The organism is Acidiphilium sp. JA12-A1 (genome assembly GCF_000724705.2).
GTDB classification, from domain to species: domain Bacteria; phylum Pseudomonadota; class Alphaproteobacteria; order Acetobacterales; family Acetobacteraceae; genus Acidiphilium; species Acidiphilium multivorum.
In genome coordinates, this window is record NZ_JFHO01000023.1 from 1 (window position 1) to 46,635 (window position 46,635).

At 68.5% G+C, this 46,635-nt stretch carries 47 protein-coding genes and 2 tRNA genes; 20 read left to right on the top strand and 29 right to left on the bottom strand.

The window, feature by feature from the left end; genetic code table 11:
- From RT91_RS04630 to RT91_RS04645, 4 genes are all read right to left on the bottom strand, one after another.
- Positions 1-1,171, bottom strand: a 1,171-nt coding sequence (locus RT91_RS04630; protein ID WP_240314190.1) for an L-aspartate oxidase, incomplete at its 3' end; no start/stop codon positions are given.
- Positions 1,172-1,215: 44 nt separating this feature from the next.
- Positions 1,216-2,196 (bottom strand): quinolinate synthase NadA, encoded by a 981-nt coding sequence (nadA, locus tag RT91_RS04635; RefSeq protein WP_011942319.1) that lies wholly within the window; start codon positions 2,194-2,196, stop codon positions 1,216-1,218.
- Between the two features lie 100 nt (positions 2,197-2,296).
- Positions 2,297-3,193: an NrtR DNA-binding winged helix domain-containing protein gene (locus RT91_RS04640; protein ID WP_011942318.1), complete on the bottom strand. Its 897-nt coding sequence runs from the start codon at positions 3,191-3,193 to the stop codon at positions 2,297-2,299.
- Positions 3,190-3,963 carry an SDR family oxidoreductase gene (locus RT91_RS04645; protein WP_035185889.1) on the bottom strand — a complete coding sequence of 258 codons (774 nt, stop codon included), beginning with the start codon at positions 3,961-3,963 and terminating at the stop codon, positions 3,190-3,192. Before RT91_RS04645 ends, RT91_RS04640 begins: the two co-directional genes overlap by 4 nt.
- A 142-nt stretch (positions 3,964-4,105) precedes the next feature.
- On the opposite strand from RT91_RS04645, the gene RT91_RS04650 reads away from it, so the two are divergent.
- Positions 4,106-4,498: a hypothetical protein gene (locus tag RT91_RS04650; RefSeq protein WP_007423777.1), complete on the top strand. Its 393-nt coding sequence runs from the start codon at positions 4,106-4,108 to the stop codon at positions 4,496-4,498.
- A 19-nt stretch (positions 4,499-4,517) separates the two neighbouring features.
- Here the strand turns inward: RT91_RS04650 and RT91_RS04655 are convergent, their stop codons facing one another.
- From RT91_RS04655 to RT91_RS04670, 4 genes are all read right to left on the bottom strand, one after another.
- The gene (locus RT91_RS04655; protein WP_007423778.1) at positions 4,518-5,075 is read right to left on the bottom strand and encodes a cob(I)yrinic acid a,c-diamide adenosyltransferase; all 558 of its coding nucleotides are present in this window, start codon (positions 5,073-5,075) and stop codon (positions 4,518-4,520) included.
- 10 nt (positions 5,076-5,085) lie between these two features.
- Complete coding sequence (locus RT91_RS04660) at positions 5,086-5,973, bottom strand: cation diffusion facilitator family transporter (protein WP_035185891.1); 888 nt, start codon at positions 5,971-5,973, stop codon at positions 5,086-5,088.
- Positions 5,974-6,125: 152 nt separating this feature from the next.
- Complete coding sequence (locus RT91_RS04665) at positions 6,126-7,505, bottom strand: cell wall metabolism sensor histidine kinase WalK (protein ID WP_011942314.1); 1,380 nt, start codon at positions 7,503-7,505, stop codon at positions 6,126-6,128.
- A gap of 10 nt (positions 7,506-7,515) precedes the next feature.
- Positions 7,516-8,724, bottom strand: a complete 1,209-nt coding sequence (locus RT91_RS04670; RefSeq protein ID WP_011942313.1) for a penicillin-binding protein activator — start codon at positions 8,722-8,724, stop codon at positions 7,516-7,518.
- 62 nt (positions 8,725-8,786) lie between these two features.
- Between RT91_RS04670 and rsmI the strand changes: the two genes are divergently transcribed.
- Positions 8,787-9,686 carry a 16S rRNA (cytidine(1402)-2'-O)-methyltransferase gene (gene rsmI / locus RT91_RS04675; protein WP_035185893.1) on the top strand — a complete coding sequence of 300 codons (900 nt, stop codon included), beginning with the start codon at positions 8,787-8,789 and terminating at the stop codon, positions 9,684-9,686.
- Here the strand turns inward: rsmI and RT91_RS04680 are convergent.
- The 3 genes from RT91_RS04680 to dapD are packed head-to-tail and all read right to left on the bottom strand — an operon-like array spanning position 9,661 to position 12,214.
- Complete coding sequence (locus tag RT91_RS04680) at positions 9,661-10,266, bottom strand: hypothetical protein (RefSeq protein WP_011942311.1); 606 nt, start codon at positions 10,264-10,266, stop codon at positions 9,661-9,663. The two genes, rsmI and RT91_RS04680, sit on opposite strands and share 26 nt — an antisense overlap.
- Entirely contained in the window at positions 10,263-11,378 is a 1,116-nt protein-coding gene (gene dapE, locus RT91_RS04685; RefSeq protein ID WP_035185894.1) for a succinyl-diaminopimelate desuccinylase, read from the bottom strand. Before dapE ends, RT91_RS04680 begins: the two co-directional genes overlap by 4 nt.
- Positions 11,375-12,214 carry a 2,3,4,5-tetrahydropyridine-2,6-dicarboxylate N-succinyltransferase gene (gene dapD / locus RT91_RS04690; RefSeq protein ID WP_035185939.1) on the bottom strand — a complete coding sequence of 280 codons (840 nt, stop codon included), beginning with the start codon at positions 12,212-12,214 and terminating at the stop codon, positions 11,375-11,377. Before dapD ends, dapE begins: the two co-directional genes overlap by 4 nt.
- Positions 12,215-12,319: 105 nt before the next feature.
- On the opposite strand from dapD, the gene RT91_RS04695 reads away from it, so the two are divergent.
- Positions 12,320-13,288 carry a diguanylate cyclase domain-containing protein gene (locus tag RT91_RS04695; protein ID WP_035185896.1) on the top strand — a complete coding sequence of 323 codons (969 nt, stop codon included), beginning with the start codon at positions 12,320-12,322 and terminating at the stop codon, positions 13,286-13,288.
- A 131-nt stretch (positions 13,289-13,419) separates the two neighbouring features.
- On the opposite strand, the gene mltG is transcribed toward RT91_RS04695, so the two are convergent.
- The 6 genes from mltG to RT91_RS04725 form a co-directional block, all read right to left on the bottom strand.
- Positions 13,420-14,415, bottom strand: a complete 996-nt coding sequence (gene mltG / locus RT91_RS04700) for an endolytic transglycosylase MltG (RefSeq protein WP_035185898.1) — start codon at positions 14,413-14,415, stop codon at positions 13,420-13,422.
- A 17-nt stretch (positions 14,416-14,432) separates the two neighbouring features.
- Positions 14,433-15,701, bottom strand: coding sequence for a beta-ketoacyl-ACP synthase II (gene fabF / locus RT91_RS04705; protein WP_011942307.1), 1,269 nt, complete (start codon positions 15,699-15,701; stop codon positions 14,433-14,435).
- Between the two features lie 19 nt (positions 15,702-15,720).
- Positions 15,721-15,960 (bottom strand): acyl carrier protein, encoded by a 240-nt coding sequence (locus RT91_RS04710; protein WP_007422686.1) that lies wholly within the window; start codon positions 15,958-15,960, stop codon positions 15,721-15,723.
- A 179-nt stretch (positions 15,961-16,139) separates the two neighbouring features.
- On the bottom strand, positions 16,140-16,889 hold the full coding sequence (gene fabG, locus RT91_RS04715; RefSeq protein ID WP_007422685.1) for a 3-oxoacyl-[acyl-carrier-protein] reductase: 750 nt from the start codon (positions 16,887-16,889) through the stop codon (positions 16,140-16,142).
- Positions 16,879-17,838 carry an ACP S-malonyltransferase gene (fabD, locus tag RT91_RS04720; RefSeq protein ID WP_035185899.1) on the bottom strand — a complete coding sequence of 320 codons (960 nt, stop codon included), beginning with the start codon at positions 17,836-17,838 and terminating at the stop codon, positions 16,879-16,881. The genes fabG and fabD overlap by 11 nt, the downstream gene beginning before the upstream one ends.
- A 148-nt stretch (positions 17,839-17,986) precedes the next feature.
- On the bottom strand, positions 17,987-18,577 hold the full coding sequence (locus RT91_RS04725; RefSeq protein ID WP_007422683.1) for a polysaccharide biosynthesis/export family protein: 591 nt from the start codon (positions 18,575-18,577) through the stop codon (positions 17,987-17,989).
- A 138-nt stretch (positions 18,578-18,715) separates the two neighbouring features.
- On the opposite strand from RT91_RS04725, the gene RT91_RS04730 reads away from it, so the two are divergent.
- Positions 18,716-20,872 (top strand): polysaccharide biosynthesis tyrosine autokinase, encoded by a 2,157-nt coding sequence (locus RT91_RS04730; RefSeq protein ID WP_035185900.1) that lies wholly within the window; start codon positions 18,716-18,718, stop codon positions 20,870-20,872.
- Between the two features lie 7 nt (positions 20,873-20,879).
- A complete protein-coding gene (locus RT91_RS04735) occupies positions 20,880-22,244 on the top strand; it encodes a hypothetical protein (protein WP_240314191.1) in 1,365 nt (454 codons plus the stop codon).
- Here the strand turns inward: RT91_RS04735 and RT91_RS04740 are convergent.
- Genes RT91_RS04740 through RT91_RS04750 form a run of 3 tightly spaced genes read right to left on the bottom strand, consistent with a single transcriptional unit; the run spans position 22,202 to position 24,355 of the window.
- Complete coding sequence (locus RT91_RS04740; RefSeq protein ID WP_011942304.1) at positions 22,202-22,423, bottom strand: hypothetical protein; 222 nt, start codon at positions 22,421-22,423, stop codon at positions 22,202-22,204. The two genes, RT91_RS04735 and RT91_RS04740, sit on opposite strands and share 43 nt — an antisense overlap.
- A 7-nt stretch (positions 22,424-22,430) precedes the next feature.
- Positions 22,431-23,426, bottom strand: a complete 996-nt coding sequence (locus RT91_RS04745; protein WP_035185902.1) for an acyltransferase family protein — start codon at positions 23,424-23,426, stop codon at positions 22,431-22,433.
- Positions 23,423-24,355, bottom strand: coding sequence for a glycosyltransferase family 2 protein (locus RT91_RS04750; protein ID WP_007423500.1), 933 nt, complete (start codon positions 24,353-24,355; stop codon positions 23,423-23,425). Before RT91_RS04750 ends, RT91_RS04745 begins: the two co-directional genes overlap by 4 nt.
- A gap of 184 nt (positions 24,356-24,539) precedes the next feature.
- Between RT91_RS04750 and RT91_RS04755 the strand changes: the two genes are divergently transcribed.
- The 10 genes from RT91_RS04755 (at position 24,540) to RT91_RS04800 (ending at position 34,144) form a co-directional block, all read left to right on the top strand.
- Positions 24,540-25,694: an outer membrane beta-barrel protein gene (locus RT91_RS04755; RefSeq protein ID WP_240314192.1), complete on the top strand. Its 1,155-nt coding sequence runs from the start codon at positions 24,540-24,542 to the stop codon at positions 25,692-25,694.
- Positions 25,691-26,614, top strand: a complete 924-nt coding sequence (locus RT91_RS04760) for a WecB/TagA/CpsF family glycosyltransferase (protein ID WP_007423498.1) — start codon at positions 25,691-25,693, stop codon at positions 26,612-26,614. Before RT91_RS04755 ends, RT91_RS04760 begins: the two co-directional genes overlap by 4 nt.
- A complete protein-coding gene (locus RT91_RS04765) occupies positions 26,511-28,118 on the top strand; it encodes a carboxyl transferase domain-containing protein (RefSeq protein WP_035185904.1) in 1,608 nt (535 codons plus the stop codon). Before RT91_RS04760 ends, RT91_RS04765 begins: the two co-directional genes overlap by 104 nt.
- Before the next feature lie 4 nt (positions 28,119-28,122).
- Positions 28,123-28,911, top strand: coding sequence for an enoyl-CoA hydratase-related protein (locus tag RT91_RS04770; RefSeq protein ID WP_007423496.1), 789 nt, complete (start codon positions 28,123-28,125; stop codon positions 28,909-28,911).
- A gap of 5 nt (positions 28,912-28,916) precedes the next feature.
- On the top strand, positions 28,917-30,905 hold the full coding sequence (locus tag RT91_RS04775) for an acetyl-CoA carboxylase biotin carboxylase subunit (RefSeq protein ID WP_011942299.1): 1,989 nt from the start codon (positions 28,917-28,919) through the stop codon (positions 30,903-30,905).
- A 15-nt stretch (positions 30,906-30,920) separates the two neighbouring features.
- On the top strand, positions 30,921-31,220 hold the full coding sequence (locus RT91_RS04780; protein ID WP_035185905.1) for a putative quinol monooxygenase: 300 nt from the start codon (positions 30,921-30,923) through the stop codon (positions 31,218-31,220).
- Between the two features lie 145 nt (positions 31,221-31,365).
- Positions 31,366-31,842 carry a 30S ribosomal protein S6 gene (rpsF, locus tag RT91_RS04785; protein WP_007423703.1) on the top strand — a complete coding sequence of 159 codons (477 nt, stop codon included), beginning with the start codon at positions 31,366-31,368 and terminating at the stop codon, positions 31,840-31,842.
- Positions 31,843-31,845: 3 nt separating this feature from the next.
- Positions 31,846-32,133 (top strand): 30S ribosomal protein S18, encoded by a 288-nt coding sequence (gene rpsR, locus RT91_RS04790; protein ID WP_011942298.1) that lies wholly within the window; start codon positions 31,846-31,848, stop codon positions 32,131-32,133.
- Positions 32,134-32,145: 12 nt separating this feature from the next.
- On the top strand, positions 32,146-32,706 hold the full coding sequence (rplI, locus tag RT91_RS04795; protein ID WP_007422451.1) for a 50S ribosomal protein L9: 561 nt from the start codon (positions 32,146-32,148) through the stop codon (positions 32,704-32,706).
- A gap of 163 nt (positions 32,707-32,869) precedes the next feature.
- Positions 32,870-34,144 carry a cyclopropane-fatty-acyl-phospholipid synthase family protein gene (locus tag RT91_RS04800; RefSeq protein WP_013640053.1) on the top strand — a complete coding sequence of 425 codons (1,275 nt, stop codon included), beginning with the start codon at positions 32,870-32,872 and terminating at the stop codon, positions 34,142-34,144.
- Here the strand turns inward: RT91_RS04800 and murA are convergent.
- Together murA and dcd are read right to left on the bottom strand one after the other, a co-directional pair.
- A complete protein-coding gene (murA, locus tag RT91_RS04805) occupies positions 34,081-35,337 on the bottom strand; it encodes a UDP-N-acetylglucosamine 1-carboxyvinyltransferase (RefSeq protein ID WP_035185919.1) in 1,257 nt (418 codons plus the stop codon). The genes RT91_RS04800 and murA overlap by 64 nt on opposite strands.
- Positions 35,338-35,343: 6 nt before the next feature.
- Entirely contained in the window at positions 35,344-35,898 is a 555-nt protein-coding gene (gene dcd, locus RT91_RS04810) for a dCTP deaminase (RefSeq protein WP_007422448.1), read from the bottom strand.
- Between the two features lie 258 nt (positions 35,899-36,156).
- Here dcd and RT91_RS04815 point away from each other — a divergent pair.
- Positions 36,157-36,231: transfer RNA gene (locus tag RT91_RS04815), tRNA-Thr, on the top strand.
- A 280-nt stretch (positions 36,232-36,511) separates the two neighbouring features.
- Here RT91_RS04815 and RT91_RS04820 read toward each other — a convergent pair.
- Positions 36,512-36,588: transfer RNA gene (locus RT91_RS04820), tRNA-Arg, on the bottom strand.
- 182 nt (positions 36,589-36,770) lie between these two features.
- On the opposite strand from RT91_RS04820, the gene RT91_RS20250 reads away from it, so the two are divergent.
- Positions 36,771-36,932, top strand: a complete 162-nt coding sequence (locus RT91_RS20250; protein ID WP_408735330.1) for a zinc-finger domain-containing protein — start codon at positions 36,771-36,773, stop codon at positions 36,930-36,932.
- A complete protein-coding gene (polA, locus tag RT91_RS04830; RefSeq protein ID WP_035185922.1) occupies positions 36,929-39,676 on the top strand; it encodes a DNA polymerase I in 2,748 nt (915 codons plus the stop codon). Before RT91_RS20250 ends, polA begins: the two co-directional genes overlap by 4 nt.
- A gap of 17 nt (positions 39,677-39,693) precedes the next feature.
- Here the strand turns inward: polA and RT91_RS04835 are convergent, their stop codons facing one another.
- Positions 39,694-40,146, bottom strand: coding sequence for a DUF721 domain-containing protein (locus tag RT91_RS04835; RefSeq protein WP_035185924.1), 453 nt, complete (start codon positions 40,144-40,146; stop codon positions 39,694-39,696).
- On the opposite strand from RT91_RS04835, the gene RT91_RS04840 reads away from it, so the two are divergent.
- The gene (locus RT91_RS04840) at positions 40,137-41,213 is read left to right on the top strand and encodes an A/G-specific adenine glycosylase (RefSeq protein ID WP_051788168.1); all 1,077 of its coding nucleotides are present in this window, start codon (positions 40,137-40,139) and stop codon (positions 41,211-41,213) included. The two genes, RT91_RS04835 and RT91_RS04840, sit on opposite strands and share 10 nt — an antisense overlap.
- Positions 41,214-41,298: 85 nt before the next feature.
- Here the strand turns inward: RT91_RS04840 and aceA are convergent, their stop codons facing one another.
- Complete coding sequence (aceA, locus tag RT91_RS04845) at positions 41,299-42,684, bottom strand: isocitrate lyase (RefSeq protein WP_035185930.1); 1,386 nt, start codon at positions 42,682-42,684, stop codon at positions 41,299-41,301.
- Positions 42,685-42,875: 191 nt separating this feature from the next.
- On the opposite strand from aceA, the gene RT91_RS04850 reads away from it, so the two are divergent.
- The gene (locus tag RT91_RS04850) at positions 42,876-44,285 is read left to right on the top strand and encodes a short-chain fatty acyl-CoA regulator family protein (RefSeq protein ID WP_007421843.1); all 1,410 of its coding nucleotides are present in this window, start codon (positions 42,876-42,878) and stop codon (positions 44,283-44,285) included.
- Positions 44,286-44,344: 59 nt separating this feature from the next.
- Here the strand turns inward: RT91_RS04850 and RT91_RS04855 are convergent, their stop codons facing one another.
- The 4 genes from RT91_RS04855 to RT91_RS04870 are packed head-to-tail and all read right to left on the bottom strand — an operon-like array spanning position 44,345 to position 46,554.
- On the bottom strand, positions 44,345-44,932 hold the full coding sequence (locus RT91_RS04855; protein ID WP_007421844.1) for a hypothetical protein: 588 nt from the start codon (positions 44,930-44,932) through the stop codon (positions 44,345-44,347).
- A gap of 29 nt (positions 44,933-44,961) precedes the next feature.
- Positions 44,962-45,504, bottom strand: a complete 543-nt coding sequence (locus tag RT91_RS04860; protein ID WP_035185932.1) for a gamma carbonic anhydrase family protein — start codon at positions 45,502-45,504, stop codon at positions 44,962-44,964.
- Positions 45,505-45,520: 16 nt separating this feature from the next.
- On the bottom strand, positions 45,521-45,976 hold the full coding sequence (locus RT91_RS04865; protein ID WP_007421846.1) for a DUF1178 family protein: 456 nt from the start codon (positions 45,974-45,976) through the stop codon (positions 45,521-45,523).
- Between the two features lie 17 nt (positions 45,977-45,993).
- A complete protein-coding gene (locus RT91_RS04870) occupies positions 45,994-46,554 on the bottom strand; it encodes a transposase (protein WP_082468534.1) in 561 nt (186 codons plus the stop codon).
- Between the last annotated feature and the right edge of the window lie 81 nt (positions 46,555-46,635).

Below are 46,635 nucleotides of genomic sequence, written 5' to 3' on the forward strand. Positions count from 1 at the left end.
GGATGCGGCGCGGCGGGGCGGCGGGCGCGGTCGTCGCGGCCGCATCGGGTTCGCCGGCGAGCGCGGTTCCGGCATCGGTGCCGGTGACGAAGGCTTCGAGCAGCGAGTTGCTGGCCAGGCGGTTCGCGCCGTGCAGCCCGGTGCAGGCGGCCTCGCCGGCGGCGTAGAGCCCGTCCACGCTCGCGCGGCCCCGCGCGTCCACGGCGATTCCGCCCATGTGGTAATGCGCGACCGGGCGCACCGGGATCGGCTGGCGCGCGGGATCGATCCCGGCGGCGCGGCAGGCGGCGTCGATCGTCGGGAAGCGGGCGGCGAAGCCGGCGCCGAGATGTGTGGCATCGAGCCTGACGCGATGGCCCTCGGCGAGATGGCGGACAATGGCGCGGGCGACTTCGTCGCGCGGGGCGAGTTCGTCGGTGAAGCGGTGGCCGGTCTCGTCGGTCAGGATGGCGCCCTCGCCGCGCACGGCCTCGGAGATCAGCGGCATCGGCGTGGCGCCGGAATCGAGGCCGGTCGGGTGGAACTGGACGAATTCGAGGTCGCGCAGCACGGCGCCGGCGCGCGCGGCGAGGGCGAGGCCGGTGCCGTCGGCGCCCGGCGGGGTGCTGGTGTGCCGCCACAGCGCGCCGACGCCGCCGGTCGCGATCAGCACGGCGGCGGCGGGGAGATGGACGAGGCCGCCGGCGGTCTCGGCCCAGAGGCCGCGCACCCGGTTCTCCGCGACATCGAGCGCCACGGCGCGGGCGTGTTCGATGATCGTGACATGCGGTGCGGCGCGCACGGCGGCGGCGAGGGCGGTGGTCACGGCGTGGCCGGTGGCATCCTTCACATGGCTGATCCGCCGGCGCGCATGGGCGGCTTCGAGTCCGAGCCCGGCATCGAAGCGCACGCCGTGGGCGCGCAGGGAATCGATCACGAGCGGCCCCCCGGTGATGATGCGGGAGACGGCGGCGGCGTCGCACAGCCCGTCGCCGGCGGCGAGCGTGTCGGCGATGTGCAGGTCGATGGAATCGTCGGCGCCGATGGCGGCGGCGATGCCGCCCTGGGCCCAGAGACTGGCGGCGCCGGCATCGAGCGTGCCGGCGGTGAGCAGCCGCACCGGGCGCGGCGCGGCGGCCAGGGCGGCGGCGAGGCCGGCGACGCCGGCGCCGATGATGATCGGGGCGTTCATGGGATCGCGAGCATCCGCCATCAAGGTATCGCGAGCATGCGCCATCAAGGTATCGCGAGCATCCGCTCGACCGCCGCGCGGGCCGGGGCGGCGAGGGCGGGGGCGATCGTCACCGGTTCGGTCATGGTTTCCAGCGCGCGGCGAATGCCGGCCAGGGTGATGCGCTTCATGTGCGGGCAGAGATTGCAGGGCTTGACGAAGGTGGTTCCCGGGCTGGCGGCGGCGATGTTGTCGGCCATCGAGCATTCGGTGATCAGCGCGGCGCGGGCGGGGCGGTGGCGCGCGATGTAGTCGGCGAGGGCGGCGGTGGAGCCGGCGAAATCGGCGGCGGCGACCACCTCCTCCGGGCATTCCGGATGGGCGAGGACGGCGACCCCGTCATGTTGCCGGCGCACCTGCGCGATGTCGGCGGCGGTGAAGCGTTCATGCACCTCGCAGGCGCCGTCCCAGGCGATGATGCGGATGGCGGTCTCGCGCGCGGTGTTGGCGGCGAGGAAGCGGTCCGGCAGCATGATCACCGCATCGGTCCCGGCGGCGCGGGCGGCGTGCTCGACCACCTTGCGGGCATTGGCGGAGGTGCAGCAGTAATCCACCTCGGCCTTCACCGCGGCGGAGGTGTTGACATAGGCGATCACCGGCAGGCCCGGATGCCGGGCACGCAGGCTGCGGACATCGGCGGCGGTGATGCTTTCGGCGAGCGAGCAGCCGGCGCGGGAATCGGGGATCAGCACCGTCTTGTCCGGGTTCAGCAGCTTCGCCGTCTCGGCCATGAAATGCACGCCGGCGACGACGATCACCGAAGCGCGCGCCGACATCGCCTCGCGGGCGAGGGCGAGGCTGTCGCCCACGATGTCGGCGACGCCGTGATAGATGTCGGGCGTCTGGTAGTTGTGGGCGAGGATGATCGCGTCGCGCGCCTGCTTGAGGTCGCGGATCGCCGCGATGTCCTCCTGCATCAGCGCCCATTCGGCGGGCGGGACATGCGCCGCGAGCGGCGCGGGAATGGGGGCGGCGGCGAGGGTCATGGCCACATCCTTATGCTCGATATGAGCATATTATGAGCGGTTTTCCGGGCGAAAATCGACCGGTTCGACGCCTCTTATAGTGGATGTGAGTATAATGGGGTCAAGGTCTGGAGAGCGGCGGGCGGCTGCCGGTCATGGCCCGTTCGTCGCGGATGGCGCTGCGGAAGCGGAACAGCTTGGCCGGGCGGCCCGGGCCATTCGCGAAGTCTCCGGTTTCTTCCAGCAGGTTCTGGCTTTCGATGAGGCGCCGGAAATTCTGCTTGTGCAGGGGCTGGCCGCCGATGGCTTCAATGCAGCGTTGCAGATCGAGCAGGGAAAACCGCTCCGGCATCAGCTCGAAAACGGCGGGCCGGGCGCGCAGCCGGGCGCGCAGCCGGCTGATCGCGGTGGCGAGGATGCGCCGGTGGTCGGCGGCGAGCGTGGCACCCGGGGCGAAGTCGCCATGCGCCGGCCGGCCGTCGCGCGCGGCCTCGCGCACCAGCCCGGCCTCGTAGAGGAGTTCGTAGCGGTCGAGCGCCAGATCCTCCTGCCAGGGCGCGCCGTCGAGCCCGAAGCAGCGGGCGATGCGGGCGCGCCGCGTCGGCTCCGTGCCCGCCCAGCTTCGCAGGCCGGGTTCGATCCGTGCCAGGGCGTCGTTCGCGGTGCGGCGGTCTTCCCAGGGGAAATAGCGGTACCAGTCCTGCCAGGAGACCTGGCCGCCGAGCCGCGCCCGCGTCTCGCTGCTCAGGGCGAGGTAGGAGATCGAGATGCTGCGCCCGGCGCGGCTGCGGCCGGCGTCGGCGAAGGTGTAGAGCTGTTCGACATGGCCGAGCGGATGCCCGGTCTGGCGTTCCACCCGGTCGCGTAGCCCGGCCTGCAGCGAGCGATGGGCCGATTCGAGCGGGCCGGCGGGCAGGGCGCTGCCATCGAGCAGGGTGAGGACGCGGGGGGTTGCGTCGGTGACGGCGACGACGACGGCGATCAGTTCGGCATGGATCGGGTCGGCGGCGCCGCTCACGGCTTCATCATCCGGAAGGCGAGGCGGGCGGCGAGGCCGCGGGGCGCGAAGCGGGTGCCGAAGGCCATCGCCGCGTTGCTCCGCCCGGCGACGACGCTGGAGCGCCCGGCGAGCAGCGCCGCGATGCCGATCCGCGCGACCTCGGCGCTGGTCATCGCGCTGCGTTTGGTGAAGGCGGAGCGGGTCTGGCCGGCGGCGTCGAAGAACTCGGTTTCGGTGACGCCGGGGCAGAGCACCGTGGTGCGCACGCCGCGCCCGGACAACTCGACATTCAGCGATTCGCCGAGCGAGAGGACATAGGATTTGGTCGCGGCATAGGCGGCGTAGAGCGGCACCGGCTGGAAGGCGGCGGTGGAGGCGACCATCATGATCCGGCCCCAGCCACGCGCGGCCATGGGGGTGGCGAACAGCCGGGTGAGATGGGTCAGGGCGGTGATGTTGACCGCGAGCATCGCCTCGGTTCGCGCCCATTCGGCTTCGGCGAAAGCGCCGAAGACGCCGAGCCCGGCATTGTTCACCAGAATGTCGATGGTCGGGAAACGCTCGGCCAGGGCGAGGCGGCCGGCCTCGTCGGCGATGTCGGCGGCGGCGGTTTCGGCGGTGACGCCGAACAGGCGGCATTCGGCGGCCAGCGAATCGAGCCGGTCCTGCCGCCGCGCGGTGAGCACGAGGTCGGCGCCGCGCTGGGCGAGCTGGCGGGCAAGATCGGCGCCGATGCCGCTGGAAGCCCCGGTGACGAGGGCGCGGCGGCCACGGAAAGCGTCGGTCATTGATCCGTCTCCTTTAATAGATCATGATGCCAGCGCAGGAAGGCCGGCGCAATTCGCCCGGCCCGCCGGAGCCGATGGCTTCGGCGGCGACCGGTGAGCCGGCGCGGAACAGGGCGGCTGATACCAAAAGAGAGGAAACCTCATGACATTTTCGATTCGCGTGGCGGGGCTGCTGGTGGCGGCCGGGATTGCGGGCGGCGCCGTGGCGCAGGCGCAGTCGCCCAACGTTCCGCTGGCGACGCGCGACATGACGCAGATGCTCACCGCGATCGGGCATTCCAGCTACGCGGACTTCGTCGCGCCGGCGACGACGGTGTTCAAGGCGCATGTCGATCCCAAGAAATTCCCCGTTCAGGCGGCCGAGATCAATGCGAAGATCCCGCTCGGGCAGCCCTTCTCGGTGAAATACCTGACCACGCAGCGCGTCGGCCCGACGGTGGGTTACATCTTCGAGGTGACGCTGCATGACGGCGACCAGGTCCTCACCGACCTTACCCTGAACAACGGCAAGGTCGCGAGCTTCCACCTGCTCTGAGGCGCATCGCACCCGGCGGTCAGGCGCCGCCGGGTCGCCAGAGCGTGTCGGCCCGGCCTTCGTCGTTCAGCAGGCGGGCGAGGATGAACATCACGTCCGACAGGCGGTTGAGGTAGGGGATCGGGATGTCCGAAACACCCGCCTCGGCGGCGAGGGCGACGAGTTCGCGCTCGGCGCGCCGCGCCGCGGTGCGGGCGAGATGCGCGCGCGCCGCGGCTTCGGTGCCGCCGGGCAGGATGAAACTGGTGAGCGGGGCGAGCCGCGCGTTCCAGTCGGCGGCGGCCGAGTCGAGCCGGGCGAGATAGGTTTCGGTCAGGCGTGACGGCCGGGCCGGGTCGGGCGGGGCGGCGAGTTCGGCGCCGATGTCGAACAGGTCGTTCTGGATGGCGGCGAGCACGCGATCGACCGCCGGCAGTCCGGCGCAGGCCACGCGCAGGAATCCGATCGCCGTGTTGGCCTCGTCAAGCGCGCCGAACACCGCGATGCGCCTGTGGCTCTTGGCGACGCGGGAGCCGTCGGCCAGCGAGGTTTCGCCGCGATCGCCGCCGCGGGTCACGATCGTGTCCAGTTTCACCATGTGGCGTGCCTCATTTCACCATGATCCCCTCGTGCTTGGCCTTGTTGTCCGGCTCGACGTGAATCGTGATGATCACGCCGGCCATCTCCCGCCGCAGGGCGGCTTCGATACGGTCGCATATGGCGTGGGATTCGGCGACCGTCATGCCCCCGGGGACGACGAGGTGGAATTCGAGGAAGCGCGACTGGCCGGCCTCGCGCATGCGCATGTCGTGCGCCTCGATCGCGCCGGCGGCGTGGATGGCGACCAGATGGCGGATGCGATCGACCATTTCGGGCGGCGGCGCGCGGTCGAGCAGGGCGCTGAGGGCGCGCAGCACGGTCCGCCCGCCCATGAAGGCGATCTGCGCGGCGACGGCGATGGCGATGAGCGGATCGAGCATCGGCAGGTTGGCCAGAATGGCGAGCGAGAGCCCGCCGATGATGCCGAGGGTGGTGATGGCGTCGGCGATCAGGTGGGCCTGGTCGGCGGCCAGCGCCGGGAACTTCCGCGTCGCGCCGGAACGGCCGAGCGCGAGCGCCCAGAGCGCGTTCACCACGCCGCCCGCCGCGTTCAGGCCGAGACCGAGTTCCGGTGCGACGGGCAGGCGGGGGGCAAGGATGGTGCTCGCGGCGCGCTCGAGGATCAGCACCGCGGCGAAGATGATCATCCCGCCCTCGGCGACCGCGCTGAGCAGCTCGGCCTTGGCATGGCCGTAGGGATGCTCGGAATCGGCGGGCTTGGCGGCGGCCTTGAGCGCGATCATGACCATGACGGCGGCGAAGACGTTCACCAGCGATTCCAGGGCGTCGGAATAGAGTGCCGCGGAATGGCTCACCCGCCAGGCGGCCGCCTTCAGCCCCAGCGAAACGAAGCCGATGGCGACGCTGCCGGCGGCGAGGCGAAACGGGACGCGCATGGGTGTTCGGGCCGATCCTTCTGCCGGTGCTGGTGCCGGAAGCCCCGCTCTATCCACATGATCAGGCGGGCATCCCTATCCGATCGGACAAGCCGGTCCGACCGGAAGATGCTCTAGCCCAACCCGGCGGCGGATGAAACCGCCGGCGCCGGTCAGGCCGAGCGGCGCGCCGGGACCGCGGCCAGCGTGGCTGCCGGCAGCCAGACGCGGCAGGTCGTGCCCTCGCCCTCGACACTGTCGATCAGCAGGCGGCCGCGATGGCGCATCACGACATGCTTGACGATGGCAAGGCCGAGCCCGGTGCCGCCCACCGCGCGGGCGCGGCCCTTGTCCGCCCGGTAGAAGCGCTCGGTCAGGCGCGGCAGGTGCTCGCGGGCGATGCCCGGCCCGTCGTCGACGACCGATACGAGGACGCCGGGCTGGTTGAAATCGGCATCCGGCGTCGCGTGCGCCGTCATCACCACGGTTCCGCCGGCGGCGCCGTGCTTGAGCGCGCTGTATTTGACGGCATTGTCGATCAGGTTGCCGAAGACCAGGGTGAGCTGGCCGGAATCGCCGGGCAGGGCGGGCAGGTCGGCGGCGATGTCGAGCGTCAGGGTGGCGGACGCCTTTTCGAGAACCGGCTCCATGAAGCCGGCGACCTGGCGCAGCACCGGCCCGATCTCGATCTGTTCGGCGGGGGGCTGGTGCTCGGTCATCTCGATTCGCGACAGGCTGAGCAGGTCGGCGATGATCCGCTGCATCCGCTCCGCCTGTTCGGCCATGATGGCGAGGAAGCGCGGCAGGGCCTCGGCATCGCCCAGGGCGGGGCCGCGCAGGGTTTCGATGAAGCCGATCAGGCTGGTCAGCGGCGTGCGCAGCTCGTGGCTCGCATTGGCCACGAAATCGGCCCGCATCCGGTTCAGCTCGCGCTCGCGCGTGCGGTCGGCCAGCAGGATGTAGATCGGCGCGGCGCGGCCGGTATCGCCGCTGCGGATGACGGTCGCGTCGAGGTCGCGCGGCACCGGTGTTGCGAGCGAGATGGTCGCGCGCACCGGCTGCTCGGCCAGCTCGACCTCCGCCAGCGCGGCGCGGAGCTGCGGATGGCGGAGCAGGGCGGATTCCTCGGCGCCATAGGCGCGGACCGCCGCGGGATTCCGCCAGACGATGCGCCGCGCGCCGGGCGGGCCGTCGAGCTGGAACAGCGCGTCGGGCAGGCGGTTGAGCAGCGAATGGCTGTAATTCGCATCGGCGGTGACGGCCTCGCGGGACTGGCGCTCGGCCGCGATCGTGTGGATGATGCGTTGGGCGAGATTGGTGAGCCCGGGCGTGATCAGCCGGAGTTCGGCGGGAGCCGAGGCGGCGAGCGCCTCGCTGAAGCGCCGCAGGTCGCGCGCGAGCACGACGCCGGCGGCGACCGACCAGACGGCGCAGCCTGCGAGCCAGCCGGCACCTTCCCAGGCGGGAATCGCGCCGGCCAGCATCAGCGCGACGAGTACCGCCGCGGGCGGGCCGCCGAGCCAGGCCGCGATCGTGGCGATCGGACGCCGCATGAGGGCCCCGTCAGGCGTTCGGCGGCGATGCCGGCGAGGGCAGCGTCTGCGGCGCCGGCGAGACGATCTTCGGTCCGCCGGGTTCGACGCGGAACACCGCGAGGCCGCGCTCCACATGTCCGTCCGGCAGCAGCCGCATCACGCCGTCGGTGCCGGCGAAGCCGGTCGGGTTGGTGAGGACCGCGGTGGTATAGCCGCCCTCATGCGCGGCCAGCACCGCGATCGCCGCGGCGTCGAACGCGACCTTGTCGATCGAGGGCGGCTTGCCGCCGCCATAGGTCGCCTCGAATTTCTGTTCGAAGGGAAGGCCGGCGGCGGGATCGGGCGCGGCATAGAGCGCGCCGCGCAGCGCATCGTGCGTGGCCATCGCCTTCGCCTTGCTGGCCCAGAGCGCCGGGCCGAGCAGCTGCACCTGCGGCGGGCCGGCCTCGTAATAGGGCAGGAAGGTCTGCAGTTCGGCCAGATCCTCGCCGGTCGCGCCGAGCAGGAGCGCATCGAAGGGGGGCGGCGGCACCGGCTCGGTGCGCAGCTTGTCGGCGAGGCGCCGGCCGGCCGCATTGTCCTGGTCGCGGGCAGCGCGGATCCGGGCCATCAGTCCGGCGCCGCGGCTGTCGAATTGCGAGATGCTGCGGGTCGTCGCGTTCAGGCTGGCAAAGGAGGCGGAGTAATAGCCGATGCGCGGTGGCGGCGTGCCGAGACGCGCCGCGGTCTGGCGCAGGGCGGCGGCCATGAGCCGGCCGAACTGGCCTTCCGGCAGGATCGCGGCCGTCCGGGTGCGCCCGCTCTCGATCGCGTAGGACACGACCCGGCTGACCTGCTGGTCCGGCGAGATGCCCATCGGCCAGACGCCGGGTTGCGCGATGCTGTTGTCGTTGGTGAAGGCCAGGACATTGACGCCCGCGGCCTGAGCGATCGGCGCAACGGCCTGGGTCTCGCCCTTGGTGAGCGGGCCGAGGATGAGGCCGGCGCCATCGTTGATCGCGGCATGCGCGGCGGCGGCAGCGCCCGAGGGCGTGCCGCCGGTGTTCTCGATGTCGAGTCGCGGCGCGCCATGGGCGGAAAAGGCGAGCTTGACGGATTGCTCGATCGACCGGCCGATCCCGGCATAGGGCCCGCTGAGCGGCACCAGAAGCGCCACGGGGCCGTGCCGCTGGCCCAGATCGGGGCTGGTCATGCCCTGGGCCGTCCCCCCGACGTTCGAGACCGGGGGGGACGTCACGGTGCTGCATCCCGCCAGCGCCAGGGCCGCCAAGGTTGCCAATACCAGTGTCACAGGCGTTAATGTCCGGCGTGACATCCGAAACTCCTTCCTCATCATCCGACGCGCTCTCCCGCCGGCAACCCGATCTTGTGCTGGTTTCCACGCCAATCGGCAACCTCGGCGATCTGTCGCCGCGCGCGGTCGGGGCGCTGCGCGACGCCGACATGATATTGTGCGAGGATACAAGGGTTACAGCGCCCCTGCTGGCCCAGCACGGCATCGTCACGAAACTGCAGTCATTCCATGATCATAACGAGGAATCGCGGACCGCGTCGCTGATCGCGATGATGCAGGACGGGCGGCGGCTGGCGCTGGTCAGCGATGCCGGCGCGCCGCTGATCGCCGATCCCGGATACCGTCTGGTGCGCGCCGCCATCGAGGCGGGGCTCGCGGTCAGCGCCGTGCCGGGGCCGAATGCCGCGCTCATGGCGCTGGCGCTGTCCGGCCTGCCGCCGCATCCCTTCCTGTTCAATGGCTTCCTGCCGCCGCGCGCGGCCGCTCGGCGCAGCGCGCTGCAGCGGCTGGTCGCCGCCGAGCATGCCGGGCTGTCGGCGACGCTGGTCTTCTACGAGGCGCCTCACCGGCTGGCCGCCTGCCTTGAGGACTGTCTGGCCGTGCTTGGCGACCGCCCCGCCGCCGTGGGGCGGGAGCTGACGAAGCGATTCGAGGAGGTGCGGCGCGGCGGGCTCGCGGCGCTCGCGGCGCATTACGCGGCCCATGAGGCGCGCGGCGAGATCACGCTGGTGATCGGGCCGGCGCCGCAGACGAGCGCTTCGGAGGAGGAGCTGGACGAGGCGCTCGGCGAGGCCCTCGCGCGGATGACGATCAGGGATGCCGCGGCCTTCGTGGCGCGGGAACTCGACCTGCCGCGCAAGCAGGTCTATGCGCGCGCGCTCAGCCTGAAGGCGGGCTCACCGTGAGCCGGAGCAGTTCCGGATGGAACAGGTAAGGCACCGCATACAGGATCGCGACGCCCAGGTTCACGACGAGCAGCAGGGCGATCGCCTTCCACCAGTTGGTCTTGAGGCCGGTGCGCAGGATGAAGGCCTGCAGCCATAGCATGTAGGCCCCGATCATGCCGGCGGACATCGCGAGCGCGGCCGGCAGGCCGACGCCCATCGACACCAGCCCGTCATTGACCACCATGGCGGCCGGGATGAGCACGAAGATGATCCAGATCGACCAGTTGAGCGCCGTGCTGGTGGTCAGCCAGCGTTCCTGCCGGCCGAGCCGCCGCGCGGCGAACTCGACGATCACCGGCTGGAGCAGGACGCCGCAGAGGCGGGAGAGCATCAGCGACGCGGCATAGACCCAGTATCCGCGCAGGCCGAGCAGGGCGGCGCCGACCAGCGGAAACGCGATGAGGGGCGCGATCGATGCGGAAAACGCGGCCGGGGTGTTGCGGAATTCCCGGAACGCCTCGACCCGCCCGAGCGCCAGGCCGACCAGACCGCGCAGCGTGCCGAGGACCGAGGTGGCGAAACCGTCGTTGCCGTTCATCGGAACACGCGGTCCAGGATCCGGCCGTAGATTTCGGCCAGCGCGCGCAACTCGCTCACCGGCACGGCCTCGTCCACCCGGTGCATCGAGGTGCCGACCAGGCCGAATTCGGCGACGGGGCAGTGCGCGGCGATGAAGCGGGCATCCGACGTGCCGCCGCCGGTGTCGAGCTTCGGCGTGATACCGGTCACCGCCGCCACCGCCTCGCTGAACAGCGTGGTCACGGGGCCGGGTTCGGTCAGGAAGGCCTCGCCGCTGATGCCGATGTCGCAGGCGGCGCCGGGGGCGTGGCGGGCCACGGTATCGCGGATCCAGGCGGCGAGATCGGGGCCGGTGTGGCGGTCGTTGAAACGGATGTTCAGCCGGGCCGAGGCGCTCGCCGGGATCACGTTGCCGGCCTTGTTTCCGGTATCGACGCTGGTGATCTGCAGCGATGAGGGCTCGAACCACGCGGTTCCCTCGTCAAGCGTCGTGGCGCGCAGGGCTTCGAGTGCCGGAATCATGCGATGGAGCGGGTTGTCGGCCAGATGGGGGTAGGCGACATGGCCTTGCACGCCGCGAACCGTCACATGCGCCGAAATCGAGCCGCGCCGGCCGATCTTGATCGTGTCGCCGAGCCGGGCGCGGCAGGTCGGCTCGCCGACCAGGCAGAATTCCGGCAGGGAACCGGAGGCGGCGAGATGGTCGAGAATGCGCCGGGTGCCGTCCACGGCATCGCCTTCCTCATCGCCGGTGATGAGGAGCGAGATCGTGCCTGCATGATTTGCCGGGCGGGCGGCGAGGGCGGCGACGAAGGCGGCGATGGCGCCCTTCATGTCGACCGCGCCGCGTCCGAACAGCAGGCCGTCCTCGATGACGGCCGCGAAGGGGTCGTGGCGCCACCCCTCGCCCGGCGGCACGACGTCGGTATGGCCGGCAAAGCCGAAATGCGGGCTGCCTGAGCCGCGGCGTGCGACGAGGTTGCTCACCTCGCCGAAGCGCAGCCATTCGATCGAGAAACCCAGGGCGTCCAGCGCCCTCGCGAGAACGGTCTGGGCGCCATCGTCCTCGGGGGTGACCGAGCGGCTGCGCAGCAGGTCCCGCGCGAGGGGAACGGGATCGGCCTCGGTCACGCCCGCAGCAACTCGTTGATCGCGGTCTTCGACCGTGTCTGGGCGTCGACCCGCTTGACGATCACGGCGCAGGCGAGGGACGGGCCCGGAGTTCCGTCCGGCAGCGGCTTGCCGGGCATGGTGCCCGGCACGACGACGGAATAGGCCGGCACGCGGCCATAGATCACTTCGCCGGTCGTCCGGTCGACGATTCGGGTGGAGGCGCCGAGGAACACGCCCATCGAGAGCACGGCGCCGCGCTCCACGATCACGCCTTCGGCAACTTCGGAGCGGGCGCCGATGAAGCAGTCATCCTCGATGATCACGGGGTTGGCCTGCAGCGGCTCGAGCACGCCGCCGATTCCCACGCCGCCGCTGATGTGGCAATTGCGGCCAACCTGCGCGCAGGAGCCCACCGTGGACCAGGTATCGATCATCGTGTCCTCGCCGACCCGGGCGCCGACATTGATGAAACAGGGCATCAGCACGGTATTGCGGCCGACATGCGCCGAATGGCGGACGACGGCGCCGGGCACCGCGCGGATGCCGGCGGCGGCGAAGCGCGCATCGTCCCAGTCGCCGAACTTCATCGGGACCTTGTCGAACACGGGCGCGCCGCCGGCGCCCGGCATGGTGCGGTTGGGCAGCAGGCGGAAGGACATGAGGATCGCCTGCTTGAGCCATTGATGGACGACCCAGCCGCCCGGGCCGGGCTCGGCAACCCTCAGTTCGCCCCGATCGAGACGGGCGAGCGCATCGCTCACGGCCTCCCGGTCGGATCCCTGATAGGCCGGACTGAGCTGGTCGCGGCGTTCCCAGGCGGCGGTGACGGCGGCGGCGAGTTGCGTTTGGTCCATCGGCAGGCGTTCCGTATCTTGTGTGGGCGCGACCATGCTGAGCAGGGTCGCACCTGTCAATCCGGTGGTAATCCGTTGTTTACCTGATCCTGCGAAAACGCATCCATGACGAATCGGGCAGATTTTTCGACGGACTCGTATGCGAATGCCGGTTCGGCAGGCGGCGGAAATGCGGAGCGCTTCGACCGCCTGGTGCGCATGATCGAAAGCCTGGCCGGATTGCCGGATGCGGCGACCGCCGGCTCGGCCGCCTGCGCCCTGCTGGCGGCGGAATTCGCCGATTCGGGCGTCTGTATTGTCGCTCGTCCGGTCCCGCCGCTGACGGGGGCCGAGACCGTTCTGGCCGATTACCCCTACGGCATCGGCCTTGCCGACATGCCGGGGGGCGAATCGATCACCATTCCGGTCGATCTCGGCAACGTGACGGCCGGACGATCGGTCAGCGCCGCGCTCCTGGCATGGCGCAGCCCGGGAGACAGGCGGTTCACCGCAGCGGAAACGGAACTTCTGACCGCGATCGGCCCGCATCTGCGCACGCTCGTCGTGCGCCTGCTCGATGTCGCCGGTGGTGGCAAGCGTAATGCGCTCGACCCCGAAACGGGCTTGTGGCCGTTGCCGAGTTTTCTTGCGCAGGCCGATCGGCGGTTTGACCGGCTCGATATCGAGGAGCGGGTTGGCACCATGTTCGCCATTGGCTGGGTAAAGTCGGGCGGCGCGACGGGCTCCGAGGCGTCTTCGGCGGTCATTCGCGAATCGGCGGAAACGCTGCGTGACATGCTGCGGCCGAGCGACCTGATCGGCCGGATCGGGCCGACCCGGCTTGCCGCCTGGTGTGACGGCGTCGATCACCTGATTGCGGCCGAGCGTGGCGACCGGATCGTGGCAAGGCTTGATGCGATGCTGGCCGGCACCGGCCGTCATGCGGCCATCGGCATCGCGTCGCGCTGGGCGCGTTCGGGCGACGATCCAGCCACCGTGCTTGCCAATGCCCGCGCCGGACTTGAACAGGCACGGCTCACTTCGGCGGCGACAGGCCGGCCAGTGGTGCGGATTTGGCAATCCGAAATTTCCTAGTGTCCCGAATCTGAAATCCATCGGATTTCAAATTCAAAGTAGACGCTAGGAAAATCAATGATTTAGTAGCCTGCTTGTCCCTGAAATTCACCCACGAATTTCAGGGGCAGGATACTGGAGCATCATCTCCGTCAGCGGGTGGTCGGCGGGGCGCTGGCTTTTTTCGATGTTCGAGCGAGATAGCGCGCGATGTTGGCGCGCTGTTTGGCGAAGGTCCGGGCAAATACATGGCCTCCCTTGCCTGTCGCGACGAAGAACAGCGCGTCGGTGTCGGCGGGGTGAAGCACGGCGCGGATCGCTGCGAGACCCGGCGCGCAGATCGGCCCCGGCGGCAGGCCGTGGTGGCGATAGGTATTGTAGGGACTCGCGGTCGATAAATCGTGGTCGTCGACGCGGTGGGTGAGGGCGGTCGACCGGCCATGGGTGACGGCGAAGATCACTGTCGGGTCGGCCTGGAGCATCATGCCCTTGCCCAGCCGGTTCTCGTAGACCCCGGCGATTTTTGGCAGTTCCGCGGGAAGCGGCGTCTCCAGTTGCACGATCGAGGCGAGAATGAGCGCCTGCCGCGGGGATTGCAGCGGCAGGCCCTGGGCGCGCGATGCCCAGGCCTTCGCCAGCGCGGTTCGCATCGCCGTCTGCATGCGGGCAATGATGGCGGCTCGCCTTGTGCCGTAGGTATAATCATAGGTCTGCGGCAGCACGCTGCCCTCGGGCGGCGGTGCCACGTGGCCGGTGGCGTCCGGCAGGGCGTTGATGATGTCGGCGATCTGCACCGACGTCAGACCTTCGGGGATGGTCGCCTTGTGTTCCACTTCCGGCGCGAAGCGCAGCGTGCGCAGCACCGAACGCAGGCTGCCATGATCGATGAAACGGAATTCGCCGGAGCGGATCGGCCCTTGCCGGCTGGTGAGGAACGCCGCCAATTCGAAGATCAGGGGTGTGCGAATAACCTTCTTCCGCGCCAGCAGCCCGGCGACCTGCCTTGTGCTGCCGGGCGGGATGTAGATGTCGGCGGAGGCCGGGAGCGGGCCCGGGCCATCATAGGCCTGGTTGACGGCCATGCGGCCCAGCTGCAGCAGCACCAGAACGGTGAGCAGCAGGAGGATGAGGCGCCCGCTTCCCCGCATGCCCGCCGGGGCCAGGCTCAGCCTGGCTTGCGGAACAGGATCGAGGCGTTGGTGCCGCCGAAGCCGAAGCTGTTGGACAACACGATATCGATCTTGCGCTGCTGGGCGGTATGGGCGACGCGGTCGATCACGCTGGCGCGGCTCGGCTCGTCAAGATTGAGGGTTGGCGGGGCGATGCCGTCGCGCAGGGCGAGGATCGAGAAGATCGCCTCCACCGCGCCGGCGGCGCCGAGCAGGTGGCCGGTCGCCGATTTGGTCGAGGACATCGCCACGGTCTTCGCTGCGTCGCCGAACAGGTTTTCCACGGCTTCGAGTTCGAGGTCGTCGCCCATCGGGGTCGAGGTGCCGTGCGCGTTGATGTAGTCGACATCCGCCGGCGTGAGGCCGCCGGATTTCAGCGCCGCTTTCATCGCACGGAAGGCGCCGTCGTGATGCGGTGCGGGGGCGGTGATGTGGTGCGCGTCGCCGGACATGCCGTAGCCCGCGATCTCGGCGTAGATTTTCGCGCCGCGCCTCTTGGCGTGCTCGTATTCCTCGAGGAACAGCACGCCAGCGCCTTCGCCCATGACGAACCCGTCGCGGTCCTTGTCCCACGGGCGGGAGGCGGCCTTCGGATTGTCGTTGAACGCGGTGGACAGGGCGCGTGAGGCGCAGAACCCGGCGATGCCGATTTCACAGACGGCCCCTTCGGCGCCGCCGGCGAGCATGATGTCGGCATCGCCAAAGGCGATGAGCCGCGCGGCATCGCCGACAGCGTGAACGCCCGTGGCGCAGGCGGTGACCGCGGAATGGTTCGGTCCCTTGAGCCCGAACCGGATCGAGACGTGCCCCGACACGAGATTCACCAGGGCGGACGGAATGAAGAAGGGCGAAAGCCGGCGGGCCCGGCCCTCATGCACCATGACGGACGCTTCGTAGATGGTCTGCAGGCCGCCGATGCCGGAGCCGATCATCACGCCGGCGGCGCAACGCTCTTCTTCGGTCTCGGGTGTCCAGCCCGAATCCTCCATTGCCTCGACGGCCGCGGCCATGCCGAGATGGATGAAGCGGTCCATCTTCTTCTGTTCCTTGGGCGGAACCCACTCATTGAGGTCGAATCCGCCATCCGCCCGCGATCCCGCGGGCAGTTCGCCCGCGACCTTGCAGGGCAGCTCCGCCGGGTCGAACCCGGTTATCGGACCGATGCCCGATTCGCCGGCGACCAGACGCCGCCAGACATGCTCGACCCCGACCCCGAGCGGGCTCGCGATCCCCATGCCTGTCACCACGACCCGACGCATGTTCATGTCCCGTCCGCTACCCGACTTATTCGGCTTTCTTTTTCTCGATATAGTCGATGGCGTCCTTCACGGTGCCGATCTTTTCGGCGGCGTCCTCGGGGATTTCCACGCCGAAGGCTTCCTCGAAGGCCATCACCAGTTCGACGGTGTCGAGGCTGTCCGCGCCCAGATCGTCGATGAAGGAGGCTTCCGGGGTCACCTTGGCTTCGTCCACGCCGAGATGCTCGACGACGATCTTCTTAACTTTTTCGGCGACTTCACTCATCGAATTCGTGCTCCTGTAGCGATTATCGATCGTTGGGCGGTTTGAACCGGCGGCGTCGACCATCCCGCCACCGGTCGAATGGATAGCATGCGTTGATCATGCCGCACGAGGCTGGCGTCATGATCGCTGCGAAAGTCCGGCGCGCTTAGCATGGTTCGCCCGGTCGCGCCAACCGCGGCTCAGATCATGGCCATGCCGCCATTCACGTGCAGCACCGCGCCGGTGACCCAGGCGGCCGCGTCGGAGGCGAGATAGGCGACGGAGGCTGCGATATCCTCCGGCTTGCCGAGGCGGCCGAGCGGGATCTTGTCCGCAAGCGAGGCACGCTGCGCCTCGTTCAGGGCATCGGTCATCGCCGTCTCGACGAAGCCGGGGGCGACGAGATTGACCGTGATGTTGCGCGAGGCAACTTCCTGCGCCATCGCTTTGGTCATGCCGATCAGGCCGGCCTTGGCGGCGGCGTAGTTCACCTGGCCCGGGTTGCCGGTGCTGCCGACGATGCTGCCGATATTGATGATCCGCCCGCTGCGGCGGCGCATCATCCCCTTCATGACGGCACGGGAGAGGCGGAACGGCGCGGCAAGGTCGACGTCCATCACGCTGGCCCATGCCTCGTCCGACATGCGCAGCAGAAGGCCGTCGCGGGTCAGGCCGGCATTGTTCACCAGGATGTCGATGTGGCCGAGAGCCGATTCGGCCGCGGCGATCAGCGCGTCGGCGGCCTTCGGGTCGGACAGGTCGGCCGGGCAGACATGGGCGCGTTCGCCGAGTTCGGCGGCGAGCGCCGTGAGGTTTGCCTCGCGGGTGCCGGAGAGGGCGACGGCCGCGCCGAGGCCGTGCAGCGTGCGCGCAATCGCGGCGCCGATGCCGCCGGAGGCGCCGGTGACCAGCGCCGTGCGGCCTTCGAGCGAAAAGAGTTCAGCCGACATGCTTCGCCAACTCCTCGAGTTCGGCAGGTGTGCCGCAGGACAATGCTTCGGCGTCCGGCGCGATGCGCCGCGCGAGGCCGGAAAGCACCTTGCCCGCGCCGAGTTCGATGAAGCGGGTAACGCCGAGCGCGGTCATGGTGGCCACCGATTCGCGCCAGCGCACGGGTGCCGTCACCTGCTCGACGAGCTTGGCCACGATGTCCGCCGGGTCGGTCGCCTTGGCCGCGGTCACGTTGGCGATCAGCGGCACGACCGGGGCATTGACCGCAACACTCGCGAGCGCCTCGCGCATCGCCTCGGCCGCGGGAGCCATCAGCGCGCAATGGAAGGGGGCGGAGACCGGCAGTTTCAGGGCGCGCTTGACGCCGCGGCCACGGGCGATCTCGATCGCCCGGTCAACGGCGGTGGCGGTGCCGGAAATCACGACCTGGCCGCCGCCGTTGTCATTGGCGACGGAGACGACCTCGTGTCCGTCCGGACCTTCGGCGGCCTCGGTGCAGATCGATTCGGCGGCGTCGAGCTCGACGCCGAGCAGCGCGGCCATCGCCCCCAGGCCGGGCGGCACGGCCTTCTGCATCGCGTTGCCGCGGATCCTGAGCAGGCGGGCGGCATCGGCCAGGGCGAAGGTGCCGGCGGCGGCGAGCGCCGAATATTCGCCGAGCGAATGGCCGGCGACCACAGCCGCGCGGTCGGCAATGCGGATCCCGGCTTCCTTCTCGAGGCAGCGCAGCACCGCGATCGACATCGCCATCAGCGCCGGCTGGGCATTCTCGGTCAGGGTCAGTTCCTCGGCCGGCCCCTCGAACATCAGGCGGGAGAGTTTCTGCTTGAGAACCTCGTCCACTTCCTCGAACACCTCGCGCGCCGGCGCGAAGGCGGCCGCGAGGTCGCGCCCCATGCCCACGACCTGGCTGCCCTGTCCTGGAAAGATGAAGGCGTTTACCGCCATGCTCCGTTTCTCCTGTCGTGTCGGCGACGTGGCCGGCGGCGTTCCGCCCGTCCGGGCGGTCCCGTGTTTACATGCGCTGACGGAGGCGCGGGGTAGATGCAGCGCGCGCGCAAGTCAATCTTTCGTCAACCTCCCGGTATCCATTTGTTCAGAAATGCCGCTCGAACACCCGGATCACGTCGCCCGGCTCGATCAGGGCGGAGACCGGCGCGCGATATTCGCGGGGGGTGCCGCCGGTCACCCGGATCACGCCCACTTCCGATTCCGCCGCCCGATAGGTGAACCCGCCGGCAAGGGAGACGGCGGCCAGCACCGTCATGCCCGGTTCGAACGCATACTGGTCGGGCTTGTTCACCTCGCCGAGGATCGAGAACGGGCGATAGGCCTTCACCTCCACCGCCACGGCCGGATGGCGCAGGATGCCCTTCGCCACCAGCGCGCGCGCGATGGCGCGGCGCAGCGCCGCCGTGGTCCGGCCGGCGGCGCGCACCGGGCCGAGCAGCGGCAGGTCGATCATGCCGGAGGCGTCGACGAGGTAGGTTGCCGTGAGCTGCTTCTGGCCGAACACGACGACGCGCAGACGGTCGCCTGTGCCGAGCCGATAGCCTCCGGGCGGGGCGGGCGGCAGGGGCGGCAGGCCGCTCCAGGCCGCGCAGCCGGACAACAAAGCCGGTGCGGCGAGGGCGGACACGGCCGTGGCGAGCAGATGGCGACGTGTTTCGCGGCGGAATTTCGGCATCACATGCAACCCTCGCCAGAAAATAGGCAAAATATACAACTTAAAATTGACTTAATTTCGTGTCGCAGACAGAATGCACAGGCAAGGGTTGGCTTTGCAAACCGGGCGGGTTTCCGGTGAACAGGAATCGGTTCTGAAATGGACACCGCGGCAAAAGCGCGAGACCGGGTCAGGCAGATCGGGGGGACAGCCGATCCGATCGATGCATTGCGCGCCGTTCGCCGCCATTGGCGCCTTGCCGTGCTGGTCGCGCTTGGCCTGCCATTGCTGTCGCTCGGCGCGCTTTCGCGCATGCGGCCGGTATACACGGCGACCGGAACGCTTCTCTACAATCCAGTCGATTTCAACCCGAAGTTGCTACGCGGCGTGGTCGAGACGCGGCAGGTCACCGATGCGCTGATGGCCAGCCAGGCAGCCATTCTGAAGAGCCCGGCCGTGGTGGCGCGAGTCATCGACGGGCTCGATCTGGGCGCGAGCCCGGAATTCGACCCCGCGCGGCAGCGTCCCTCCCTGTTGCGGCGCTGGCTCGGCAGCGCCGGCCCGCCGCTTCCGGTTGCGCCGGACGCGTTGCGCGACGCCGTCACCGCCCGGTTTCACATCGACGTCCCGGCCGGTTCCCAGTTGATCAACGTATCCTTCACCGCCCACGATCCGGCGCTGGCCGCACGGGCGGCGAACGCCGCCATGGCCGCCTATCTCGCCAGGGAACGCCGCGAAAGTCTCGCGGTGCTGGATCGTGCTCAGGCCTGGCTCGGCCAGCGGGCAAAGGCGACGGCGCATCGGCTCGAGGCTCTGGATGTCGCGATCGCGCGCGAACGGGCGCGCAGCGGCACGGTGCGCGGCGCGGGTGCGGCGCCGCTGACGAACGAGGAGGCGGGGCAACTGACCGGCAGCCTTGCGGCCGCGCGGGCCGACCTTGCGGCCGCGCGGGCGCGTCTTGCGGCGTTGAATGGCGGCAGCGAGGCCGAAGCCGCGGCCGCCGTTGCGCCGGAGATCGCGCCGATGCGCGCGAGAGAGGCGGAACTGGCCGCGAAATTGCGCGCGCTCGGCAGCACCGAAGGGCCAAACTATCCCGATATCCGCGCGACGAAGCGCGCCCTCGCCGCATTGCGCGGCCAGATCGCGGCGGAGACGGGGCGGTTGATCACGGCAGACAGGATGCGCGCCGCCGCCGCGGCGGCGCGGGTGAAAAGTCTGAAAGCGGAACTCGCGGCCGTGCGCGACCGGGCGGCGGCGCAGTCGGTCCGGGCGGCGCCGCTGGCCCGCCTCGAGGAAGAGCGCACGGCCGAAAGCGACCTGCTGCGCGCGCAGACCGAGCAGATCGGCACGCTCGAGAGCCATAGCGCGCTGACCCGGCCCGATGCGCGGATCATCGCCGCGGCCACCCGCCCGCTGCAGCCGAGCGGCCCGCGCAGCGCGGCGATCCTCTCCGGCGCGGTCCTGCTCGGGCTCTGCCTTGGCGTGCTGGCCGCTCTGCTGGCGGATTCGCTGAACGGAAGTTTCCGTTCCGGCGGGCAGGTCCGCGAGGCGCTGGAATTGCCCTGCATGGCATTGCTGCCCGAGGTCGGGCGGCGTGAGCGTCGCGGCCTGTCCGTGCCCGACTATGCGCGCCGTTACCCGTTTTCCGCCTTCGCCGAGCAGATCCGCGCGCTGCGAACCGGCCTCTGGCTTGCTCCCGGCGCCCCGCGCAGCCTGGCCGTCACGGCGGCGCGGCCGGGCGAGGGCAAGACGACGCTGGCGGTCAGCCTCGCCCTGTCGGTTGCGGCGAGCGGGGCGCGGGTTCTCGTGATCGACTGCGACATCCGGCAGCCGAGTTTCGACATGATCTTCGGGCTCGGCGGTCTGCCCGGACTGACCGACCACCTCGCCGGGCGAGCGACCCTGGAGGCCGCGATTCATCGACCGGGGCTGGAGGAGGGGGGAAGCCTGCCAGACGTGATGCCCGCCGGGGCCGTGGCGACCGAGGCGCTGGCTCTCTTCATGTCCGACCGGCTGGGCCGGTTGATGGCGGAACTGCACGGGCGCTACGATCTCGTGGTTCTCGATCTGCCGCCGGTCTTCGCCCTGGCGGAGGCGCAGCTGCTCGCGCGCGCGGCGGCCGCCACGCTGCTGTGCATCCGCTGGGGCCAGACCCCGCGGCGCACCGTGGCCGCGGCGCTCGCGCTGCTGGACCAGGGCGGGTTGCGGCTCGCCGGCGCCGCGCTCACGCGGGTCGACGGTCCGCGCCACGCCCGGTCGGGCTTTCCCGATTCGGAACTCTATCATCCGCGCTATGGCGGCTATTTCCGTCTTTGAGGTCGCCGTGCGCGCGTCGCGCCGTCCGGTGCCTGCCGCCGACGCCATCATGATTGGTGTCGCGGCGGCACTGATCCTGTGGCCCGCCCTCGTGAACGGATACCCGCTCATCTTTTCGGATACCGGGACCTACATCTCGCAGATGATGGAGCGGCATCTCGGCTGGGATCGGCCGCCTTTCTACAGTCTGCTCGTCCTTGCAGCCGGGCTTGGGCGCTCGCTCTGGCCCGTGATCGCCGGGCAGGGGCTGCTTGCCGCGGTCCTGATCCGGGCGACGCATCGGCTGCTGAGCCCCGATGCGGGGACGCTCGACAGCGCGCTGCTGCTGGTGATTCTGGCTGCCGGGTCTTCGCTGAGCTGGACCGCGGCGCAGGTGATGCCGGACATCTTCACGCCGTTGATGGTGCTGGCCTTCGCGATCCTGATTCTTGCGCCGCAAGGGGCGGCAGGCCTCATCGTCCCGGCCATGGTGATCGGTCTGGCGATTCTCGTGCATCTGAGCAACATGCCGATCTATGCGGGACTCTGCCTTTGCGTGCTGCCGCTGCGCGCGTTGCGGCAGCGGGTCCGCTGGCGGTTTCTGCTGCTGCCGTTCCTGCTCGGCATCGCCGGGCTGACCGCCGTGAACGCGATTGCGCGCGGCCGCATTTCGCCCTCGCCCTATGGCGGGACATTTCTGCTCGCACGCCTGATCGAGAACGGTCCCGCGCGGACGACACTCGCGCATGACTGTCCGAAGGCGGGTTGGGCACTTTGCGCCTATCGTGGCGATCTGCCGCGCACGGCCGATGGGTTCCTCTGGCGGGCGGATAGCCCGCTCTACCGCGCGGGAGGGCCGCGCCGGCTGATCGACCAGACCGATGCGATCGTGCGCCGGACCATCGTCGAGCATCCGGCCGCCGTCCTGAGCGCGGCGATACGGGATTTCGGCCTGCAACTCGTGATCTTTTCGCCGGGCAGTGGCCTGCGTCCCTGGTATGCGACGGCGTGGCAGACGATCCGCCGCGATCTGCCGCAGACGGCGTACGCGGCCTATCTCGCCAGCCGGCAGGCGCGCGGGCGGATGGCGGTGCCGCCCCTGCTTGCGGCATTCGTGCAGGCGCTCGCGGTCGGCGGGATGGGGCTGACCTGTGGCTTCGCGCTCTACGCGGCGGCGGCGCGGCGTCTCAGGCCCGAAGCGGCGTCACTCGGGCTGTTCTGCTGGATCGTCGTCCTGGCGCTCGCGGGTAATGCCGCGGTCACGGGCGCGCTATCGGGCCCGCATGCGCGGTACCAGAGTCGAATGGTGTGGCTGACGGTTCTGGCCGGATGGCTGGTGCTGCGCCAGATTCAGGCCGGATGCCGGTCGCGCCCGACCAGCAACACGACATAAAGTCGGAGGCGCCCGAAGCCGAGGCGGCGGCGCCAGTCGATCATGTGGGTCAGGCGGTGGCGCATGCCGAAATGCAGCTCGATCGCCCGAAGCTGCGCGTCGGAAAAACTCGCCGCGAGGTCGTGCGGCAGCGCATCGAGGAACCGGCCGAGCGGGGCCGAGCGTTCTGGTGCCGGCATGGCCGCATCACTCGGTCATCCGGTCGAGCACGGGAACGGAGCGCAACACCGCCCGCTTCAGCACCACCGGGCCGAGCAGGCCGGCGCTCATCAGCACCGCGGCGAAGGGGAGGAAATGCGTGCCGTTCCAGCCCGTGGCGAGCAGCAGCAGGCCTTTGGCGAGGCCGATGAAGATCGTGTTGAACAGGTAGATCATCAGGGAATACCGTCCGAGCGTTGCCAGTGTCCGGGCGGAGGATAGGCACGGAAATCTTACCAGGGCGTGAAGTGCGGGCATCGCCGTGAGGCCGAGCGTCACCAGGCGCAGATTGAACGGCAGCACGTTGCCGTCGAGCGCGACGAAGGCGAAGCCGGTCACGAAGGCAGCGATCAGCGGCCAGCGCCAGCGGTCGATCCAGCCGGTCCAGCGGTCGCCGAGGGCTCCTGCCGCGAGGCCGGCGCCGAAGAACAGCGCGTAGCGGCCTGTCTCGGCCAGGTAGAGATGCCAGGGCAGGGGGATGAACTGGAACGCGGCGAAGATGCAGATCACCGGCCAGAGGCGGCCGCGGCAGGCGGCGAGAAGCAGCGGCGTTGCCACACTGAGCAGGAAGAGCACCGCGAGGTACCACAGCGAGTAGGCCGGGCTGGCGAGCGGATGCCAGATCGTGTCCGCCAGTCCGCCGAGCAGGCCCTGCGGGGGGTTGTCAACATGGATGAAACGGGCGGCGGCGAGTTTTCCGGCGGTGATCGTGAATGCCATGACGGCGAAGGGGATCAGCAGGCGCCGCGCCCGCGCGCGGATCAGCCCCGGCCATCCCGCCGGCGGCGTTCCGGCATGGCCGGCCAGCCAGGCGACGAGCCCGCTGAGGTAGAAGAAGAACGGCATGTGGAAGCCATAGACCGCCCGGCGCAGCGCCGGATACCAGAGCACATGCGCCGGGTCTTGCCGGGCGACGATATGGCCGAAGACGACCAGCGAGATGGCGAGACCCTTGGCGCGGTCGATATCCGCCCGTCGGTTCACGGCAGGGCTGGATGCACGATGTGCCCCTCGCCCAGCGCGCCGCGCAGGAAACCGCGGGCGTAGGCGGCCTTGCAGCGCAGACCGATCTGGCCGGTGCTCGCCGGCGGCCAGAGGCCGAACGGGGCGAGCAGCAGCGCGTGCAGCGCGAGGCGCGCGGCCCGCGCGAGGCGTGGCTCGCCGAGGGCGCCCAGCATCACCGCCTCGGATACGCCGGACCAGTATTGCCGGCGGACCAGCCAGGCGGGGTTGAGGCGCGAGCGGTCGATCTCGTGATGCACCACGAGGTCCGGCGTGAAGCGCACCTTCAGCCCGCCCCGGCGGAGACGGCGGATGATGTAGGTTTCCTCGTTCGAGATCATCAGCCCGGCGCGCCGGCCGAGACAGGTGGGAAACCCGCCGAAACGGGCGAGAACATCGCGCCGGAAGGCGATGTTGGCGCCATAGGGATCGATGTCGGCGACCCCCGGCTCGCTCGGCCGCACCTGGTCGATGATGGTCAGCACGGCGCGCAGCGAGGGCGGCCACCAGCATGGCAACTGAGCCTGCCATTGCGGCAGGATCGGGCCGCCGGTCGCGGCCAGTTCCGGGTCCGCCGCGACGGTGCGCAGCAGCACGGCGCACCAGTCCCGGGCAGGGGTGGCGTCGTCATCGAGATAGGCGATCCACCTGCCCCGCGCGGCCGCGAGGGCGGCGTTGCGCGCCTCGCTCAGTCCGGGTGCGGGCAACCGGACATGCGTGGCGCCGTGGCGGGCGGCGGCGGCGCGGATCAGCTCTGCCTCGCGCGGTGCCGAACCGGAGTCGATGACGAGCGTCTCTACCCCCTCGGGCGCGGGTGAAAGCGCCGCGAGGCAGCGTTCGGTCTCGCGGCCGCGGTTATGGGTGCAGATCGCAACGCTGAGGCGTATCGGGTCTATGGCGGCGTCTTGCATGAGTGCCCCTGTTTTTTGCACGACACACAATTAAAGGTTGTGTATACCTGAGCGCAAATGACCGCTGATTGCAATTGATTTGATAGATTTTCCGGCCCTCCTGCGGTGCATTCTTTTTGCATTGCCCGCGCTTGTCGCGGCCGGGGGGGCCGCGCGGGGGGATTCGCTGGGCAGTTTCCTGCCGATGGCGATCCCGGGTTTCGGCGTCGCGCCGGGGGTTTCTGCGCGCTCCCGCCTGCATTCGGGCGATTTTCCGGTCCCCCTTGCGCCGCTCGCGAGCGCCGGACTTGAGGTGTTTCCCCGTCTCGCGGTCGATGCCGGGCTCGATACTGCGCCCGGCGCCGGCCAGGGGATCACGGCGATGGGCATGGTGCGGCCGGAAGTGCGGCTGGCCGACCCCGAACTGGGCCTTGCCGGATTCGCGAATGCCGAGCTGGACCGCTATGCCCGCGATCCCGCCGCCAATGCCAACCGGGTGACGGCGGCGCTCGGCCTCGCCCTGCCGTTCGGGCCGGACCGGATCACGCTCGGTGCCGCCCATGTCAGCACAGCGCAGACGGCGCTGGGACTCGCCGCCAATGGCGGGGCGGCGCCGCTCGACGTGACGACGGATGCCGGCCGGATCGGCCTGAGGTTCGGCTTCGGCGCCTTCGACGCCACGGCGCGGGTCTGGTTCGGACGCGACCGTGTGGCCGCCGTCGGCGTGGGGCCGGCCGGCTTCGGCAGCCGCGCCATCACGCGCGGGCAAGTCGCGCTGGAAACGGCGGATGGCGCGCCACTGCGGGAACTTCTCCTGCTGCGGGCCGGCACGACCCGGTATGCAGGGGCGCTGCCTGGCAGCGGCTTTGCCGACAGTTCGAGCCTTGCCGTGCTGGCCGGCGGGGTGACCGGCGCGCGGGCGCTGTGGCGCCTGCGCGTGGTCGGCGGCGCCGAGCGGATCCGCTATGCGGAAGGGGGACCGGCGTCCGGCATTGCCGTGGTTGGCGACTTGGCGCTGCAATGGACGCCGGATCCGCTGATCGCCGTCGATCTCGATCTGTCGCGCCGAGCGGGAGCGGATGGCGGGTTCGGCGTGCCGGGCAGCATCCTGACGACCGAGCGGCTCGGCCTTGCCGAATCCTATGCGCGCGACCTGTTGTTCACCGTCGATGTCGCCGCGCGGCAGGGGCGGGTTTCCGGCCATGCGGCGACCGAGGCCGACGTGACGGCCGGCGCGCTGTGGCGGCTGTCCCGCGCCGTCTCGTTCAGGCCGTCGGCCAGTTTCGCCTTGCGACACGACCTGCCCGGCTCGGCGCCGCACGAGGCGCGGCTGATGCTATCACTGGTCTGGACGCCATGAGGGGGCAGCGCTTCGCGCCGTTCGGCATCCGTTTCGATCGCCTCGGGCCGGAGGCGGCGCTCGGCTTCGTGCTGCGCTGGGACCGGCGCCGGCCGTTCGGCTATGTCGTGACGCCGAATGTCGATCATCTCGGTCGGTTGCGGCGGGGCGGAGACTTGCGAACGGCTTATGACGATGCCGCGCTGTGTCTGCTGGATTCGCGGGTTGCGGCGGGTCTCGCGCGGATCTGCGGCGTTGTGCCGCCGCCGGTGGTGACCGGGGCGGACCTGCTGGCGGCGGTGATGCCGGCGCTGGAGATGCGCGGCGCGAGGGTGGCGGTCGTCGGCCTCGATGCCGCGGCGATGGACGCCTTCGCCGCATGCTATCCGGGCGTCGATTTCACCCATGCCGAACCGGCCCGCGGGTTCGAGCATGACGAGGCGGCCCTCGGCGCGGTGGTGGACTTCATCGAGCGCGCGCGGGCGGATTGCACGATCCTCGCCGTGGGATCGCCGCGGCAGGAGGTGCTGGCGCAGGCGGTGCGGCGGCGCGGACGCGCCCTGGGCATCGGGCTGTGCGTCGGCGCGGCGCCGCTGTTTCTGTCCGGGGTGCTGCGCCGCGCGCCGGCGCCGTTGCGGGCGGCGGGGCTGGAATGGGCATGGCGCCTGATGCGCGAGCCGGCGCGCCTGGCACGGCGCTATCTGATCGACGGACCGCCGGTTCTGCTGGCGCTGGCGCGGGAGTTTCGCCGCCCCGCCTTGCCGGGGGCAGGCAGTTGCGCGATAGACAGGAGCATAATCAACGGGATGGAGGCGCAATGTTCAGGCAGACTGACGCATGACGGCGTTCCGCTCGTCGCTCGATCCGCGCAGCGCCGCGTTTCGGGCGAATCAGGAGGCGATGCGCAGCCTGGTCGAGGATCTGCGCGCCAGGGTGGATGACATCCGCGCCGGCGGCGGTGAAGCGGCGCGGGAGCGGCATGTCGGGCGGGGGAAGCTGCTGCCGCGCGACCGGATCCGCACGCTGATCGACCCTGCATCGCCCTTCCTCGAATTCTCCCAGCTCGCCGGGTACGGCATGTATGACGAGCCGGTGCCGGCCGGCGGCATCATCACCGGGATCGGCCGGGTGTCGGGGCGGGAATGCGTGATCGTCGCCAACGACGCCACGGTGAAGGGCGGCACCTACTACCCGATCACGGTCAAGAAGCACCTGCGCGCCCAGGCGATCGCGGCGCAGAACCGGCTGCCCTGCGTCTATCTCGTCGATTCCGGCGGCGCCAACCTCCCCAACCAGGACGAGGTCTTCCCCGACCGCGAGCATTTCGGCCGCATCTTCTACAATCAGGCGCAGATGTCTGCGGCGGGGATCGCGCAGATCGCGGTGGTGATGGGCTCCTGCACCGCCGGCGGCGCCTATGTGCCGGCCATGGCCGATGAGAGCATCATCGTCCGCGAGCAGGGGACGATCTTTCTCGGCGGCCCGCCGCTGGTGAAGGCGGCGACCGGCGAGGTGGTCACCGCCGAGGCGCTGGGCGGGGCCGACGTGCATACGAGGGTCTCCGGTGTGGCCGATCATTTCGCCGAGTCGGACGCGCATGCCCTCGGCATTGCCCGGCGGATCGTCGGCGGGCTGAACACCCGCAAGCCGGCGCAGATGGACCTGCTCCCGCCACGGCCGCCGGTGGGGGCGCCGGATGCGATCTATGGCGCCGTGCCGGCCGATCCGCGCACGCCCTATGACGTGCGCGAGGTGATCCGGCTCATCGTCGATGCCGGCGAATTCGACGAGTTCAAGGCGCGCTACGGCACGACGCTGGTGACCGCCTTCGCCCGCATCTGGGGCTATCCCGTCGGCATCGTCGCGAATAACGGCGTGCTGTTCTCCGAATCGGCGCTCAAGGGCGCGCATTTCATCGAGCTCTGCGCGCAGCGGGGGATTCCGCTGGTGTTCCTGCAGAACATCACCGGCTTCATGGTCGGGCGGAAATACGAATCCGGCGGCATCGCCAGGGACGGCGCAAAGCTGGTGACGGCGGTGGCCACCGCGAACGTGCCGAAATTCACCGTGATCATCGGCGGCTCGTTCGGGGCCGGGAATTACGGCATGTGCGGCCGGGCCTACGATCCGCGCTTCCTGTGGATGTGGCCGAACGCGCGGATCTCGGTGATGGGCGGGACGCAGGCGGCGTCGGTGCTGGCGACGCTCCGGCGCGACAATATCGAGGCGCGGGGCGGCGCGTGGTCGGCGGCGGAGGAGCAGGCGTTCCGGGCGCCGATCGAGGCGCAGTACGAGCATCAGGGGCATCCTTATTACGCCAGCGCCCGGCTGTGGGACGATGGGGTGATCGACCCGGCGGATACGCGGATGGTGCTGGCGCTCGGGCTCTCGGCGAGCCTGAACGCGCCGATCGAGCCGACGCGGTTCGGCCTGTTCAGGATGTGAGGCGATGAGCGAACCGGTTGAATTTTCCCTGGCCGAAGACGGCACCGCGACGATCTCGATGAACCGCCCCGCGCTGCACAACGCGTTCGACGAGGGGATGATCGCGGCGCTCACCGCCGCCTGCCTGCGGGCGGGCGAGGATCCGCGCGTCCGCCGCGTGGTGCTGGAGGGGCGGGGGAAGAGTTTTTCCGCGGGCGCCGATCTCAACTGGATGCGTCGCAGCGCGGCTTACACGGCCGAGCAGAACCACGCGGACGCGCTGGGGCTGGGCCGGCTGATGCGGACGCTGAACGACCTGCCGAAGCCGGTGATCGGGCTGGTGCAGGGGGCGGCCTTCGGCGGTGGCGCCGGGCTTGCGGCGTGCTGCGACATCGTGATCGCCGCGGAGGATGCGAAATTCTGCTTCTCCGAGGTCCGCCTCGGCCTGATCCCGGCGGTGATCAGCCCCTATGTCGTCGCCGCGATCGGGCCGCACCAGGCGCGGCGGTATTTTTGCTCCGCCGAGGTGATCCCCGCGCCGGAGGCGATGCGGATCGGACTCGCGCATATCGTGGCGCCGCGCGACGGGCTGGCGGCGGCGCGGGATGCGATGATCGCGACCCTCGCCCAGGGCGGGCCCGAGGCGCAGGCGGATGCGAAGGCGCTGGTCGGCGATGTCGCGGGCCGGGATATCGATGATGCGCTGGTGAACATGACGGCGCGGCGCATCGCCGATCGCCGCGCGAGCGCCGAGGCGCAGGAAGGCCTGGCCGCGTTTCTGGAGAAACGCGCGCCGTCCTGGCGGGCGGGGTGAGCGCGATGTTCGGATCGGTCCTGATCGCCAATCGCGGAGAGATCGCCTGCCGGGTGATCCGCACGGCGCGGCGGATGGGGCTGCGCAGCATCGCGGTGTTCTCGGATGCCGATGCGGGGGCGGCGCATGTCGCGATGGCGGATGCGGCGGTGCGGATCGGGCCGCCGGCGGCGGCGGAGAGCTATCTCGCGATCGACCGGATCATCGAGGCGGCGCGGCGCACCGGTGCCGAGGCGATCCATCCGGGTTACGGGTTTCTCAGCGAGAACGCCGATTTCGCGGAGGCCTGCGCCGCGGCGGGGCTCGTGTTCGTCGGGCCGCCGGCGGAAGCGATCCGGGCGATGGGCTCGAAATCGGCGGCGAAGGCGCTGATGGAACAGGCCGGCGTGCCGCTGGTGCCCGGCTATCACGGCGCGGACCAGGACCCGGCGGCGCTGGCGCGGGCGGCGGCGGAGATCGGCTATCCGGTGCTGATCAAGGCGTCCGCCGGCGGCGGCGGCAAGGGCATGCGCGTGGTGCGCGCGGCGGCCGATTTCGCGGCCGAGCTCGACCGGGCGAAGGGCGAGGCGCGCGCCGCCTTCGGCGATGACCGCGTGCTGGTCGAGAAATACCTGACGAAGCCGCGGCATATCGAGATCCAGGTCTTCGCCGACACCCACGGCAACGTGGTTTCGCTGCACGAGCGCGACTGCTCGATCCAGCGGCGGCACCAGAAGATCGTCGAGGAGGCGCCGGCGCCGCTGATCGACGAGGCGATGCGCGCGGCAATGGGCAAGACGGCCTGCGACGCCGCGCGGGCGATCGGCTATGTCGGCGCCGGAACGGTCGAGTTCATCGCCGAGGATGGCGCGTTCCACTTCATGGAAATGAACACGCGGCTGCAGGTCGAGCATCCGGTGACCGAGATGATCACCGGGATCGACCTCGTCGAATGGCAGTTCCGCGTGGCCGCGGGCGAGGCGCTGCCCCTGAAGCAGGAGGGGATCGGCCGGCGGGGCCACGCGGTGGAGGTGCGGCTCTATGCCGAGGACCCGGCCCGGGATTTCGCGCCCTCGACCGGCGCGCTGGCGCGGCTGCGCCTGCCGGCGGAGAGCCGCCATTTGCGGATCGAATCCGGCGTGCGCGCCGGCGACGAGGTGTCGGTGCATTACGATCCGATGATCGCCAAGCTCGTCACCTGGGACGAGGACCGGGACGGCGCGCTGCGGCACATGGCGCAAGCGCTGGCGGCCTGCGAGATCGACGGGGTGCAGACCAATCTCGACCTGCTGCGGCGGATCGTGACGCACCCGGATTTTTGCGCGGCCGCGCTCGATACCGGGTTCATCGCCCGGCACGAGGCGGCGCTGCTGCCGGCGCGGGGCGCGCCGCCGGTCGCGGTGCTGGCGGCGGCGGCGCATCGCTGGCTGGCCACGCTGCCGCAAAGCGGCGATCCTTCCGATCCGTGGTCGCCCTGGGCGACGCGCGCGGCCTGGCGGCTGAATGGCGAGCGTTTCCAGGATGTCGTGATCGAGGATGGCGAGGCCACGCACCATCTGCGCCTGCATCCGCGCGACGAGCGGCATTTCCGCCTCGACCACGCGGGGCGGGAGGTCTTCGTTTGCGTCGATGCGGCCGGCGAGGATGAAGTGTCGGTCGAGATCGACGGTATCGTCGCGCGGCTGGGCACGAGCGGCCAGGGGGGACGGATCGTCGTTTTTGCCGATGGCGCGCGCCACGTGCTGGCCGTCGCCGATCCGCACCGCGCGGCGGGCGAGGCGGACGGCGCGGCGGCGCGGGTCACCAGCGTGATGCCGGGCAAGGTCGTGGAACTCGCCGTCGCCGCGGGCAGCGCGGTGCGCGAGGGCGATCTGCTCGCGGTGATCGAGGCGATGAAGGTGCAGTTCCGCATCACCGCCCCGCGGGACGGGGTGATCGCCGCCCTCCATTGCGCGGTGGGCGACCTGATCGAGGACGGCGCCGAACTCATGGCGTTCGCCACCGATACGGACTGAAGGAAAGGACTCGAAATGCTGTGCATCATGGGAACGATCAGGCTGCCGGCCGACCGGATGGCGGCGGCGCGGGCGCCGATGGCGGCCATGATCGCGGCCACGCGGGACGAGGCGGGCTGCCTCGAATACGCCTTCGCCGAAGACGTGCTTGATCCCGGGCTGATTCGCGTCAGCGAGCGGTGGACCGATCAGCAGGCGCTCGACGCTCATGCCGCTTCGGCGCATATGCGGGCCTGGCGCGCGGCGCTGCGGGAGATCGGCGTGCTCGATCGCGACCTGACGCTCTACGACATCGGTCATCCCCGCGCGCTCTGATCGTGCCGCTTGCCATCCGTCGGGGATTGTGCGATTGGCCGCTCTTCCCTGCCGGGCGGATGGCATTTCGCCCGGCTATGCCCGTTTCCATGGGGGAAATAGGCGCTCACCGGCGCCGGGGCTGAAACCAACCACAGGGGGACATATGCCGCTATACGAATGCGTGCTGATCGCGCGCAGTGAAATCACGCAGCAGCAGGTCGACACCATCGCCGACGCGGTGACCGCCCAGGTCGAGAGCGAAAGCGGCGCGGTGAAGAAGCGCGAATACTGGGGCCTGCGCAATCTCGCCTACCGCATCAAGAAGAACCGCAAGGGCCATTACGTCCTGCTCGGGCTCGATGCCGAACCGGCGACGATCAGCGAGATGGAGCGCCAGCTCGGCCTGAACGAGGACGTGTTGCGCTTCATGACCGTGCGCGTCGAGGACATCGACGAGGCGCCGTCCGCGCCGCTCGCGCGCCGCGGCGAGGACCGTGATCGCGACCGCGGGTTCCGCGGGCCGAAGCCCGCCGGCCGCTTCGATTCGGGCCGCCGGCGCGGCGCCGATGATCGCGAGGAATACCGGGCGCGCGACGAGTATCGTTCGGACCGCGACGAAGATCAGAACGAGGAGAACTGAGCCATGTCCGACAGCATCGAGACCGCGCCGGTCAATACCCCGGCCGCCCGTCGCACCGCGGTCGGCGCGCGCCGTCCGTTCTACCGCCGCCGCAAGGCCTGCCCGTTCTCCGGCCCGAACGCGCCGAAGATCGATTACAAGGACGTCCGGCTGCTGTCGCGCTTCCTCTCGGAGCGCGGCAAGATCGTGCCGAGCCGCATCACCGCCGTTTCGGCCAAGAAGCAGCGCGAACTCGCGCGCGCCATCAAGCGCGCCCGCTTCCTCGCCCTGCTCCCCTACGTGGTCGATTGAGGAGCTAGCATCATGGCACAAGTCGAACTGATCCTGCTCCAGCGCGTCGAGCATCTCGGGCAGATGGGCGAAGTGGTGAAGGTGAAGCCGGGCTATGCCCGCAACTTCCTGCTGCCCCAGGCCAAGGCCGTGCGCGCCACCAAGCAGAACCGCGAGCGCTTCGAGCGTGAGCGTGCCCATCTCGAGGCGCAGAATCTCAAGCGCCGCGAGGAGGCCGAGCGCGTCGCCGAGCGCGTCGCCGGCCTGACCGTGACGCTGATCCGCCAGGCCAGCGACGCCGGCTCGCTCTACGGCTCGGTGACGTCGCGCGACATCGCCGATGCCTGTGGCGAAGCGAGCCTCGGCATCACGCGCAGCCAGGTCCTGCTGGTCCACCCGATCAAGACGCTGGGCCTTGCGACGGTTCGCGTGGCGCTGCATCCCGAAGTGCTGATCGATGTCGTCGTCAACGTCGCCCGCTCGCCGGAAGAGGCCGAGAAGCAGGCGCGTGGCGAGGCCATCATGCGCGAGGAAAGCGAGTACGAACTGGAGACCGGCGAGGAAGTCGCCGAGGGGCCGGAACAGACCGCCTGACCGGCATCCCGGGCTTCCAGTGCTGATGAACGGCGTCGGTCCGCGGACCGGCGCCGTTTTTCCGTTTATGCAGCTCTGGTAGCCATTCTGTCGTTTCCCTCTTTTCCGACGGGGCGTCAGTTACCAAATCCTTGCCGGGTTCTTCAGCCGGCGGAGATTGGTCATGCGGATATTACTGGACAACCTGTTGAAACGCCTGGTCGCCCACGGCGATCTGAGCGTGATCTGGCCGGATGGCGCGATCTCCCATTACGCGGGCCGCCCGGGGCGGGCGGCAACCCTCGCGATCCGCGATCCCGCCATCATCCGCCGGCTCGTCACCGATCCGGCCATGGCGCTCGGCGAAGGCTACATGGAGGGCGCGCTCGATCCCGTCGACGGCTCTATCTATGACGTTCTGCATGTCCTGCTCTCGAGCGTGCAGGAAAGCGAGGGACGCATTCCGGCGCTGCGGCTGCGCAACGCGTTCGGGCGCGTGTTCCGCCCGCTGGCGCAGCTCAACAATGCCCGCCGCTCGAAGCGCAACGTCGCGCATCACTATGATTTGAACGGCCGGCTCTACGCGCTGTTCCTCGATCGTGACCGGCAATATTCCTGCGGCTATTTTCCGCGCGGCGACGAGACGATCGACGAGGCACAGGCGGCGAAGAAGCGGCATATCGCCTCCAAGCTGCTCCTCGACCGGCCGGACCTGGAAGTTCTCGACATCGGCTGCGGCTGGGGCGGCATGGCGCTGACCCTGGCGCGCGACTATGGCGCGCGGGTGACCGGGATCACCCTTTCCGAGGAACAACTCGCGGAGGCACGCCGCCGCGCCGAGGCGGAGGGGCTCGCCGATCGCGTCAGTTTCGAACTGATGGACTACCGGGCGATGACCCGCGAATTCGACCGCATCGTGTCGGTCGGCATGTTCGAGCATGTCGGCGTGCCGAATTATCCGAGTTTCTTTGCCACGGTGCAGCGGTGCCTGAAGCCGGACGGGGTGGCCCTGCTGCACGCGATCGGCCGCTTCGACGGTCCTGACGTCACCAGCCCGTGGCTGGCGAAATACATTTTCCCCGGCGGGTATTCGCCCTCGCTGTCCGAGGTGTTCGCGCCGCTCGAACGGTCCGGCCTGCGCAGCACCGACATTGAGATCCTGCGGCTGCATTATGCGAAGACGCTCGCCCACTGGCGCAAGCGCTTCGCCGCCAACCGCGATGCCATCGCCTCGCTGTACGACGAGCGGTTCTGCCGGATGTTCGAGTTCTACCTTGCAGGTTCGCAGCTTGCCTTCGAGGTGCAGGACCACATGGTCTTCCAGATCCAGCTGGCCCGCCGGCAGGACGCGGCTCCGCTCACGCGCGACTACATGATCGACGCCGAGCGGGCGGCTCAGTCCCTGAGCCGCTCGATATCGGCGCCGCACGCGGCGAGCTTGCGCTCGACGGCCTCGTAACCCCGGTCGAGGTGATAGACGCGGTTGACGATGGTCTCGCCCTTCGCGGCGAGACCGGCGAGCACCAGCGAGAACGAGGCGCGCAGGTCGGTCGCCATCACCGGCGCGCCGGACAGCCCCGGCACGCCGCGCACGATCGCCGATGAACCGTGGACGTTGATGCGCGCGCCCATGCGGTTGAGCTCGGGCACATGCATGAAGCGGTTCTCGAAGATCGTCTCGGTGATCATCGAGGCGCCCTCGGCCACGGCCATCAGCGTCATGAACTGCGCCTGCATGTCGGTCACGAAGCCGGGGAAGGGCTCGGTCATCGCATCGGTGCCATGCAGCCCGTTGCGCCGGCTGACGGTGACGCCCTCGGCCACTTCCGTCACATCCACACCCGCCTCGCCGAGCGTGGAGGCCAGCGCGCCGAGGTCGAACATCCGTGCGCCGCGGAGCAGAACGCCGCCGCCGGTGATGGCCGCGGCACAGGCATAGGTGCCCGCCTCGATCCGGTCCGGCAGGATGGTGTGCCGCGCGCCGTGCAGAGCCTTCACCCCGCGAATGGTGAGCCGGTCCGAGCCGATTCCGCTGATATCCGCGCCCATCTTGTTCAGGCAGTCGGCGAGATCGCCGATCTCCGGCTCGCGGGCGGCGTTGACCAGCACGGTCTCGCCCTCGGCGAGGGTGGCGGTGAGCAGCAGCTGCTCGGTGGCGCCGACCGACACGAAGGGAAAGGTGATGGTCGCGCCATGCAGCCCTTTGGGCGCGCGGGCGTTGATGTAGCCGCCATCGAGGGCGATCTCGGCACCCATCGCCTCCAGCCCCTTGAGGTGCAGGTCGACCGGGCGGGTGCCGATCGCGCAGCCGCCGGGCAGCGACACGCGGGCCTCGCCGGTGCGCGCCAGCAGCGGGCCGAGAACCAGGATCGAGGCGCGCATCTTGCGCACGATGTCGTAGGGCGCCTCGGTATTCGTGATGGAGCCGCCGACCGATAGCTGCTTTGCTCCGGTTTCCTCGACGGCGATGCCATGTTGCGCGAGCAGTTGCGCCATGGTCGCGACGTCGGCGAGGGCCGGAACGTTCTCGAGTTCCAGCCGCTCGTCGGTGAGCAGGCCGGCGACCATCACCTTGAGCGCCGAATTCTTGGCGCCCGAAATGTCGATGACGCCTTCCAGCGGCCGACCGCCGCGGATGCGGATTCTATCCATGAAGCCTCACAGTCTGGGAAGCGAAACGCCGCGCTGGCGCATGTATTTGCCGGCCTTGTCGGCATAGCTGGTTTCGGGCGGCGCAGAGCCCTGCAGGAAGAGGAACTGGCAGATCCCCTCGTTGGCGTAGATCTTGGCGGGCAGGGGGGTGGTGTTCGAGATCTCGATGGTCACCTGTCCCTCCCATTCGGGTTCGAGCGGGGTGACGTTCACGATGATGCCGCAGCGCGCATAGGTCGATTTCCCGAGACAGATGACGAGCACATCGCGCGGGATGCGGAAATATTCGACCGTGTGCGCGAGCGCGAAGGAGTTGGGAGGGATGATGCAGACGGGCCCCTTGCGGTCGACAAAGCTGTCGGATGAAAAATTTTTCGGATCGACAACAGCGGAATCGACATTGGTAAAGATCTTGAAGTCGTCGGCAACCCGGGCGTCATAGCCATAGGACGACAATCCGTAGGAGATCACCCCGTCGCGCTTCTGGGTTTCGACGAAGGGATCGATCATCCCGTTCGAGACAGCCTGCTCGCGAATCCAGTGGTCCGGCATTACCGGCATGGGCTGTCTCCGTCAGCGGCTTCGGGCCTGACTGCGGGCTGAGCGGCGCGTTCACGAAGTTGCTGCTTGCGGCGCCAGAGATTGGCGCGCAGAGCTTCAGCCTCGCGCTGCCTTCGAGCTGCCGCGGCCGCCTCGGCGTCGCTGCGAGTATCTTTTGTGCTGCCGGTCATGGCAGGACAAAGCGGAATTGCAGGGATGCCGTCAAGTGCCGCGCTTGCGCCGGGCGGCTCCTTTGGATATACCGCCCGGCAACGCGGCGCTGTCATAGCTCAGGGGTAGAGCACCTCATTGGTAATGAGGAGGTCGAGGGTTCAATTCCCTCTGACAGCACCATAAAATCAAATACTTAAGTGGTGATTTCCGGTTTCCGAATGTCACCTCGGGTGTAATTGCGCTTCACATGTGCTGCAGAAATCTCCGGCAGCGTGAACGCCTCATTGCGTATCGCCCGCGCCCTCCATGTGCGCTGCTGGCTGTCGCATGCGGCGAGATTGCTCACCACGATTGATTATTTGATTATTCTGGCCAGCCTGCGCCGGACTGCCGCCTCTGCAACAACGTGCGCATCTTCGATGCCCATCTGCGAAAAGTGGTTTGGTTTCTGAGGGCTATATGGCGGACCCGGCGCGATTCGAACGCGCGACCTTTGCCTTCGGAGGGCAACGCTCTATCCAGCTGAGCTACGGGTCCGGCAACGTCCGCATAGCGCGGATTGGATCTGGGCTCAATGCCCTTCGGCCGTTGGCGGCGCAAGTGGAGGCCGTCCTCTTCGCTGGCGATAGGCATCGGGGGTCTTTGGCGGTATTGTGGCGATCGTTCACACAGCGCGTGAGGTGTTCATGTCCGACTCAGCGGGCGCGATAGATTTCGAGATGATTCAGGTTCGGGAGCGAACCGTCGCTTGTGACGGGGGAGGCGGCCCGTTGGGGCATCCGCGCGTCTATCTGAAGATTGAGGATCGCGAAGTCACCTGTCCTTATTGCTCCCGCCACTATGTCCTGACTGGAAATGTAACGCCGGGCGAGGGGCATTGACCAGGCGGCTGGTTCTTGTCGATGGCTCCGGGTTCATTTTCCGGGCCTTCCATGCCTTGCCGCCGATGACGCGGGACGATGGCACGCCCGTCAACGCGGTCTTCGGGTTCTGCAACATGCTGGCCCGGTTGCTCAAGGAGCATACAGGCACGCATCTCGCGGTGATTTTCGATGCCGGACGCACGACGTTCCGGAACGAGATCGATCCGCGGTACAAGGCGCACCGCCCTGAACCTCCCGAGGAACTGGTGCCGCAATTCGCCCTTGTGCGCGAGGCGACCCGCGCCTTTGCCGTGCCGGCTATCGAGTTGGACGGGGTCGAGGCGGATGACCTGATCGCCAGCTACGCCGAGGAGATGAAGAAGGCCGGGGGCGAGGCCGTGATCATCTCATCCGACAAGGATCTGATGCAGTTGCTTGATGCCCATGTGTCGATGCTGGACCCGATCAAGTCCACGCCGATCGGGCCTGACGAGGTCGTCGCGAAGTATGGCGTCACCCCGGAGCAGATGGTCGATGCCCAGGCGCTGATGGGGGACTCGGTTGACAACGTTCCCGGTGTACCGGGAATCGGCCCCAAGGGAGCGGCTCAGTTGATCGCCGAGTTCGGCGATCTCGAATCCATTCTCGCGGCAGCCGCTTCGGGAACGATGAAGCCGTCGAAACGACGCGAATCACTGGTGGCGTATGCCGAAGAGGCGCGGATTTCCCGCCGGCTGGTCGAATTGCGACGGGACGTTCCCTTGCCGGTTCCGATCGACGAGCTGGCGATCGCACCGCTGCACGACGGCATGCTGAACGACTTCCTGGATGCTCAGGGCTTCAAAAGCATCAAGGCCCGACTCGGGCTTGATGGCGTGGCGAAGCGGAACGGCGAGCGTCTTGCCGAAGCCGCCGGTGCGGCCGATGCGCCGGCGCCGGCCGCACCCGCGGCTGATGCGCCGTTCGGCCCCTATGTCACGATCGACAGTGAGGCTGAACTCGACCGCTGGATTGCCGAGATCAGGCATGCCGGCCGTTTTGCGATCGACACCGAGACGACCGGTCTCAATCCTCGGCATGCGAAACTGGTCGGCATCTCGGTCGCGACCGCGCCCGGCCGGGCGGCCTACATTCCGCTCGGGCACGAGGATGGCCCGCAACTGCCACGCCCGCTCGCGCTCGAGCGGCTGGCGCCGGTTCTGGCCGATCCGTCGATCCTGAAAATTTTCCACAACGCGAAATTCGATCTGCACGTTCTCGAGCGTGCCGGCCTCGCGGATGCGACGCCGGTGGATGACACGATGCTGATGTCCTACACGCTTGGCGCCGGCCGGCATGGGCATGGGATGGACGAGTTATCGGCGTTGCATCTCGATCATCGGCCCATTTCCTACGATGAGGTGACAGGAACCGGCCGTAGCCGGGTTTCCTTCGCGGCCGTGCCGATCGATCGTGCTACCGCCTATGCCGCTGAGGATGCCGATGTCACGCTGCGCCTCTGGCTGCTGCTGCGGCCACGGCTGCGTACGGAGGCGGCGCTCGCGCTCTATGAAACGATGGAGCGCCGCTTGCTATCCGTGCTGCTCGGCATGGAACGTGCCGGCATCATGGTCGATCGCGCCGATCTCGAGTCGATGTCCGCCGAGTTTGCCCGGCGGATGGACGATATTCAGCGGGAGATCGAGAAACTCGCCGGCCGCGCCTTCAATCCCGGCAGCCCGAAGCAGCTCGGGGAAATCCTGTTCGACGAGATGGGGCTGCCCGGCGGCAAAAGGACCAAGACGGGCGCCTGGGGAACCGACGCAACCGTCCTCGAGGAACTGGCCGCATCCGGTCATGATCTGCCGGTCCGCGTGCTGGAATGGCGGCAGTTGCAGAAGCTGAAATCCACATACGCCGACGCCCTGGTCGGCGAGATCGATATCGCGGATCAGCGGGTCCATACCAGTTTCTCCCAGGCGATCACGACGACGGGACGGCTTTCGTCAAACGAGCCGAACCTGCAGAACATCCCGATCCGGACCAGCGAGGGCGCGCGGATACGCCGAGCCTTCATCGCCGCGCCCGGCAAGGCGCTGATTTCCGCCGACTATTCGCAGATCGAACTGCGGCTGCTGGCGCATGTTGCCGATATTCCGGCGCTGAAGGAGAGTTTTGCCAAAGGCGAGGACATCCATGGCCGCACGGCCGCCGAGGTGTTCGGCCTGCCGATGGAGGGGATGGATCCGATGGTCCGGCGCCGCGCGAAGGCCATCAATTTCGGCATCATCTACGGCATTTCCGCCTTTGGTCTAGCCCGCCAGCTCGGGATCGAGAATAGCGAGGCCAAGCGCTTCATTGATGCCTATTTCGCGCGCTATCCGGAAATCCGGCGCTACATGAACGAGACGGCGGAATTCGCGCGCACGCATGGCTATGTTCTCACGCCCTTCGGTAGGCGCTGCTATGTCCCGGGAATCGCAGAGAAAAATCCGGCGCGGCGAGGTTACGCGGAGCGCCAGGCGATCAATGCGCCGTTGCAGGGAGGGGCGGCCGACATCATCAAGCGTGCGATGGTGCGCCTTCCCGCGGCGATCCGAGATGTGGGACTGGATGCCGTGATGCTGTTGCAGGTGCATGACGAACTGGTCTTCGAGGCGCCAAAGGATCAGGCAGAGGCGACGGCGAAGCTCGCATGCGCGGTGATGCAGGGGGCGGCATCGCTTTCGGTGCCGCTGCTGGTGGAGACCGGGATCGGCGCGAACTGGTCGGACGCGCACTGAGCAAGATGCAGGCGACCTTACTCCGGCCGGTTGAACCGTTGCCTCGTGACGCCGTGATGCAGCCGCGCCAGGGCGTCTCCCAGCGGTCCATCGGGCAGTCCGGCCGGTGGCGCGCCGGCCTTGTGTCGTGGTCGAAGCGGTCGAGTTGTCGCGGGGATGATCATGTCGGTGAAGCGCAGCCGTTGGACGGGCGCGCCGCCGAGGGCAAGATTGATCTTCCCGATCAGGGTCGGGGCGAGATGCTGAAGCGCCAGCGCGTCTGGCCCCGCGCAGCCGATCGTCAGCGTACCTGCGGCGAATTTGACGGGGTGGCTGCAAGACGAAATTTCCGGTCCGGCGATATCGCCCCAGTCGGCGATCAGCGTGCCGAGCACCGAGCCACGCCGCCGAAGGGCCGGCCGCAGCACGGGGGCAAGCAGGGCTGCGATGCCGCGCGGCGCGTTGTGCCGCGGCGCTTCCGGTGCCGGCATCCTGGGTCTCGCCGGCGTTTTTCGTGAATCCGTCCCTGCCATCCGCCGAAAATCTGCTCCGCTGGTATCATGTCCACCGGCGCATCCTGCCTTGGCGCGCCGGCCCGGGTGCCCTGCCCGATCCCTATCATGTCTGGCTGAGCGAAATCATGCTGCAGCAGACAGTCGTGGCGACTGTCATACCTTATTTCCATCGCTTCATCGAGCGTTTCCCCACGATCAGCGACCTCGCGGTCGCGGCTGATGATGAGATTCTGGGCCTGTGGGCGGGGCTTGGCTATTACGCGCGGGCACGCAACCTGATCCGCTGCGCGAGGGCGGTCGCCGAGGCGGGTGGGTTTCCCGTCACGCTCGACGGGCTACGTGAGCTGCCCGGCATCGGCCCTTATACGGCTGCGGCGATCGGCGCGATCGCCTTCGATATTCCGGTGGTTCCGGTGGACGGCAATGTCGAGCGGGTTACCGCCAGGATGTTCGCGATCGAGGAGGCGTTGCCCGCGGCGAAGGACGCGATTGCGGTCGCCGCTGCCCGCCTTGGCGCGCAGGCGGCAGCGCAATCCAGCCCAGGTGACTTTGCGCAGGCATTGTTCGATCTCGGAGCCACCGTCTGCACGCCGCGCAGTCCGTCGTGCATGGTCTGCCCGTGGCGCGACGGATGCGCGGCACATGCCCGGGGGCTGTCCGCCGACCTGCCGCGCAAGGCGAAGCGCGCGGCGCGGCCCGTGCGGCGCGGCACCGTGTTCGTGATGCAGGATCGATCCGGCATGATTGGCCTGCGGCGGCGGCCACCACGCGGATTGCTCGGAGGGATGCTGGAGGTGCCGGGCACGGATTGGGAGGCGACAGCTCCGCCCCCGGTGCCGCCATGCGCTGCGCATTGGCTTGATGCCGGCACGATCGTTCACGTTTTCACCCATTTCGAGTTGCGCCTCACCGTGAAGGCGGGCCGCGTCGCGGCGCTACCCGGCGGGATCGTCGCCGCGCCGCCCGATACGCCTCTGCCGACCGTGATGCGCAAGGCGCTGGAGGCCGGGCTTGCTGTTCTCGATGAGCGGTCGCCGAAATAAAAAGCTGCCCCGGACATGAAGTCCGGGGCGAGTTGACAGGACGGGTGCCGGCCCGATGCCGGCACCGCGGGGGAACTCGAAGGGATCAGCGATCCGGTGCGCTGACGGCCCAGCTGTGATGGTGCACCAGCCCGTCGTCGTGATCGTGGCCATGGTCGATAGCCGGCCTTTCGTCACGGAACTGTTCGGTTTCGGTGCTGCCGGCCATTGCCGTGGTCGAGGCCTGGCCTGCGGAGATCGCGACGGCAACGGCGTCGAAGTAGGAGGTGCCGACCTCCCGCTGATGGCGTGTCGCCGTGTAGCCGTCCTTCTCGGCGGCAAACTCCGCCTGCTGTAGCTCCGAATAGGCGCTCATGCCGCGGGCGGCGTAGCCCTTGGCGAGCTGGAACATCGAGTAGTTCAGTGAATGGAAGCCGGCCAGGGTGACGAACTGGAACTTGTAGCCCATGGCGCCGATCTCGCGCTGGAAGCTCTCGATCTTTTCCGGCGAAAGCTTCTTGCGCCAGTTGAAGCTCGGCGAGCAGTTGTAGGCCAGCATCTTGCCGGGGAACTGCTTATGGATGGCTTCGGCGAACTGCCGGGCCTCCTCGAGATTGGGTTCGGAGGTTTCCCACCAGAGCAGGTCGGCATATGGCGCGTAGGCGAGTGAGCGGGCGATCGCGTATTCCACGCCGATTCCCGGCTTGATCCGGTAGAAGCCCTCCGGCGTGCGTTCGCCGGTCAGGAAGGGGCGGTCGCGCTCGTCGATGTCAGCGGTCAGAAGCTGGGCCGCGTGGCTGTCGGTGCGGCAGAGCAGCACGGTGGGGACGCCCTCGACGTCGGCGGCCAGACGGGCCGCGTTCAAGGTGCGGATATGCTGGGCGATGGGCACCAGCACCTTGCCGCCCAGATGGCCGCACTTCTTCTCGGAGGCGAGCTGGTCCTCGAAGTGAACGCCAGCCGCCCCGGCCTCGATCATGGCCTTCATCAATTCATAGGCGTTCAATGCACCGCCGAACCCGGCCTCTGCATCCGCAATGATCGGCGCCATCCAGTATTGCGACGAATCGCCTTCCATGCGGGCGATCTGGTCGGCGCGACGTAGCGCGCTGTTGATGCGGCGGACCACCATCGGCACCGAATTCACCGGATAGAGCGACTGGTCGGGATACATTTCTCCCGACAGGTTCGCGTCGGCGGCGACCTGCCAGCCGGAGAGATAGATTGCCTTCAGCCCTGCCTTTACCTGCTGCATGGCCTGATTGCCGGTGAGCGCGCCGAGCGTGTTCACATAGGGTTCGGTCTTCAGCAGATGCCAGAGGCGGTTGGCGCCCATCTCGGCGAGCGTGTGGCGTACCCTGAACGATCCCGCGAGCTTCTCGACATCGGCCGGCGTATAATCGCGTTTGATTCCGGCAAATCGGCCGGGGGCGACGGAGAGCCCACCCGGAATGCCTTCCGGGGAATGGGCCGGGTTGGGGAAATTTGACATGACACTCTCCTTTGCCGTGGCGGCGAATTCACAGACGCTCAAGTCGCGCTGATGAGTGAATTATTTACGCTGCAACCGCGAATGTCATTGCCAAAAATGGCATTAAATGATGAAATGCGTCGCTGAATTGACTGTAAAATTTTACAATATGTAAAATCTGAAAAATCCACCTGCTCGACGAGGCTGCTCGCATGTCCAAGCCGTTAATCGGTCGTATCGTTCGCCGCCTGCGTCAGGAACACGGCCTGACGCAGCAGAAACTGGCGAGCCGGCTGGGCATCTCGACCTCGTATCTCAATCTGATCGAGCATGATCAGCGGGGCGTGACGGCTGCGCTGCTGATCAAGCTGACCGAGACGCTTAAGGTGGATCTTGCTGCGCTTTCCGGCTCCGACGAGCGGCAGGTGGAACAGGCGTTGCGGGAAGCGTTCGCCGACCCGCTGATCGGGACGGAGTCGGTGCCCGATTCCGAAGCGCAGATGATCGCCGCATCCGCCCCCGCGGCAGCCCAGGCGATGCTTGGTCTGTATCGCGCGTTCCAGGCGGTCAGGGAGGAGACCGGCGGGATCACGCTCCCGTCCGGCCGCAAGATCCTGTTGCCGAACGAGGAAGTGCGGGATGTCTTTCATGAGCATGCCAACCACTTTCCCGAGCTTGAGGAGGCCGCAGAGGCGCTCGGGGCGGAACTGCCGGCAGCGACGCTGGGGATGAATCACGCCTTGGCGGAGCGACTGCGCCACAAGCATGGGCTTGTCGTTTCCGTGGCGCCCCTGCCGGGGGCACTGCGCGTGTTCGATCCCGCGCGGCGGCATCTTGTCCTGTCCGAGACCCTCCCGCGGGAGAGCCGCGGATTTCAGATGGCCTTCCAGCTTGGCCTGTTCGAGGCCCGTGATCTGATCGAACAGGTGGTCCGACGGGCGACCCTCACCACACGCGATGCGGGGGAGTTGCTGCGGATCGGACTGATTAATTATTTCGCCGGCGCCGTCCTGATGCCCTATGTGCCGTTCTTGGCTGCAGCCCAGGAATTGCGGCACGATGTTGAACATCTGGCGATGCGCTTCGGTGTCTCATTCGAGCAGGCCTGCCACCGCCTCTCCACGCTCCAGCGCCAGGGGGCGCGCGGCGTGCCGTTCTTTTTTCTGCGCGTTGACCCTGCGGGGAATGTCTCGAAGCGATTTTCCGCCGCAGGGTTTCCGTTCGCACGTTTTGGCGGCAACTGCCCGCGCTGGATCGTGCACTCGGCGTTTGCGACTCCCGGGACAGTCCGGGTGCAGGTGGCGCAACTGCCGGAGGGCGCAACATATCTATGTTTCGCGCGCACGATCATTGCCTCGCCCGCGCATTGGGGCGAACCGCCGGCCACGCGCGTTGTGGCGATGGGGTGCGACATCGGCCGTGCCGGCGAGGTCGTTTATGCTGACGGGCTCGATCTGGACCGCGCGGCGGTAGGGATTGGCCTGTCCTGCAGGCTTTGCGACCGGCCCGATTGCCGCTCCCGCGCCTTCCCGCCGCTGGCCCATCGCCTCGCGCTTGATGTTTCGACGACCAGTGCCAGCCCCTACCGGTTCAAGCCAGCAAGTGGAGGCGGTAGCCAATAGCGACCGGACCGGTTTCCATTTTGCCCGTGCCGCTGCCGGCACCATCCGTGACCAAACGCTCAGCGGAGAAAAAAAGGACCGCCGCCGCCCGGGAAGAGATACCGGCTTGCGAAAGTGGTTGCCTCTGCAGCAATCGGGACAGGCGGGAAATGTGCAAGGATTGAAAGGGTGCGCGGCGGAGGGAGGGTAAATTCCGCGCCTTTCGCGGCGGCAAGGGCTGCTGGCCGATTGCCATGACGCAAGGCGAGGCTGATCGTCACCATTGAATTGATGACGGTCTGCGATGGTGTGCCCGGCCTGATGCCGAGTATCGCCCGCACCGCGCGACGCGCCCGCAGCATCTGGAGCTTGGCAAGACTATTCATTGAGACCCAGCGGCCGCCGGTGGCAAATTGTCCGGCCATGGCGTCGAGCGAGGCGACGGCAAGCGCCATTTCGGCCGGTCGTCCCTGCATGGCTTTGGGGTGGGTGAATGACCAGCGCGCTTCGTTGGTTGCCGCGATCGCCGGATCTTCGCCGATGACCCGACCGTCGAAGGCATTTGCCGGGAGATAGCCGGTGGATGGAGGAGGCGTTTCGAGTGCGCAGCCGGAAAGGCCAAGACTGACCAGACCGATGAATAGACTGGAGCGGATCGCCTGGTGCATGGCATGTCTCCAATGCCGTGCCGATAAGATCAGACCGGCTTGAGCCCGTTGCGGAAGCGCGCCGCAAGTTCGACGTAATGCGGTGCCGTCAGATCATATTGGGCACGTTCCTCATTCGTCATCACCCTGACCAGCCGGGCAGGTGATCCCATCCAGAGTTCGTTGCGGCCGATGCGCTTGCCTGGCGTCAGCAGGGAATGCGCAGCCAGCATTCCCCCTTCCTCGATGACCGCTCCGTCGAGCACGACGGCACCCATGGCGACGAACGCGCGATTCTCCAGCGTGCATGCATGAATGATTGCGGCGTGACCGATGGTGACATCGGCGCCAATGCGTGCCGCGAACCGTTCGCCGGCATTCACGTGGATAACCGTGCCGTCCTGGACGTTGGTTCGTGGACCGATCTGGATCACGTTATTATCAGCACGTAACGTGCAATTGAACCATACATTGGCTCCCGCCGCGACCTGAACGGCGCCAATCAATACCGCGCCGGGTGCGACCCACGCATCCGGATCGATGTCCGGGCGGACGCCGTCCAGTTCGAACAGGGCAGGCGAGGTGTGATGCATCCCGCGATCCTCCGTGTCAGCCGTCGGCCGGTGGCACCCAGGGAATTTGAGCGAACTCGATTCCTTCTTCGGCAAGCGCTTCCGATTCGGCCTCGGTGGCTTCGCCGTAAATGCCGCGCGAGGGGGCATCGCCATTATGGATGCGCCGCGCTTCGGCCGCGAATTCTTGGCCGACATAGTCGCAATGCGTCTCGACCTCGCGCCGCAGCCCCGCCAGCAATGCCCGCAATTCGTCGGGCATGCGTCCGGCGACCGCGGCGGTTCTCGGCTTCCTGGCCGGAGGTTGTTGACGCGGCTCTTCCGGATTGCCCTTGCCGATTCGAGGAGCCATCAAAGCGCGTGCCACGTCCGTGCCACCGCAGCGCGGGCAATTGAGAAGGCGGCGCTTCACCTGGCGTTCGAAGCTTGCACTATTGGCAAACCAGCCATCGAATTCATGAGTGCAGGCGCAGCGGAGTTGATAATGGATCATGCTGCAAGGGTATCTGCTCAACCCGGTAGGGGGGCGATGGGCAGTGATGCTCCGGTGACGGCGTTTTTGATAGCGGTGTAGGCATCAAGGCCGTGCCGCGCGGCGGTCCCGACGACGGATCGGACGTTGGCGAAGAAATCGGCGCCCCAGTTGGATCGGAACCCTCCGGTGACCTTGCGATATGTCGCGGTAGGCCGGAGTTCGCGCTCGGAGCCGTTGTTGTCCGCGGCGATATCCGGGTGGTCGAGGAAGGTGAAGAGATGATCACGAACCTTGCCGTATCGTCGGCGCAATCGTCTGCCGTGGTGGTTGATCGGGGCGAGCGCCATGACGGCGTCGAGATCATGGTCGAGGCGCCGCCGCCAGGCGCGTCTTGTAGCGTCCGCGAGCGTGCGATGGCGCCGCGCCAGCACGACGGCGCGGAGCAGCAGGGCCTTCATTCTGGGTGCGAAGATCGTATCACCCGCCTCGATCGCGAATTTGCAGTCCCGGAGTTGGTGGGCGAGGCAAATCTGCCAGTCATCGGCATGACCGCGCTGGGCGCCATAGAGATCGGAGATCCAGATAGCGGGGTCGATGGCCGTCCATTACCTCCGCGACGACGTTGGCGCCCCGGCTTGGCCGGATCRCATGGATGACGACTTCGTCGTTACTGAAAT

Bases quoted from the DNA above. Each gene is read 5' to 3' on its own strand.
- RT91_RS04730 (WP_035185900.1), top strand. From the start codon at position 18,716: ATGGACACCGCGGCAAAAGCGCGAGACCGGGTCAGGCAGATCGGGGGG.
- RT91_RS04655 (WP_007423778.1), bottom strand. From the start codon at position 5,075: ATGGTGAAACTGGACACGATCGTGACCCGCGGCGGCGATCGCGGCGAA.
- fabF (WP_011942307.1), bottom strand. From the start codon at position 15,701: ATGAACATGCGTCGGGTCGTGGTGACAGGCATGGGGATCGCGAGCCCG.
- RT91_RS20250 (WP_408735330.1), top strand. From the start codon at position 36,771: ATGATTCAGGTTCGGGAGCGAACCGTCGCTTGTGACGGGGGAGGCGGC.
- RT91_RS04855 (WP_007421844.1), bottom strand. From the start codon at position 44,932: ATGCACCAGGCGATCCGCTCCAGTCTATTCATCGGTCTGGTCAGTCTT.
- RT91_RS04835 (WP_035185924.1), bottom strand. From the start codon at position 40,146: ATGCCGGCACCGGAAGCGCCGCGGCACAACGCGCCGCGCGGCATCGCA.
- RT91_RS04770 (WP_007423496.1), top strand. From the start codon at position 28,123: ATGAGCGAACCGGTTGAATTTTCCCTGGCCGAAGACGGCACCGCGACG.
- rsmI (WP_035185893.1), top strand. From the start codon at position 8,787: ATGTCCGGCGTGACATCCGAAACTCCTTCCTCATCATCCGACGCGCTC.
- RT91_RS04750 (WP_007423500.1), bottom strand. From the start codon at position 24,355: ATGCAAGACGCCGCCATAGACCCGATACGCCTCAGCGTTGCGATCTGC.
- RT91_RS04650 (WP_007423777.1), top strand. From the start codon at position 4,106: ATGACATTTTCGATTCGCGTGGCGGGGCTGCTGGTGGCGGCCGGGATT.
- nadA (WP_011942319.1), bottom strand. From the start codon at position 2,196: ATGACCCTCGCCGCCGCCCCCATTCCCGCGCCGCTCGCGGCGCATGTC.
- RT91_RS04755 (WP_240314192.1), top strand. From the start codon at position 24,540: ATGGCGATCCCGGGTTTCGGCGTCGCGCCGGGGGTTTCTGCGCGCTCC.
- RT91_RS04740 (WP_011942304.1), bottom strand. From the start codon at position 22,423: ATGCCGGCACCAGAACGCTCGGCCCCGCTCGGCCGGTTCCTCGATGCG.
- RT91_RS04860 (WP_035185932.1), bottom strand. From the start codon at position 45,504: ATGCATCACACCTCGCCTGCCCTGTTCGAACTGGACGGCGTCCGCCCG.
- RT91_RS04660 (WP_035185891.1), bottom strand. From the start codon at position 5,973: ATGCGCGTCCCGTTTCGCCTCGCCGCCGGCAGCGTCGCCATCGGCTTC.
- RT91_RS04645 (WP_035185889.1), bottom strand. From the start codon at position 3,963: ATGACCGACGCTTTCCGTGGCCGCCGCGCCCTCGTCACCGGGGCTTCC.
- rpsR (WP_011942298.1), top strand. From the start codon at position 31,846: ATGTCCGACAGCATCGAGACCGCGCCGGTCAATACCCCGGCCGCCCGT.
- fabD (WP_035185899.1), bottom strand. From the start codon at position 17,838: ATGGCGGTAAACGCCTTCATCTTTCCAGGACAGGGCAGCCAGGTCGTG.
- dapD (WP_035185939.1), bottom strand. From the start codon at position 12,214: ATGGACCAAACGCAACTCGCCGCCGCCGTCACCGCCGCCTGGGAACGC.
- fabG (WP_007422685.1), bottom strand. From the start codon at position 16,889: ATGTCGGCTGAACTCTTTTCGCTCGAAGGCCGCACGGCGCTGGTCACC.
- dcd (WP_007422448.1), bottom strand. From the start codon at position 35,898: ATGCCGGTAATGCCGGACCACTGGATTCGCGAGCAGGCTGTCTCGAAC.
- RT91_RS04760 (WP_007423498.1), top strand. From the start codon at position 25,691: ATGAGGGGGCAGCGCTTCGCGCCGTTCGGCATCCGTTTCGATCGCCTC.
- RT91_RS04725 (WP_007422683.1), bottom strand. From the start codon at position 18,577: ATGCCGAAATTCCGCCGCGAAACACGTCGCCATCTGCTCGCCACGGCC.
- RT91_RS04850 (WP_007421843.1), top strand. From the start codon at position 42,876: ATGTCCAAGCCGTTAATCGGTCGTATCGTTCGCCGCCTGCGTCAGGAA.
- murA (WP_035185919.1), bottom strand. From the start codon at position 35,337: ATGGATAGAATCCGCATCCGCGGCGGTCGGCCGCTGGAAGGCGTCATC.
- RT91_RS04695 (WP_035185896.1), top strand. From the start codon at position 12,320: ATGACGAATCGGGCAGATTTTTCGACGGACTCGTATGCGAATGCCGGT.
- RT91_RS04865 (WP_007421846.1), bottom strand. From the start codon at position 45,976: ATGATCCATTATCAACTCCGCTGCGCCTGCACTCATGAATTCGATGGC.
- RT91_RS04665 (WP_011942314.1), bottom strand. From the start codon at position 7,505: ATGCGGCGTCCGATCGCCACGATCGCGGCCTGGCTCGGCGGCCCGCCC.
- RT91_RS04680 (WP_011942311.1), bottom strand. From the start codon at position 10,266: ATGAACGGCAACGACGGTTTCGCCACCTCGGTCCTCGGCACGCTGCGC.
- mltG (WP_035185898.1), bottom strand. From the start codon at position 14,415: ATGCGGGGAAGCGGGCGCCTCATCCTCCTGCTGCTCACCGTTCTGGTG.
- rpsF (WP_007423703.1), top strand. From the start codon at position 31,366: ATGCCGCTATACGAATGCGTGCTGATCGCGCGCAGTGAAATCACGCAG.
- RT91_RS04800 (WP_013640053.1), top strand. From the start codon at position 32,870: ATGCGGATATTACTGGACAACCTGTTGAAACGCCTGGTCGCCCACGGC.
- RT91_RS04775 (WP_011942299.1), top strand. From the start codon at position 28,917: ATGTTCGGATCGGTCCTGATCGCCAATCGCGGAGAGATCGCCTGCCGG.
- rplI (WP_007422451.1), top strand. From the start codon at position 32,146: ATGGCACAAGTCGAACTGATCCTGCTCCAGCGCGTCGAGCATCTCGGG.
- RT91_RS04780 (WP_035185905.1), top strand. From the start codon at position 30,921: ATGCTGTGCATCATGGGAACGATCAGGCTGCCGGCCGACCGGATGGCG.
- RT91_RS04765 (WP_035185904.1), top strand. From the start codon at position 26,511: ATGACGGCGTTCCGCTCGTCGCTCGATCCGCGCAGCGCCGCGTTTCGG.
- aceA (WP_035185930.1), bottom strand. From the start codon at position 42,684: ATGTCAAATTTCCCCAACCCGGCCCATTCCCCGGAAGGCATTCCGGGT.
- RT91_RS04710 (WP_007422686.1), bottom strand. From the start codon at position 15,960: ATGAGTGAAGTCGCCGAAAAAGTTAAGAAGATCGTCGTCGAGCATCTC.